Here is a 57,671-nt window from a genome sequence, read left to right as displayed (position 1 = left end):
CAAGCCGATAAGTATTGTGAGACACCCAGAAATAACAATACCTATAGATAGGCTCCCCCCAACGACATGTAGAGGAATTCCTTGAGCTGCTGCACTTGAAGCCAGTGTTAAAATAACTCCCCACCAAAGACCAGACTGTCCTTCTAGTAAGGGGCGCCGATGACCAATAATTGCCTGAATCACACAAGCAATTCCTGTCACAATAAACGATAAATGCAGCATGGATGCCACGCGTTCATCTGATAATTGAAATGCTGTTCCAACCGTAATTGGAATAACGACGATATTTGCGAAAATAAAAAAGAGCCATTGCAAGCCCGACATCCAAATATCATATTGTAAAAATCGATTCATCCTTATCACCTTTGCTTGATCTTCAAGACCATATTTATCTTTGTTCCACTATTTTAAATACACACTTTCATCCCGATTTATACTCCCCTCACCCAATTTATGGGCATTAAAAAGTTTATTATATCATAGAACAATATGATCCGTTCGATGGAATTAGCTAATGTTTAAGAGTAGGTAGATTCACACCGAAGTAAAAACGTAGCCATATAGCTCTTTACTAAAGACAGCGTAAGAAACCATTAATCCCATATCTTTGGACGGTCAATCCCCATTGTTCGCATATAGTCTAATAATTGGCCTGTATGAACGGATTCGTGATAAGAAACTCTTAACAACATTTCTCCAAGTTTTTTCTTATAACCACCTTCATCAAGAAGGTCTATTTCTATACTGTTTAATTCATTTACTGGAATTAATCGAATAAACTCTAAAAAAGCTTTGCGATATGGCATAGAAAAATCGATTTCATCATCTACTGAGATGAACGCTTTCCCCTCAAAAGGATTGACTATATTTGCAAGAGCCTTACCGCTTCTCCCTACCATTACCTGGTGAAAAAGAAACTCCCCTTGTAGTAAATGTCTAATTATTTCTGCACAAGTAAGCGCCGTTTCATCAGGCTTCCAATTTAACTTTTCAGTGGGGATTGCTTTCCAAACCTTAATACTTCGACTTCTAACCTCTTCAGAATTTAAAGCTAATATTTCAGTTGCATTCATCAAATCCCTCCTTGTAATGATAGATAAACTATAGCAAAGTTGTTCTTAAATTCCAAAATATAATTGCAATTCCGATAAATTTATCCGGTGAGAATTTTCATCACCCACTAATTGTTAGTGGAACATGAGGATAATTATCACCAGTTACTTGTGAAATAAAAAAACTGCACCTCCAATTGTTAGATGCGTTTAACAATTTGGGTGCAGTTGAGACAAAGCTGCTTTTTCATTAAAAAATATCGAATTTACATATTACTCTACTGATAAGCCCTGCTTTACACTTCGAAGCATATATCCTAAGCCTGGATACGTAATAATATATTCCTCTTCCTGCTTTAACCGTTCCTTAATTTTTCTACGAATGCGCGCTATTGCAACACGTAAATATTCAACATCATCGCGATACTGTGGTCCCCATACTTCAGAAAGCAATGTTTCATGTTGTACAACCTTGTCCAAATTTAAAGCTAACTTTTCAACAATCAAAAATTCAGTTTGGGTTAACTTTAGTTCTTCTCCATTCATCCAGCAACGCTTACTTCCAATATCGATATCTAACACACCTGTCTGAATGGTTGCTGTCGGTACGCCTGCTTGATCATTCAAGCTTGGTTGACTTCTGCGCAATACGGCATTAACTCTTGCAAAAAGCTCATCTAATGAAAAGGGCTTCGTCAAATAATCGTCCGCGCCAAGATTTAACCCATTTACTTTATCCTTTGGATTACTCCGGGCGGTAAGCATAATAACTGGTACGTTTGAGAACTTCCTTAGTTCTTCTAATACGTAAAAGCCGTCCTGTCCCGGCATCATAATATCTAGTAGAATCAGATCTGGTGAGATAAGATCATATTTTTCAAGAAACTCTTCACCTGAACCAGCTGTTGTAACCTCATAACCTACCGACTTAAGGTTTGCAGAAATAAATCGAAGAATCTTTGCCTCATCATCAACGACACATATCTTTTGTTTCATGTTATGCACCATCCTCCAATGGAAAATAAAGGGTAAATTTACTTCCTTGCCCTGGCTTACTATCCACTTCAATTTTACCTTCATGTGCTTCCATAATCCCTTTACAAATCGAAAGTCCAAGCCCTGTTCCACCAGATCTCCTTGTTGCTGTAACATCGACCTGATAAAACCGATTAAAGATTTTTTCTAAATGCTCTTCCTCGATACCGATACCATTATCCTCCACAATAATCGCAATGGAATCCGCTTCCTTTGTTAGCGTAATATCAATTTTTTTATGCGGTTCATCATTGTAGCGCAAGGCATTCGTAAATAAATTGACTAGAACCTGCTGTACCCGTTGCTTGTCCGCGTAGAAGAACAGTTGATCCGTTAGTTTATTTTGGAACGTAAAAGTAGCTTGCTCTTGAAGAACTTTCGGCACGAGATCCAGCGATTTTTCAATAACATGATCTGCCCTTATCTTGTTCCGTTCCACAAACATCGTACCTGACTCGATTTTCGAAATATCCATCCAATCATTTACTAAATGCTGAATTCGCTCAATATCCTCATGCACACCTTCTAATAGCTCCTGTTGAAACGCTGGCTCCCATTCAACATCCGAACGAAGTAACGTTTCAACGCTTCCTCTAATATTTGTGATCGGAGTCTTAAATTCATGAGAAGTAAGGGAAATCAAGTTGTTTTTTAATGTATCAATTTCCTCTTCCCTTGTAATATCTCGAATGAGTAGCCCTTCACCAATTCGTTCCGTATCTGAAACAACAGAAAACTTATGGAGCATGTAGAAATCAACCTTGCCAGCTTTATGTTTATATTCTAGCTTTAGTTCCCCGTCTTCTTCCTCAAAAAACGCTGCTAGCTCCGCTTGATCAACCTCAAACATATTAGCAAATCGGTGATATACATCATCTAAAACTTCAAGCCTTTCATGCTTAAAATCATTTTTCGTAATCACCTTTAAGAAAAATTCGTTAACATACTCGATTTGCTTATTCGTGTTTAGAAGCATAATACCTTCAAACATACTTTCTAACACTGCTTCTAATTCAGCATGCTTGTTACGGTATCTTTCATATAGCAGCTTATTCTGAAGCATAATTGCTAACGAGCGCGCAAACGTTTGTAAAAATTCCTTATCATTATTTTCAATCGTCTGTCCCTCAAGTAGATCTACTACTAAAAACCCTTTTGGAGCGGAATCGACATAGATTGGTTCTTTATGCTGCTTCGTTCCATACATACACTGGGTTAAATATTCCTCGAATTCTTGATTTGTTCGTATATCGGTACTCGTAACAGCAAGTTCCTTAAACAATACGTGAATCGAGTAGTCCTTATATTGCTCGATGTTCTGCAGGCAATGCTGGATAAAATGCGCAAGGTCACGCTGTGAAGAAACCGATGTGATTAGCTTATTAACTGCTCGCAGCTCCAGATTCTTATTTCTTAAATTAGCTGTTCGTTCTTGCACACGCTTTTCTAGCTCCGTATTAAGCTCCATCAATTCTTCCCGATTATACTCAATTTCTTTCATCATTTCATTAAAATGAAAGAGCACTTCTTTCATTTCCTTTGGTCCCCGAATTTCATTTTCCAGCTTAATCGGTTCTTTCTTTTTATAGCTGCGTGAATAGCGCTTAATATGTTCCAGCAATCTCCGAATCGTTTTCTCTAAACGGTTCGTCAACAGAAAACTTACACTAATCATGACAAGGCTTGTTACAAGAATAAACAATAAAATCGTTAAGATTGCACTTTTAAACGAGTTTGTTATCACTGCAGACGGGTTTGCAATCCACACCGTCCAGCCTAAATCGTCCAGCTTAGCATAAGTAATATATTCCTCTTCCTTCCCTTCTTCCTGAAGGGTTAGACTTTTATCGCCTGATTTTTGATGTGCCGCAATGTAGCGAACAATCTTGGAGTTAGACATATTTACCATTTCTGTTCGTGTGTCTACTTCCGGATGGGCAATGACATTGTTTTCTTGATCAAGGACAACTGCATAGCTTGCCTCTCCTGAAATTCGTTTGGAAACATATTTATCAAGCTCGTTTAAATCGAGTGCACCTAATATATATCCTTGCATGTTTCCATTTTTATCAAATATAGGTGAAGCAATCGTAACTAATAAAATATCTGTTCCGCCTCTTCCATGAAAAACAGAAGAAATCACTGTCTCCTCCGTTTTCACAAGCTCACGGTAATACGAGCGATCGCTAAAGTTCAGGTGCTCACGTTTAACACCATCTGTATAAACATCAGGATAAAAAACAATCGATTGACCATTAATATCCCCTACATATAAATTTACAAAGCCTGGATAATTCATTTTAATATCCTTTAATTTCCGCTCAATCTTTTCGAAATCTCCTTCGGTAAAGAGAGAAGAAATATTAAGGGACATCGTATTTATGATTCTTTCATGCTGATGGACATAGCTCTCAATATAGTCATCGAGGAACTCTGTTACGATAACTTGGTTATTTTTATTCTCGTTCACTAAAGATGATAATTGATAAATTTGAAAGATACCTAGAATAATTATGGAGGACAAGCCAATTGTTAAAAATGAGTATATAAGTTCTTTTTTAAAGGATCTTGATTTTCCCATTATGCCCTCCCTCTCCTCATTCATCTCTGTTTTGGATATGTTAAGAAATGAACATGTTGTCTTTTTTCATTATAAAATATAAAACCATTACTTTCACTATAATTTTCGACTTTTTCCGTCATGATTCGACTAATCGGTTTTTATTTTACTAACACAAAACGGTATTGAACTTCATATCACACATGAATTCAATACCATTTTGCAAATCTATTTATCCTTTAATTTGAGTACCTGCTTTTCCTTCCATCGCAAGGTCCGCTTCATCTAATGAGCATATAATCGCGCGGCCACCCATTTCTGCAAATTGAATCGCAGCTTCCATTTTAGGCCCCATACTGCCCGCGGAAAATTGTCCTTCTTGTTGATATCGTTTCGCTTCTTCCAATGAAATAGTCCCTAATGCTTTTTCATTTGGTTTTCCGTAATTGATATATACATTGCTCACATCTGTTAAAATCATCAATGCATCTGCCTGTGCCTCTTCGGCCAGCTTAAAACCACTACGATCCTTGTCGATTACGGCTTCAATCCCCTTGTACGTTCCATCTTGCTGTTTTACAACTGGGATTCCACCACCACCAGATGCAATAACAATCGTTCCTTGATCCGTTAAGGACTTTATGAGTGCTGAGCCAAGAATGGATTTAGGATAAGGAGAAGCAACCACTCTTCGCCATCCACGGCCTGCATCTTCTTTAACGACCCAGCCTTTGTCATTCGCGAGTTTCCTTGCTTCTTCTTCTGAATAAAAAACACCAATCGGCTTTGAAGGATCATCGAATGCAGCATCATCAGGATCTACCTCTGTTTGTGTCAGCATACTTACTACCTCATTGGATAAGCCTAGCTTATGCAATTCATTTTTCAACGTTTGATCCATCATATAGCCGATAAACCCTTGCGATTCAGCACTACAAACGTCTAGTGGAAATGGTGGAACGACATCCTTCGCTTCCTCGTTTTGCCGTAAAATATTACCGACCTGTGGGCCATTTCCGTGTGTCACGATTACTTGATGCCCATTTTTAACGATTCTAGCAATAATTGCTGTGCTTTTATTTACATTTTCTAATTGGTTTTCATAGGTTGCTGCTTGTTTTGGCTGTAAAATAGCATTTCCGCCTAATGCAATAACGACTTTTTCTCCCAATGTGTTTCCTCCTCGTATATTATGTTTAGAAGCTATTTTCCGCCTATTGCTTGAGCCCTCGGAAGAATTCAACTTCCTGTGGGGACTGTTTCCTGTTGAGTCGCTACCTTTTGTTCCAAGAAACAGCGTCAACTAACTTGAAAGGAGTCTCAACCATTTCAACTACTCAAGAGAATCATTTATGAAATAGATTCATAGACTCCCGTATTTTATTCAGTTTTCCCACAAGAAGTCTTTTGTCCCAGCCCCTGTTTACTTATTTATATTAATCCTAGCTTTTGGGCATATGCTTCCAATGCCTTCTCAAAGCATTCACGAGGCGCGCGAACCGTACCAGCGCCTACTTGTCCAATACCAGCTTGCTTATGTGCAATTCCTGTATTAATGACCGGCTCAATTCCTGTTTCTACTACTTTACGAGCATCAATTCCAAGACATGCTCCTTGAAAGTCCCATGTCGGGATTGTGAAATTACTATTTTGGTCGATACAAATCTCCATCATCTCATTACTTGTAGATAAGGCATCCTGAAATCCACCTGCACCGACAAAACGTGTTACACCTGGTGCGGCAATCATTGCCATTCCACCAACACCGAATGCCTCAGTAATCGCACTATCACCAATATCCGAGTTTGCATCCTCCTGCGAATATCCAGTAAAGAACAGCCCTTGTGGCGTATTAACTGGAGCAGTAAACCATTGATCTCCCATACCACTTATTCGAATACCAAAATCCTTCCCATTACGGGTCATTGCTGTAACAACAGTTCCTTCTTCTATTTTACGCGCACCATCTAAGACAGCTTTTCCAGTAGCCATCATAATGTTTAAGAAGAACTGATCAGTATCAGCTAAAAACTTAATAACATCCTTGCGATCCTTTTCATCCATCTCCACTTGAACAATATATGGACTAATTTCTTTTAGAAAAATTAATGATGCTGCGATGTTTCGTTGGTGGAATTCATCCCCCATTGTAATTGCTTTAGCAATCATGACATTTAAATTTAATCCGTCCTCCGATAGCTTTAATGCTTTCGCAATCGTTGGTCCCAACACATTTTTCATCCACGCAAGGCGCGTAATGACCTCTTCCGAATATGCTCCAAATCGAAGCACCTTTCCAATTCCTTCATTCATTGTACAATATGCTTCATTTCCTTCTGAACGATTTTCTACAACGACAACTGGCATATTTGCTGATGTAATACCACCCATTGGTCCAACAGCGTTCACATGGTGACACGGAATAAAAGTAACCTCTCCATTTGCTAGCATTTTTTCCGCATCAGCTTCGTTACTTGCCCAGCCTTCAAACAATGATGCACCGATACAAGACCCCTGCATTGGCCCCGTCATATCCTCCCATTTAATGGGAGGTCCAGCATGGAGCAATACTTTTCCTTCTGTTAATTCTTTAATTTTGGATTTTGCAGGAACCACATCAACAAGAAATGGTGCTGATCCAATAATTTTTTCAATTACCGCCTTATTTGCTTCATCAATGGAATTATATTTCATTTTACAGCCACCTCTTTTGTTTTTATTTGTAGTAATGCTTGTTGTACCATTCTTCTTTTATACTTATTTGAGTAAGCTCAAAATTTTACGCATTTTCTCATTACCGCCTGCGATTGGTCTCCAATCATATTGAACAACTGGCACATTGCTTGCTACAATCGCATCAGTAAAGCTCTTTAAACCTACATTAATTATCCGGGGCTTCTCTGTTACTAAATTCATCACTTCATCTGAAACAGTTAGATTAAACGTTGTCCTAGGTTGTGTCTTGGCTTTATACTGCTTTTGTACATCATTAACCCTTAACCCAACTATGCTTAATGCCGTACGTACTGCTTCGTTATTATTATCTTTTACAATAACGCCGCTTTCCTTTAAGCGCTTGATGTGTCCTTCATAATCCTGGGGATCATTACTTGTACCACATACAGATGCAACAACATACAGTTCACGACCATTTTCCTTTGCAAAAGAAACTGCGTATTCAATATGTGGAAGTAATGCACTTGCCATATCATCGTGTGACCCGTAACCAAGAACAAAATCGAGTAAAATAACAGCTGTACTTTCATCCTTTGCTGCCTCTAGAATAAACTTCGCTCGCGTTTCGGGATCAATCATTGGATGGGGCTTTCCTTGTGTATATTTGTCATCCCCTAAATCTACTACTTCATGTCCTTTATGCTTTAATACATAGCCATCTTCATTTGTTATTTCTGTTCCTAGACCAAGTCCATCAGAGAGTAATACAGCTGCTTCCGATGCTAGTGTACCTCCAGAATATAAACCTTTAATTGCGGTTTGTCCTTGTTTAAGCTGAACATCTTTAACCTCGTAATCCCCTGCATTGTAATCGGCTTGTACATCCTTACCCTGTGCAATATCTACGGCGATTTTTGCTGTTTCTGCTAACGTATATGCCTGATACACGTTCCCTTCATACGTTTCTGGCTTCTCACCTAAGAAAATCGTTACAACTGGTTTTGTCACATGATGAAGTAAATCAACAACTTGATTGCGAACTTCTTTTGCTGGTGGCTTCGAAATAACTGCTATAATATCTGTTTGACTATGATTTTCCAATGCACGAATACCGTCCATCATTGTTATTGCTCCAATTGGATCCTTTAAATCACGACCGCCCGTACCAATCGCGTGACTAACTCCCTCACCAAGGCGATCTATGATGGCAGATACTTCCTGAATCCCAGTACCAGAAGCACCAACAATTCCGATTCGTCCTTTTTTCACAACATTCGCGAATGCCATCGGAATACCATCTAGAATTCCTGTCCCACAATCTGGTCCCATAACAAGCAGGCCTTTTTCATGGGCTTTTTGTTTCAGCTGAGCCTCGTCCTCCATTGGAACATTATCACTAAACAAAAATACATGTAGGCCCATATCTAACGCCTTATTTGCTTCTTCAGCAGCATACTGACCAGGAACAGAAATTAAGGCTAGATTGGCATTTGGCAATGTGCTTTGGGCTCGATCCCATGTACGAACAGTTTCAAACGCCTGACTTCCTCCTGAAATCGATTGATCCTTTAAGTACTGTTCTACTTTTTCAAGTACCTCTTCTACTTTCTTTTCATCCTTTGTATCAATTACAATTGCCATATCATTCGATTCGGCGGCTTTTAGTTCATCCGTATACAAACCAGCATCCTTAAAAATATCTTTATTCGCAGGGGTAGCCATCATGATTTGTACTTTTTCTAACCCTTCCATGGCGGAAACTGCATTTGTCAACAGCATTAGGTTAATCGAATCCTGATAAGAATTTTTTTTAATGATTGTGTAAAGCACGTTTTCCACTCCTTCTCCGTATATTATTTCCCTCTCCCAACGCATAAAAATTGCAACTGGAATCTATTATCCAATTGCATTGTATGATATAGCGCATTGCATTCGAATAAAATTGTAAATGTTTACATTACAAAAACATAAAATGTCTGCTTATCACTGTATCTGCCTCCTTTTCTGGAGTATGATAAAATAGACAATAATTATAAAAGAAAGTGAAGATGCGACATGTCAAACACCTATGTTTATAAAACAACGCAGGATTGTGAACTAAAAGGAAATCTATTTCCTGCCAACGAAAAAACAGCCCCACTAATCGTGTTTATTCATGGTGGAGGGCTTATCTTCGGAACAAGAGATGATATGAATAAGGAGCAAATAAAGCGATACAATGATGCAGGCTTTCATGTTTTCTCCATTGATTATCGCCTTGCACCTGAAACAAAGCTTCCAGAAATTAAAAAAGACATTGAGGATGCACTTCAATGGCTACAGGATCCAAATCATCTTGCTTTAGACTATGACCCTCAGAAAATAGCAGTCATCGGAAGCTCAGCGGGGGGATATCTTGCATTATTATCAGGAACCCTTCAAGTAAAGCCAAAAGCAATCGTTTCCTTCTATGGTTACGGGAATATCTTAGCGGATTGGTATAAACGTCCAAGTGCGCATTTTAATACAATGACTACTGTGCCTGAAGCTCTTGCAAAGCAATTAATTCAAAGTAAAGAAATAGCAGAAGGCCCCATCGCCAGCCGTTTTGCTATTTATCTCTATTGTCGCCAACAAGGAAAATGGCTTGATTATGTGACCGGTACACCATCGCCTTATTCAGCTTCAGAATGGGAAGCATACTGCCCAGCCCTTCAAGCAGATCATAGCTTCCCAACCACCTTGCTTTTCCATGGTGATGCGGATGATGATGTGCCTTACGAGGAGTCTGTTGCAATGCAGCAAGCCTTGGAAAAAGCAGGCGTTCAAAGCAAGCTAATTACTGTACCAAAGGCGAAGCATTCTTACGATGAAAATATGGATGATCCTCAAGCACGTGAATCCATTGAACAAACGATTGCATTTTTAAAAGAAACCCTTTAAAACTAATCACCTAACAAAAAAGCGGACGGCCTTGTTAAAGCCATCCGCTTTTTTATTATCAATTAATCAAACTAGTTAAACTTGAATCGATTATAAATGAACCGTTACTCCCGGACCAAATGGAATTCCAAAGAAAACGAATAGGAGTAGCATTACAATCCAAGTACCAAGGAAAAACAAGCTATACGGAAGCATTAACGCAATTAACGTTCCAATCCCTGCTTTTTTATCGTATTCTTTCATAAAGGATAGCACAATGATGATATAAGGGTTCATCGGAGTGATAACATTTGTTGATGAGTCAGCAATACGATATGCCGCCTGAATAAAGGCAGGATGATAATCCAAGAAGTAAAACATCTTAACAAAAATCGGCGCTTCTAATGCCCATTGTGCAGATCCACTAAAGATGAATAGGTTCAATACTGCGGTTAATAAAACAAAGCCTAGGACGACCCCAATTCCGGTAAATCCAACTGATTCCAGCATGTTTGCACCACTTACTGCAATCCATGAGCCGATATTTGTCCAATCAAAATAAGAAATAAATTGTGCTGCTGCAAAAATAAGCACGATAAATGCAGACATATCCTTCATTGCTTCTCCCATTAAGAAACCAATTGATCTCGTATTCTCTATTTTTTTAACCGTGACTCCATAAACAACTCCTACAACGATAAAGAACAAAAGGATTATTGGTACAATTCCAGATAAAAATGGAGATGGAACAATTCCCCCCTCCTCATTTGTTAAAGGAGAGTTTGGTATCAGAATAACGCCTACAATGACTGCAACATAAATTAACCCTGCAATAGTTGCTCGTATAAGGCCCGTCTTTTCAATTGGTTTTATTTCTTCAAAGGTTTTGTTCGCCTTCCCAGTGTATTTTCCGAGACGTGGTTCAACAATTTTTTCTGTTACAAGCGCCCCGACGATAGAGAGCACAACAACGGATGCAAGCATGAAATACCAGTTGTCAACAGGGGTTACGACGATATTCGAATCGAGCGTTTTCATTACTTCTGTCGATATTCCTGAAAGCAACGCATCTGTTCCAGTAATCATAAAATTCGCTGTAAATCCAGAACCAACGCCTGCAAAGCCTGCTGCTAAACCGGCCAATGGATGGCGACCGATATTGTAAAATACCATAGCTGCTAACGGCGGAATAATAACAAACGCAGCATCAGAAGCAATATTTCCGAGAATACCAGTAAAGATAACTGCATACGTAACTAATGCTTTTGGTGCTTTCACAATGGTGCTTTTTATTGCCGTTTCTAATAATCCAACCTTATCAGCAAGTCCAATACCAAGCATCATTGCGAGAACTAACCCTAACGGCTTAAACCCTACAAAATTATCAAGCATGGAAGTTAATATATATTGCAGCCCTTCTGCTGATACGAGACTCTTAATAAAAACCTTTTCCTCCACACCTGGTTGCACAAATGATACGTTAAATAACGAAATAACCCATGACAAAATTATTACCGCAACCGCCAAGTACACAAATAGCATGAAGGGATCAGGCAATTTATTGCCGACACGCTCAATACCATTTAAAATTCCAGTCATCTTCGGTTTCTTTTGTTGACTTTCCTGTGTAGTCATACATTTCATCCTTTCTTCCACATTATTTTTAAAATACGTAAAGCGTTAAAGTGATCTCCGATTTTATTTAAATCGATAAATTTTTCGTGGACGACCACGCTCTCCAGATTGAGATTCGCCACACTGTTCGACTAAACCACCCCTTTCAAGCCCTGCTAAAATTCGTCTACCATTTCGTTCAGTACTTTGTAGCCAGCGCGCTATATCCTGGGATGAAAATGCTTCTCGATTGTATTGTGTTGCATATGCTTCAATTTTTGATACTACCCCAGGACTAATGCCACTATCTTTTATAGCAGATTGCCACTTTTGGTCCAGCTCAACAGTACGGTAAGCCATTGATTGGCTTTGTTCCTCATGAATAAGCGTCATATTCTGGTCTTCATCAACAATTAAAATCGGAGCATTTTGATGCTGCTTGCGATTTCTGAAGCCATAACGTACATGCTGCTCTGCTTGTGAAACAGATTCACCATAGCCTATCGCTACATCAATACCAATGTTTAATTGCAGCTTCATTCCCTTTATTAAAGAGACTATCTCTGCTTCTGTTTCCTGGTGAACTTCTCCTCTTGTTGTAAAAATGAAAAACAATCCATCCCCAAGCTGCATGAGTGATCCATTCATCTTTTCCGATAAATGAAGTAAGGTACGCTTTAAATCAAGCTCATTATGCTTCATGCGAAAAGAATAGTAGAGCGCATCATCCTCTTTACCTAAATTAAAATCAACCTTAAAGCCTACTACCGCCATTTGCGCATTTCGATATCGCTTCACCTGTGCACGTTCAATTAATAACTCAATGCTTAACCGAATTGCTAGATAAGATGGTGTTACACGAAAAACAGGTATGCCAGCTTTCTTTAATGCAAGATAAGTAGATTTAATCGAAGTAATAACCACCTCAATATTTCCCTTTTCAAAATGCTCTTTATGAAAATCTACTAATTCATTGACATATTGATAGCCTTTAAATGGCGAATTAATATAATTCATGGACTTAAGATTGTAAAAAGAAAGTACTTTTTCAATCTCTTCATCTGCAATCGTATCAATCCCTATTTTTTGATAAACGGTGTTAGCAGCTAATTGTGATTCAAGTAATGTGCCAAAAAAACTAGAGCCATGTAATGGAGGGTATGTCGCGATTTCATCCGTTACCAAGTTTTTATCTATAGCATAGGAATAATTTAATACACCAGAGAAAAGCCATTGGTCGACAGTTGCTTTATAGGTTAAAAAAATCGCATCCATATCCTCTAATTTTTCATAAATAAACGGCTGAAAGTGAACATCTTTAAATTCCTTTACCACATACATAATGCGGCGTACCGAATCCTCTGGTCCAACGATACCAATATTAATTTTCATCTTTGTCACCAGCCCGTTCTATAAAACGTGCTAACACCTGTGTGCCATTAGCAAGCGCAGAAATGGAAGCATACTCCTGTGGATGATGACTAATTCCATCCTTACACGGAATAAAAATTAATCCAGATGGCCATTTTGCTGCCATGTTCATCACATCATGACCTGCACCACTATTCATCGTACAATGGCGTAGACCGAGCTCCGTACATATATCCGATAATTCTTGTTGCATATGGTAATCAAGCAAGACAGAATCGGTATCAACGAATGGATGCACTTCTATTGATATATTTCGCTCACTAGCAAGCTCTTTGCAAAAGGATGCAATCATCGAAGCAAGCTTTCTTTTCTTTTCATCATCAACGCTCCGAATATCAATCCCCATCTCAACCTTTCCAGGAATAACATTCATGGCATTCGGTGTGACCTTGACTGTACTAACCGTTGCAACGATTGGATGCTTACTTGTTCTATTTAGCTGCATAGCTTGCTGTTCGACATAAGCTATTAAAGGAGCTAAAGCAACGAGTGCATCCTGACGATTTTCCATCGGGGTTGTTCCGGTATGATTTGCCATTCCTTTTGCTTTAATTTGCAGCCTTACTGGACAGGCAATACCATGAACAATACCAATATCAAGCTCCTTCGTCTCTAATTCCATCCCTTGCTCTATATGGAGCTCTACAAAGCTTTCCAGTCTGTTCCTCGGTATCTCAGCTTGTGGTACACGCTCCCAATCCAAGCCAAACTGCTTGATAGCTTCTGGCAATGTGATTCCATGGACATCCTTTATTTCCGCATATTCATCAATGGAAAACCTTCCTGTTATCGCTTTACTTCCAATTGTGGATATGCCAAATCGGGCAGATTCCTCTGAAGCAAAACAAATAATCGCAATATTTCTTTTCGGAAGGATGTTTTTATCCATTACTTGTTTAACAGCTGCGAGCGCACATAACACACCAGCTGTCCCATCATATCCTCCACCTTGATTAACGGTATCCAAATGAGAACCAAAGGCTATAGACGGTAATGATGCAGCTACCTCCCAAATCGCCCACTGATTTCCCGCTTCATCCTGTGATGTTTTTAATCCAAGCTCTGTTGCAATAGATATAAATGCTTGATGGGCTGCTTTTTCTTCCTTTGTATAGCTTAACCGGGTATAACCCTTTACTTGCTTTTGCGGTGACGCACCATTTAAAGCGTTTAACTTTTCTTCTAACCAGTGCTTGAGATTATCCATTGCTAGATCCTCCCATAATAATATTCACATACGCCTCTAAAGCAACCGGCAACACAGCTTCCTCAAAATCAAATGCAGGATGGTGGTGAGGATAGTTTAATGTAGAACCAAATAACATATAGGTTGCTTTTCCACCATGCGCTTGTACCCGTTTCATCATGATACTAGCATCCTCTGACCCAGATACAGTTACTTTCGGTAAAATTTCTTTTATATATGTTCCGTTTTGACACCACGAAACGATATTTTGAATCGTTTCCTTACTACAGCTGATTTCCTCTGATTCACCTACATCGTCTATTGACCAAGAAACATCATGGACCAATGCCGTTCCTTCTATCATCCGTAATGCCTCTTGATAAACATATTGACTAATTGCTTCTGTTTCACCGCGCACTTCCACTTCCATATATCCACTATCCGCAATAATGTTCCTCCCACTTCCAGCATGCATTTTGCCAACATTAATCCGTGTAACACCAGCTGCATGCCGAGCAATGCCATATAATTGCATCGCAGTAGTGGCTGTAGCTAGTAGTGCATTTTTTCCGAGTTCTGGATGCATCCCTGCATGGGAAGCAGTTCCTTGAAAATGAACGTTCAGCTTTTTGGAAGCTAAAAAGCCCTTCGTCGATGCGGCAATCGTTCCAATTGGTAATGATTCAATTCCGATATGTCCACTGTAAAAACAATCTACATCATCTAGCCAGCCTTTAGCTGTCACTGCTTTTGCGCCTCTACCGCCCTCTTCTGCTGGCTGGAACAGCAACGTAAAACGCCCTTTAAGCTGTTCTCTATGTTTAGAAATAAATGCGGCAACTCCTAAGCCAACCGCCATATGACCATCATGACCACAGGCATGCATCACATTTTCATATCTAGATGTAAAGCTCTCCTGGACCGGATAATGAGAGGCTAGCGTAGATTCAAGAATTGGAAGTGCATCGATATCAAAGCGAAATGCAACATGGTCTCCTTTTCTTCCCGTGTCTAACGTCGCTACAACTCCAGTCATCCCAAGTTGCATACTGGCTAATAAATCTTCATCTACTCCCCATTGCTTTGCCTTATTTTCTTGAGCGACCATTGCTTCCTTTGTTGGCAATCCTTTTCGAGCTGTCGCATCCATCACATCATTTCCGACGTAGACAGAGAAGCCTTGCTTTTTTAATTCTGCATAAAGCTTATAGGTTGTAATATATTCTAAGAATCCTAATTCTGGCTCTTGATGAAATGAACGGCGCCAACCGATTAAATTCGGTATTTGCTTATTAATAAAATTCGTTATCATTTTACTCATCTCGCTTTAATTCATTTAACGTATCTATTGCAAGCTGTACCATAAATGTGCTACCATCCGCTAATGCCCGCTCGTTCAATTCAAATCCTGGATCATGGAGTGGCTTTTGATTTTCGTAATCTTCAATTTGTGTACCCAGCCAAATAAATGCACCAGGAATTTGTTCTAAAAACCGACTAAAATCTTCGCCTGCTAAGGATGGGTTTACATCAGGGGCAGCATGCGCTCCAAAATAATTTCTTGCTGTATTTCTTGCTAATGCAGCCAATTTCTCTGTATTAATTGTTGCTGGATAGCCATCAAGATAATCAACCTCCACGCTACCTCCATGTGCGTGTGCAATTTGTTCTGTAATTTGATGAAATCGCCTTTTTACCTCCTGCTTTACTTCTGCTCGATAAGTACGCACAGTTCCTTCTAATACAACCTCATCAGCAATGACATTGGGCGCATACCCACCATGAATCATTCCGATTGTTACGACAGCAGCCTCTAGTGGATCAACATTTCTACTAACAATTGACTGGATGCTTGTCACAATATGTCCAGCAATAACGATGGCATCATTCGCATAATGTGGCATGCTGGCATGACTACCATTTCCTTTGACAACAAGTTTAAATCGATCTGATGCCCCCATCATTTCGCGGTCACGGATACCAACATATCCAACAGGCAGATCAGGCCATACATGCTGCCCATATATAACATCTGGTTTATAATGCTTGAATAAGCCATCCTCAAGCATTGGTAACGCCCCACCGATTGGCGCTGCTTCCTCAGCTGGCTGGAAGATAAGTAACACGGTTCCAATAATATGTGCCTGCAGCTGCTGGAGCATATATGCTGTCCCTAGAAGCATTGCGGTGTGGGCATCATGACCACATGCATGCATAATTCCCTTCTCCTTAGATACAAAGGCATGCTCATTCGTTTCTTGGATTGGAAGCGCATCCATATCTGCCCTTAAAGCAACTGTTTTCCCTGGCTGTGCTCCTTTTATAATCCCAAGCACACCATTTCCTGCAAAACCTTCTTCAAATGAAACGCCGTAAGCAGTTAATTTTTCCTTTATAAACTGTGATGTATTTACTTCTTTATTGCTTAATTCAGGATATTGGTGTAAATGCCGCCGCATCGCAATAACATCCGGACGAATATGCTCTTTAAGTTCTTTTATCGAAATCACCATAGGTTACCTCCACAACATTTTACGAGTATCTTCTCTATTCAAAAAATCATAATTAATATATCTAGTTACAATTAACGGAAAATGTCCTTTAATGTACCGTTAATAAAAATTATACAAAAGCTGCCGCTTCATGTACAGATATTTCGGAAAATTTATTATAAATATTTTATTGGAAAAATATTTATTTATACAAATAACCTAGAATGTATGATATATAATCGGCACTAATATAACTCTAGCTACTATATTTTCTTCTTTCCAATAAATAAGAAGTCAAATAGTATATCACTATTTGACTTCTTATTTTCAAATCCAATGCGTTCACATTGTTTTATGTGCGCTTAAGCTATTTTCTCAAACGTAGATACGTCCTCTTCTAACGGAATATTTCCTTGACGTGCTTTTTTGGCAGCGTAAAAAAACAACGTAATGATGGCTACTGAAATAACTGCAGCCCCAATATATGAAAGATTTAATGCTAAGCCAAAGCCAATGCTTGCATTTAAAATATAAGTCATCGTTGCCATCAGCATGAATACGCCAGGAATCAAGGCGATCCAATAGTTTTTTCGAGCGATATAAAGATACATTGCTCCGACAAACAATGCGATAACCGCTGTTGATTGATTTGCCCAAGAAAAATATCGCCAAAGCAGTGTAAAATCAATTTGAGTTAATGCGATCGAAAGAACAAACAGTGGTAACGCAATCCACAATCTATTTAATACTTTCTTCTGAGAAAAATTAAAATAATCAGCGATGATCATTCGTGCACTGCGAAATGCGGTATCACCTGAAGTAATTGGAAGAACAATAACACCTAATACAGCGAGTGTTCCACCAACCGCTCCAAGCATTAACGTCGAAGCCTCCGTCACAACTGCTGCTGGACCGCCTGCAGCTAAAATGTCATTTAAACCATTATAGCCATCAAAAAGACTCATTCCAGCTGCTGCCCAAATCATAGCAATAATTCCCTCTGCAATCATCATGCCATAAAAGATTTTTCGCCCTTCCTTCTCTCCTCTAGTTGTTCTTGAAATAATTGGTGTCTGTGTGGCATGGAAGCCGGAAAGCGCACCACATGATATCGTTAAAAATAATAACGGAAAGATTGGTGCTTGATCAGGGTGAAAATTTTGCAAGGATAACTCAGGAATTGGCGCACCTGTAACTAGCATTCCAACTCCAACTCCTACAGCACTTATAATCAATAACGCGCCAAAAATAGGATAGAAGCGCCCAATAATCTTATCAATTGGCAGCAAGGTTGCGAAAATATAATAAATAAATATTGCCGCGATTATAACCCCTAGACTCGTCCAACCATTCATTAAATTATGAAGTAATTCAGCAGGAGCTGTCACAAAGACTGTTCCAACTAGTAACAATAGTAATATAGCAAACGCATTGACAACATGCTTCATAAACTTCCCTAAAAATTTCCCAGCAAGCTCTGGTAAATGTGCACCACGATTTCGAATCGAAATCATGCCGGTTAAATAATCATGAACCGCACCTGCGAATATAGCACCGAACACAATCCACAAGAAAGCTACCGGACCATATAATGCCCCCATTATCGGGCCGAATATAGGACCTACACCAGCAATATTTAATAATTGGATTAATGAATTTTTCGGAGTATTCATTGGCAAATAATCTACCCCATCCTGATGCGTATATGCGGGTGTTTTCCTGTCTGATTTTACTCCAAACGTCTTTTCTACAAATTTTCCATAGGTGAAATAACCGATTATTAACAAAGCAATTCCAAATAAGAATGTATACACGAAAACGCCTCCTTCAAAAATGTATGCGCATACATTCAGTTTATCGAAACTTTTCAAAAGAAGCGGAATTCGAATCTAACATGCAAAAATTAGAATATAACATGCCCAATTAAACTACTAACATGCATTATCTAACTCCATTAAAGCTCTAACCGATTTCGAAGCTCCTTCACATAGTTTCTACTAACTGGGAGCTTTGTTTTCAACCCATCAAGTTCAAGTTCATACGCGCCATTAAACCAGGGGCTTAGCTTGGAAATATACGTTAAGTTCACGAGATAGCTTTTATGAATCCGAAAAAAAGAAAAGGCCGTTAATCGACTTTCCAATTCCTTTAATGTAGCTTTAATAGAATACTTTCCTTTTTTCGTAATGATTCTCGTGACCTTATCATCACGATAAATATACAAAATATCTACTAAGCTTAAGTAGGCTATTTCACCCTCCGCTTCTACGGCTAGCTTTCCTACCGTACTTACTGTCTCTTTTCCTCCATCAGTTATGAGTTTATTTTCCAAACGCTGTACAGATTGCTCTAGCTGTGCAGGATCATAAGGTTTTAATAAGTAATCAAGTGCATTTATGCGAAATGCTTCTGCTGCAAATTGCGGATATGCTGTAGCAAAAACGATAAAAGGCACCCTCTTTAGATTCAATAATGATCGGGCAACTTCAAGCCCATCCATTTTAGGCATTTCTACATCAAGAAATACAACATCCGGTTGCAGCTGCATTATTTTCATGATCGCTTCTTCTCCAGTATCTGCCTCACCGATAATTTGAATGGATGGATGTGCCGCTAATAAGAAAATAAGCTCCTCTCGTGCATAACGTTCATCATCAACAACAAAAGCTTTTATGCGTTTATTCATGGATATGCACCTTCTTAGGAAGTCGAAAAGTAATCGCTGTTCCTTGTGCCTGTTGACTCTTAATCATTAATGCAGCTTCTTCCCCATACGTCATAATAAGTCTTCGGTTCACATTGTATAATCCCATTCCTGTTCCAGATGTAGAACTAGAATCCATGCGTTCCTTTCCTATGCGTGAGATTTTCTCTTGTTCAATCCCTTTTCCGTTGTCCGTTACTTTAATCGTAATATGTTGATCCTCCATCTGCATAGAAATTGTCACCTCACTATTCATTTCCATATCCTTTATTCCATGTCTAACCGCATTTTCTACAATTGGCTGTAATGTAAGTGGCGGAATATTCCACCCTAGAACCGCTTCATCAATATCATAAATAATCTTCAATTTATCAACAAAACGGGCTTCTTCTATTTTTAGATATGCCTTTACATGTGCTAGCTCCTGACTTATCGAAACCAATCTTGCAGTCGTTCCCGCTAGATTTTGTCGAATAAAATAAGAAAGGGAAACTAATAAGGCTCTCGCTTTATCTGGGTTCGTACGAATAAGGGATACAATAATATTTAACGAATTAAATAAAAAGTGTGGACTAATCTGTGCCTGCAGTGCCTCAATCTCTGCTTCCTTTGCTAATTGATATGCCCGATCTGCTGCAGCAATTTCAAGCTGATTACCAAGCAAAGCACTTAATCCCGTGACAAGTTCAATGCTAACATCTGTAATCTCTTTGTCGGTACGATAATAAAGCTTTATCGTTCCAACCGTTTGGTCCCGCTGCTTTAATGGAGCAACAATTGCAGCACCCAATGGACAATTCTCTGTTTTACAATGTATTGTCGTCTCCTTGGCAATGATAAGTTTTCCCGTTCGAATAACTTCCTCGGTAATATCCGTTAGAATCGGATGGTTCGCTTGATGGTGATCACTCGCAATGCCGACATGTGCTAAAATATGTGTCCGATTTGTCATGGCAACCGCACTTGCTTCGATTTCCTCATATAAAATAGAACAAACTGCGTGAGCAGAAGTTGTGTTCATCCCTTTACGTAAATAGGCTAACGTTTGATCTGCAATGCGAAGCGTTTTTTCTGCCTGTTGTGCATCTGCTTTTTCTTTTTCATTAACGACACTTTGGACAATTAATAGGAATATAGCTGTACCGACACCATTAGCTATAATCATTGGCATTCCAATCACTTCTACTAATGTTAGCGCCTTTTCAAATGGCTTAGATCCAAGTAAAATAATCCCCATTTGAAGCATTTCTGCTAATGCTCCAATTGCAAAAGCAGCTGGCAGCTTGATTTGCTTTCCCTTTTTCCGAAACAAAGCGGCAAGTATGCCCGACAAGATGGTAGCCGTTCCACAGGAGATAGCAGTAAAGCCTCCGAGCGTAAAACGGTGCAACCCTGCAATTAATCCCGCTCCTAAACCAACACGGTAGCCACCAAGTAATCCAGCTATGACCACTCCAATTACGCGAGAATTGGCAATTGCCTCATTAGATGTTAGCGCTACTTGCACACTATTAAAATGAAGCGCATTCGTGTCAAATGCAACACCTAAATAGGTGCCTGCAATTCCAAAAATACCAAAAAACAAAATCGCAGTAATTTCCTTTTCTCTACTTAGCCTATCTCCATGCACCATCTCTTGAAAAAAACGGAGACGTGTCACGATGAAGGCAACAGCAATAATAATTCCTACTCGTTCCAGCATAATAATAAAAAGCTCCACCATCGCCATTACCTCCACAAAGTTTGATTCTCTATTATGACCGCATATGTTACAAGCCTGCTAACATCGGTTCAATTGTGTGAACATCAACATTCCCCCCAGAAATCACACAAACAATTCGTTTATTTAGTACTTGTAGTTTTTCAGATAAACATGCAGCTACGGTTGTTGCGCTCGAAGGTTCAATTAATTGCTTCATCCTTTCCATTACAAATAAAAGTGCTTGCTTTATCTCCTCTTCACTAACTAAAACTAAGTCATCTAAATAGTTTTGTAAGATTGGAAAGGTGAGATCTCCAGGCTGGCTTGTCCGCAATCCATCTGCAATTGTCGAAGTCGGTGAAATCTGTGTAATATGACCATTTTTAAGAGAGAGATATGTATCATTTGCCGCCTCAGGCTCTACACCAATCACCTGTATAGACGGATTTGTCTCTTTTATCGCGGTTAATATACCAGCTATTAAACCTCCACCCCCAACAGGTACTACTACAATATCTGCATCCTTTACTTGCTCGATAATTTCCAAGCCAACCGTTCCTTGACCAAAAATAATTAACGGATCATCATACGGCGGAATATACACCCCTTGCTTTTCAATCGCTAATTCCTTTGCTTTTGGAATTCGTTCAGCGGATGTCAACCCACAAGCTACAATGTTCCCATGATAGGATTGAATTGCTTTTACCTTGCTCACATTTGCGTCCTCCGGTACGACTATCGTTGACGGAATACCTAGCGTTTGCGCCACATACGCGACCGCCTGTCCATGGTTACCAGAAGAAGCTGCAGTCACATAAGTAGTTCCTTTCGCTACTTCTTGCATCACTTTATTTGCTGCACCACGAATTTTAAAAGAGCCAGTCTTTTGCAAATGCTCTGCTTTTAAAAAAATATTATTTTGACACCGTTTTGAAAGCTGGCTTGAATGCAATATTGGTGTCTGATGAATGAAAGGTTGAATTCGTTCTCGTGCCTTATGGATATCTCCAAGATTCCCCATTGCTCCACCCCTAACGAATAAATTATTTTTCTATTATACTAAAAATTAAAGCGCTACCATTCAATATTCCATTATAAATTGAATGAAAGCGCTAATCTAGTTTTTATTTATTCTATTATTGTGACACGTAGTTAATTTTTTACGCTATACGCGTTCCTTCTTACGATTTCGGAGCAAGCGCACAAGTGGAAACATAAAAGAAAGAAAGCCTACAATTAATAAGCTTAAAGCAATAGGTTCCTGAATGAAAATCGCTAGACTTCCATTTGAAATCGTCAAGGATTGTCTAAACGCTTGTTCCATCATACCACCGAGAATAAAGGCTAAAATAAACGGTGGTGCAGGAAAACGAAAAATCCGCATTAAAAATCCAATAACCCCAAACAGCAGAAGTAAATATAAATCAAAAGTATTAAAATTGATCGCATACACACCAATAACACTAAACATAATCACGAGTGAAATTAACAATGGTCTTGGAATTTTTAAAATTTTTGAAATGTATGGGATTAAAGGCAAATTTAAAACGAGTAAAAATACATTTCCAATATACATACTAGCAATAATTCCCCAGAAAATCTCCGGATGATCCGTCATGAGTAATGGACCTGGTTGAACTCCTAAAACAAGAAACGCTCCTAGCATTACTGCCGTTGTTCCAGACCCTGGGATACCAAGACTTAATAATGGAACAAAGGCACCACTTGTAGCCGCATTATTAGCAGTTTCAGGAGCTGCCAATCCTTTTACAGAGCCTTTACCAAATTCCTCTGGTTTTTTCGAAATCTTCTTTTCTGTAATATAGCCAATAAAAGAGGCGATTGTCGCACCTGCTCCAGGTAAAACACCAAGCAGAAACCCAAGGAAGGATTGCCTTGTCATTGGCCCTCTCATTTCCTTTAATTCATTTTTCGTAATACGTAAACTTCCGAGCTTATGGGCATTGTCTATGGATAAATCTTTTCGATTAATAATTAATGTACAAACTTCCGCTAATGCGAACAAGCCAAGGGCAATAACTAGAAAATCAATTCCCTCTAATAGGTTGGCATTTCCAAAGGTAAAACGCTGTGTGCCTGTTTGTGCATCAATCCCAATTGTCGCTACCATAAATCCAATTACTGCTGAAATAAGCGCCTTTACAGTTGATCCTTCAGAAAGACTCGTTATCGCGGTAAGTCCCATAAACATAAGCGCAAAATATGCGGGTGGTCCAAAAGCAATCGCCACACTAGATAGCGCAGGAGCTAGCAGCATTAGTAAAATAACACTCACCGTACCACCAACAAAAGAAGATATTGCGGCAATGGCTAATGCCTTCCCTGCCTTTCCCTGCTGGGCCATAGGGTATCCATCAAATGCAGTAGCTACAGTTCCAGAAACACCTGGTGCATTTAATAAAATGGAAGAGGTGGAGCCTCCGAATATAGCACCATAATAAACACCCGCCATCATAACTAATGCCAAGGTTGGATCCATTCCAAATGTAATTGGAATCATAACCGCAATCGCACTAATTGGGCCTAAACCTGGTAGCATTCCAATAAACGTTCCAACAAACACACCAATTAATACAAATAAAATTCCTTCCATACTAAATGCAACCTGAAAGCCTGTTAAAACACCTTCAATTGATCCCATCCTATTCCCCCCTTAAAACGGCAATATCCCTTGTGGCAATGAAATTTTTAGTAGCTCCGTAAACGTGACATACATAAAGAGTGGGAAAAGAATTGCCACAAGTGCATTTGTCATATGTTTTTTATAGCCTAAATACAAGGAACAAAAGAATATAAAGATTGCCGTAGATAACACAAACCCAAGCCATTCCAAGCAAAAAATATAAAGAAAGACAAAGACAAAAACAACCAGTAGTGCAGCAATATCTTTTTTCGGAATTCTCCGTTGCTCTTTTTCCGCTTCTGTTTCTGTATCCTTGGAAAAATACAACCCGATCGCTAACAGGATTAGCAATACGCCCAAGCCTTTCGGTAATACATCTGCATCAACAGGTGAATATGGAAAGGAAGGAAGCTGGAAAGCGAGTAGCAAATACCCCACTGCCACAACAATCAATACGATGCTTATTTTCTGATTGATTGATTTCAGCATCTTTTCACCTCATTTCATTGAAATAATTCAAATTGAAAAAGAAGCATGGCTGCCCAACCAATATAATCAGTTAGGACAGCCTTGCCACATCGAAAAATCAATTTAATTCATAAGCAAGTATGCTTATTTTCCGAGCCCTAGTTCATCTAACAACGATTTGATATCTTCTTTTTGTTCATCTAAAAATTGTTTATAGTCACTGCTGTTCATATACATTTCATTCCAACCATATTTCTTTCGCACATCTGCAAATTCCTTGGAATCACTAAGCTCTTTGAATTTCTCTTCATAATATTTTACTGCTGCAGAATCCATGTCTGCAGGTCCAAAGAATCCACGCCAGTTTACGAAAGTAGTGTCAATTCCTTGCTCCTTCGCTGTTGGAAAATCAGAAAGCGTTTCTCCTTCTAACCGTTCTTCCGCAGTAATACCAAGCACTTTAATCTTTCCAGCCTTCACTTGCTCTACTGTTTCAGAAACACCAGTCGAGAATACTTCCACACTTCCATTTAACAACTGTGTTAATCCAACCCCATCTGGATCTGTTACATACTTAATTTTTTTCACATCTACCCCTGCTGCTTTGGCAATCTTTACAAATTGAATATGGTCCATTGAACCAGGAGAAGATGTACCAACAACAGTTATGCTTTCAGGGTCTTTTTTCATATCTTCAAATAAATCATTTAAATTGTCCCATTTAGCATCTTCCCGTACAGCAAATGCTCCATAATCAGCGATCATATTTGCTAGAGGTGTAAAGTCCTCATGCCCATACTCAGACTGTCCATTTAACGGAACTAAAATAATTGGTGGAGATGATACAAATAAATTGTATGCACTTTCTTTTTGACCAGCAATATATGCCCAGCCTACAGCTCCACCGCCTCCTGCCTTATTAACAACACCAATATCTTCTTCAATTATTCCTGCTTCATTAAATACTTTAGCTGCCATACGAGCGGTTGTATCCCAACCTCCACCTGCTCCCGCTGGTGCTACAATTTCAATTGGCTTTTCCGGCTTCCATTCCTTATTTGAATCCTTATCACTAGAGCTCGTATCATCCGAGCAAGCACTTGCCAAAACAATGAAAATAACAAATAAAAATATGCCAGCAATCTTTTTCATCTTAATTCCCCCTTTATTATCATGGCAATGTTGTTATTGCATTCTTTATAAAAATATAAGGGATTATCTCGTTTATGTAACCGTTTTCAAAATAAATAGCAAAAAGATTTTAACGGGCGTTTTGTTCATTTTGTTCATGAGTAATTACAAATTTCAAAAAAACCACCGACAAAGGTCGATGACTCTCTTAGGCATCCTTTTTGTATGGACGATATTTTCGTTCAGGTCTCCCAACAATTCCATACTCCAGTTCTGCAATAACTTCACCAGTTGAAATTAAATATTCTAAATAACGGCGAGCGGTTGTTCGTGATACACCGATACGAGTTCCCATCTCCTCTGCAGTCATCCCTATTTCTGTTTCGTACATATTTTCTTTAATTTTTTGTAATGTTAATGGGTCAATTCCTTTTGGTGTATCCACAATACCCGGTTTTTTCACCCCAAAGTAATCATCCAGAAAAGATTGATCAATATCCTTACTTGCTTCTAGATTTTCTTTTACCTTTTTATATTTTTCAATCGTTTCAATAAATCGCTCCATCTTCACAGGCTTAATAATATAATCGAAAACACCTGTACGAATGACATCACTTACAATTTCTGTTTCTGTTGCTGCAGAAATCATGATAATATCAACATTTAGATCGATTTCTCGAATTTCTTGAATAAGCTTAGAACCGAGAATATCTGGCATATAAATATCAAGAATAACGAGCTGAACAGGTTCTTCTTTTATTAATTGTAAAGCTTGTTGGCCATTAAGTGCTTTGCCAACTACCTTTACCCCAGCAATTTTGTTTAAAAATTCTTCATGAATATTGGCGATCCGATAATCGTCCTCCACAATGATGACATGAATCATACGCTATTCTCCTCCTTTCCTCAAGTAACTTGTTGAAGCGTTCGTTGCAATACTTTCGGAATAAATACAGAAAACACTGCCCCTCCACTTGGTTGATTATGAACTTCAATTTGACCGCCAAGCTCATGAATAATTTTTTTGACATTCGCTAAACCAAAGCCGCGATTATCCACTGCTTTTGTTGAAAATCCAAAATCAAAAATATGCTCCATCATTTCATTTGGAATGCCGTCCCCATTATCTGCAATTTCAAAAACAATATCTCCACCCATATCTGTTGCAAAAAACGTAACATGCTTATCGCTCTTGTTTTCTACCGCTTCCATCGCATTATCAAGCAAGTTACCTAATATTGTAATTACCTTTCCCATATCAAATTGATTTGGCAGTTCTTCAAGTGAGCTGTTCGCATCAATATGTAAATTGATTTTCTTTTCCGATGCCTTTCCAATTTTACCTAACAAAACTGCTTGCACTGTTCTGTCCTTTAATTGTCCAAGTAGTACTTTGTTCTGATGCAAATGCAGCTGTGATTCCGTTTGAATCAAATCAATTGCTTCATTATAATGTCCGAGTTGCAAAAGTCCAGATAATACATAGAGCTTATTTGTATACTCATGTGTTTGTGCACGAAGATCCTCGGAGTATGCTCGCACCTCTGATAATGTATTTAGCATTTCATTAATTTCCGTTTTATCACGGAAGCTAGAAACAACACCTGCAACCTCTCCACGCTTCCCAAAAATAGGAGTTCGATTCACAATTACTTCACGATTATTAAGAACCATTTCATCATCATGAACGGTCCCACCAGAACTTAAAACAGCATACATTTTCGTGTTTGGAAATACATCTTCTATTTTTTTATTGACATGATCATTCGATAACCCGAGCATGTTTTTAGCCGAATCATTCATCATCGTAATTTGTCCTTCCTTATTAATCGCAATAATGCCTTCTTTAATTGAAGCTAAAATGGCATTCCGATCTCGGTACAAGGAGGCAATCTGATGTGGTTCTAACCCAAATGTGTCTTTTCGAATATTATTAGCCAATAGAACACTACCAATAATTCCGAATACTAGAACGATAAAGGAGAAGCCACTCGCCTTTAAAAGCTTTTGCATAATAATCGATTGAATATCATCTACTAAAAACCCTACAGAAATAATGCCGATAATTTCGCCATCTTTATCTAATACAGGTGCTTTTCCACGTAAGGAAGGGCCTAAGCTACCAACTGCCTTGGATGTGTAATATTCACCCTTCAATAATGCACGATCATTATCACCACCAATCATGCGCTTGCCAAGTTTATTCACATCAGGATGTGCATATCGTATACTATCTGTATTGCCAACAACAACAAACTCGGCACCAACTATTTCGCGAAAATTTTCCGCAATAGGCTGAATAATCTTCTCTGGTTGCTCCGATGAAAATGCATTTCTCACAGTCGGCATGAAGGACATTGTTGTGGCAGCTTGTAACGCACGTTGACCAATTTGCTCCTCCGTTTCCTTCCATTCAAAATATCCATTTATTGCTGTTAGTAATACAGTAATACTTACAATTAGTCCTGTAATTAAAACGAGGATTTTTGTTTTTAATTTTACCCTCTTCAAATCAACCTCCCCCATCTATGTAAGCGTTTCAATTAACTTTATCATAAAAGCGAATTTATCAAAATACAAAGTGACCCTTCAATCAGAAAAGCATTATTTCCTTACAAGATAATAGTTAATTCCATTTAAAAAGAGGACGCTCCTAAATAGAGCATCCTCTAATTGGCTATTGTCTCCGATTAGCCATTGTTTCTTCGGCGATTTGGATCATTCGCTTTACCATCTCGCCACCCACCTTACCGTTATCACGTGCAGTTGTATCAGCGCCGAGTTCCACATCGAATTCATTTGCAATCTCATTCTTCATGCTATCTACGGCGTCTTCCGCTCCTGGAACTAACAATTTGTTGTTATTCCGGTCTGCCATCGATGATCACTCCTTGTGGGTTAATGAACAGATTTCTCTGTTCCTTCTTACAATGTGAGATAATAGCCTATTCGATACGTGGAAAATCGCGGTATCCAAGAGAAAAGCTGCTACTTTGGCAAATGTGTAAGTAAATTCCGATAAGCAAACCCCTTTACCTCATCTTCTGTAAAATGCTTTAATAATTCGTTTATCAAGTTCGGATATTGTGCAGCATTTTCTAGGTCTGTTACTTTTCGGGTAATGCCATCAAAGTCAGATCCAAAACCAATTTGATGGATACCTCCAAGCGTACATAAATAGTCTATATGACGAATAAGGTCCGTAATACTTGCATGATCACTTTCTTCCTTGATAAACGGAGGATTAAAGACAACATGAATCAGACCTTTTTTTGCAAACATCGCCTTTATTTGCGAATTGTATAAATTCCTCGGGTGATCACATAATGCTCGTACGTTAGAATGGCTGGCAATTGGATAATCTGCCAGTTCTATAATATCCCAAAAGCCCTTTTCGCTTGCATGTGATACATCTGTAAACACTTGGTGTTCATTGTTTAGCTTTACGACCTCCTTACCTAGTAAGGTTAAGCCTCCACCACGCGGCTCTCCTGCTCCATCTGCACAGAGGTTCGCATTATTCCATGTCAAGCCAAGCGAAAGAACTCCTTCTCGATATAATTGTCTTAGCTTAACAAGGTCATTTCCGAAAGCATCTGCACCCTCTAATGTAAGAACAGCTCCAATTTCATCTTCACCGAGTTGATTAAAATCGCTCCAATTCCGAATATGCTTCATTTCAGGGTTTTTTTCCAAAACTTCGCTGTGAAATAAATCAATTTGCTCTAACGCATGCTGCCATTTTTCATCCGAAGGAATTTCTGGCTCAATAAAAACAGCAAAAAACTGTGCTTGGTAACTTCCTTTTTTTAAGCGATGCAAATTCAGATCAAGCTCTGGATCGTCTCGAAAATTTAGCGGTGGTAATTTATATACCTTTCCCCTTTTAGCTTGCTGCAACTTCCACAATGCATCACAATGTAAGTCAATCACCTTCATAAGCCTTCACTTCCTTATCGATAAATTTCATTTTTCCACTTAATATCTTTAGATGAAGTAAAATCTAGACTAGCGTGAAAGCGGCTCTTTGCTTCCGAGGAAATAAGGACCTTGCCCACGGAAACTGAATTATATCCAGTTGAAACGCAAATCTCATACCATCATACGCTAGCGACAAGCATGAATAAACCCTTCGAAAATCCGCTTAGAAGCACCCTCACCAACAACAGCCATATTTTCCGGATGCCACTGCAGCCCAAGTACAAACGAATTCCCCGTGCTTTCAATCGCTTCAATAATCCCATCATGCGCAGTTCCACTAATGATAAATGGAGCCTTCACCATTCGATTAGCCTGGTGATGCCGACTATTCACACGAATCCGTTGCATATTGGTAAGCTTATGAAGCAAGCTTCCTGCTGCAACCTGAACAAAATGAGAACCATGGTAAAGCGGGGCATGCTGCTGATGTTGTAGGAGAGTCTGGTCATGCTGTGCATAAATATCCTGATACATATCCCCTTCTGCTGCAATATTTAATATTTGGCAGCCTCTACAAACACCTAAAATCGGTTTGTTTTCTTCGAGCATTTTTCGCACGAGCTGTAATTCAAACAGATCTCTCGACGGAATGATCGTTCCCAACTTCGGATGTGGCTCCTCACCAAATAATGTCGGATCAATATCATAGCCCCCAGGTAAATAAAGCCCATCTAGCTTCCTAGCAATTCGCTCTATATCTCCCTGCCTTACAATGTGTGGCAGGATAACAGGAATCCCCCCCGCCTGTTCTATCGCTCGAATATTATCATTAGATACCATATAATAGGACTCATCTACTTCCATTGATGCTGTAACTCCAATTAACGGTTTCACCAGCACTACCTCCTCATCATTTCTTCCCCATCCTATCTTCAGGCTTACTCCTTGGACGTAAAGTGAGCTTTTTTCCACCTTGTTTTTTTAATAAGGTTTGATGATACGTTCCATTTACCCAATCCTCAATTTGATCATCATACCACGCACTTCGAAAGTGTCCATCTTGCCCTGGCCCGACGATATGATAGCCTTCATCCATATTCGCTGTATCGATGATAAAGCGCCACGATGCACCATGGTCTACTTGGCCCGTTTCTAAATCAAAGGCAGCAGCCATCGGTGTCACTGCACTACCATCAACAGCCATTGGCTGCTTGCGATTAAAGAAAAATTTCAAAACGGGATTCACATCAGAAAGTGGATGATTAAATTGCACTTGATGATACGCTCCCCATTCCCATTCTGTAACATTATCACCATAGCGTTCAGTCAAACTTTCGATTGTTGATACAAACGCTTCATGCAATACATTTTGTAATCCACCTTTTTCTGAAATCCAAATGGAGGAGCTATTTTCTGCAGCTTGACGAAGTAGATTATCTGTTACTTGCCCCTGATTCGAAAAAAGCGCCAGCATCGATTCTGGAATGTCGTCATATACAAGTTCATCAATTGCAGCCATCCAATGATGAAAAACTAGCGGCTGCATTAGATTGGCATCATCATGAAAATCCCACTTTTCTGTGAGCAAGGTGAGAATTTCCCGTTCCTGTTCGCTCAGCTGTGTCCTTTTTAACTGCTGTGCAAACATCGGAATAAATTCGCGTGCGCGTAAATTCATCGTATCCATTTGGAGGGCCTGCATAGCGTCAATATTAAAAGAACTGCCGCTCTCTAATACTTCTGCTATTCGCTCATATCGATATGGCTGTGCCCATACATTACTAATATGATACGGATAATTATCAGGTGTTACTTTATTGTTAGCTGTTGCAATATATCCCTTTTTAGGGTTAACAACTCGGGGCAACTCATCAAATGGAATATACCCTTGCCAATCCTTGCTTGCATCCCAGCCTGGCAATGGAAGCAGGGCATCTGTTCCGTTCTTATAAATAGGAATGTTACCATTCGCTTTAAAAGCAATAGTTCCATCCTTTGCAGCAAAAACGAAATTTTGTGCAGGGGCTAAAAATTTTTCTAATCCCTTTTCAAATTGCTCCCAATCATTTGCTCGATTAATATGTAAAATCGCTTCAAGCTCCGTTGTTGCCTCTAAGGCAGTCCATTTCAAGGATAATACAGTATCCTCTCCAGAAGCTTCCGCAAATTCGGAGACAATTGGTCCATGCTTTGTTTCAACGACCTGATATGGAATTGTTTCACCATCCTTTACCTTAATAGGCTCATCAATAACCGTTGCCGTATACCATTCATCCTCATACAGAAATTCCTTCGCATTATTAGGATTTCTTTTTTCAACATATAATTGCTGCACATCTGGCCCTGTATTCGTAACACCCCAGGCAATTTTGTCATTATGTCCTAGAATGATTCCAGGAACCCCAGCAAAAATAACCCCACTTACATTTAGATCTTCTGCTTGTAAGCCCATTTGGAGCCAAATAGATGGTGTCGCTAACCCGAGATGCGGATCATCTGCTAGCATTGGCATACCAGATGCTGTTTTTTCACCACTTACTACCCAATTATTGCTTCCATTAAACGGTGGTGGAATGACCGCATGCTCGAAACTAGCTGCTATATCTATTTCCGATTCTTGAATAATAGTGGGTCGATCCTTTGGATAAGCTGGAAATATTTCAAATGCTTTTTCCTCAGGAAAACGATCAAGCAAGTAATAGTTAAACGCTTGCTGTTCCCAATGTCCACCAAGATCAAACGCCATATACTTTCCAATCGTTAAGGAATCAATTGGTGTCCACTTTTCTGGCGTCATTGCCATTAACGTAAATTCAATTGGAAGTCGGTTCTCCCTCGTTGCTTCTTCAATATATGCATTCACCCCTGCCGCAAACCATTTTAAAACCTCTACTCCTTCTTTAGAATAAATCTCATAGGATTTTTCTGCTGCTCGTCGTAAACCGAGTGATCGAAAGTATTTATCATGATCTACTGCCGCTTCTCCTACAACCTCACTAAGCGTTCCAGAGGCCTGCCGTCTCGACATTTCCATCTGAAACATTCGGTTTTGTGCTTGGATATAGCCTTGTGCAATATAAAGATCCTTTTCATTTGCTGCTTTTATATGTGGAACACCGTGTTCATCCGTTATCACAACAACTTCTTCCGCTAACAGTGGAACTTCAATGGTTCCCTCCAGCTGGGGAAGCGAACGATTAATAAATCCATTCATAAACATAAATGCGATTGCACATAAAACAACGATGCTTCCAATTATAATCCAACCAAGCTTCCATTTTCGCTTCTTTTTAACTGATGCTTTCCATTGCACTGTTTCTTCCATGTCAATCCCCCTTTACCTAATCTATCACTTACTGATTATTCTGTCACTTGTTTTAAAAGGAGACGAGCTCTTTCTCTCTTTCCTAATCTCACTTCATGTACAAGATAAAACGTCTGTATTTAAACTGTTTTACTGTATTAAAAATTAAAATATATAACAGAATTTAAGAACCCATTTATATCAAGGATAAAACTACACAAATTTGTTACAATTTGATCCCTTACTTAAAAGAAAAGTATGTTATTCTAAAGGTGGAATATTGCTCATTATTTCACAATATAATCTTAGTAGGATTATAAAAGGAGGGAATCGCAATGTCTGAGATGACGTTGTCGACAAAACAAGCATGGGTTGGATTTAAGAATGGCAAATGGCAGCAAGAAATTGATGTAAGAGATTTTATCCAAGCAAACTTTACCCCATATGTTGGAGATGAACAATTTTTAAGTGGGGCAACAAAGGATACGTTGGAATTATGGGATCAAGTGTTAGAGCTATCCAAGAAAGAACGTGAAAATGGTGGCGTTCTTGATATGGATACAGCAATTGTATCAACCATTACATCTCATGGACCAGGCTACTTAGACAGTAACAAAGAAAAAATTGTGGGATTCCAGACAGATAAGCCTTTTAAACGTTCTTTACAGCCTTTTGGTGGCATTCGCATGGCTGCGAACTCCTGTGAGGCCTATGGGTATAAAGTGAATGAAGAAATTGAGCACATTTTTACAGCATATCGAAAAACGCATAACCAAGGTGTATTCGATGCCTACACTCCAGAAATGAAGCTTGCTCGAAAAGCAGGTATCATTACTGGTCTTCCAGATGCTTATGGTAGAGGTCGTATTATTGGAGACTACAGGCGTGTGGCATTATATGGTGTAGACAGACTTATTGAAGCTAAAAAAGAAGAATTAACCTATATTGGCGGTAACGGAATGATGTCTGAGGATATTATTCGAGATCGCGAAGAAACAATGGAGCAAATCCGTGCACTACAAGAGTTAAAAGAGATGGCAAAAGTATATGGATTTGATATTTCACAGCCAGCAAAAAATGCACATGAAGCATTTCAATGGCTCTATTTCGCTTACTTAGGAGCGATAAAAGAACAAAATGGAGCTGCGATGAGCTTAGGACGAGTTTCTACGTTCCTTGATATTTATATAGATCGTGATCTAGAAAGTGGTACTCTTACCGAAGAAGAAGCACAGGAGCTTGTCGATCACTTTGTGATGAAGCTACGCTTAGTTAAATTTGCACGCACACCAGATTACAATGATTTATTTAGTGGGGATCCAACATGGGTAACCGAATCCATTGGAGGTGTTGCAACAGATGGGACACCACTTGTAACAAAGAACTCCTATCGTTTCTTGCATACATTAACAAATCTAGGACCTGCACCAGAACCAAACTTAACAGTGTTATGGTCAAAAGCACTTCCAGATAACTTTAAGCGCTATTGTACAAAAATGTCGATTGAAACAAGCTCTATTCAGTACGAAAATGATGATTTAATGCGCGAAACATATGGCGATGATTACGGAATTGCATGCTGTGTATCCGCGATGGCAATTGGAAAGCAAATGCAATTTTTCGGGGCACGAGCTAACCTTGCCAAAGCATTACTATATGCAATTAATGGTGGTGTGGATGAAAAGCTCCGCATACAAGTTGCTCCTCCATTTGCAGCATATACGGAAGAATATCTCGATTATGAAGATATAATGGAAAAGTATGATCGTATGCTCGATTGGTTAGCAGGGCTCTATGTAAACACATTGAATATCATCCACTATATGCATGATAAATACAGCTACGAGCGCCTAGAAATGGCATTACACGACCGCGAAGTATTACGTACTATGGCTTGTGGTGTTGCCGGTTTATCTGTTGTAGCTGACTCACTTAGCGCCATTAAGTATGCACGCGTAAAAACGGTTCGCGATGACGACGGCTTTGTAGTTGATTTTGATATCGAAGGCGACTTTCCGAAATACGGAAACAATGATGACCGTGTTGACGCTATTGCAGTGGATCTTGTAACACGCTTTATGAACAAAATCAAACAGCATGGAACGTATCGGAATGCTGTTCCAACCCAATCCGTTCTAACGATTACTTCAAATGTGGTATATGGAAAGAAAACGGGAAGCACACCAGATGGAAGAAAAGCTGGAGAACCATTTGCTCCAGGCGCTAATCCAATGCATGGACGCGATACAAAAGGAGCACTTGCTTCTCTTAGTTCCGTGGCTAAATTGCCATATTCACAAGCACTTGATGGCATTAGTAACACCTTCTCTATCGTTCCAAAAGCACTTGGAAGAGATGAAGAAGTAAGAAAAATCAACCTAGCAGGAATGCTGGATGGCTACATGATCAAGGGTGGACATCACTTGAATATTAATGTATTTGATCGTGAAACCTTACTTGATGCCATGGAGCATCCAGAAGAATACCCACAGCTGACCATTCGGGTTTCTGGATATGCAGTGAATTTTATTAAACTAACAAGAGAACAACAAATCGATGTCATTAATCGTACCTTCCATGAAAGTAGATAAAAAAATATAGGTGCTGTCCTCCATATTCAAAGTGGAGGGCAGTACGATTAACATGAAAGATAGACCTTCTTACATGCTCTTTTAGAAAGGATGGGATGACAATGAAAGGCCGAATACATTCTGTTGAAACGTGTGGAACATTAGATGGTCCCGGGATTCGTTACGTACTCTTTATGCAAGGTTGTTTACTCCGGTGTCAATTCTGTCACAATCCAGACACATGGAAAATTGGGGACGGAAAAGAAGTTACCGTGGAAGAAATCGTAAGCGACATCAAAACATACCTTCCATTTTTTCAGGCATCTAATGGTGGCGTAACTGTAAGTGGTGGAGAGCCACTACTTCATACGAAGTTTCTCGTTGCCTTGTTTAAAGAATTAAAAAAACTCGGGATTCATACGGCAATTGATACATCAGGAGGTTGCTTTTCTAAATCACCATCCTTTATGAAGAGCTTAGATGAGCTATTAGCGCTTACTGATCTTGTCTTACTAGATTTAAAGCAAATTGATCCCTCAAAGCATAAAACGCTCACTGGTCTTTCTAATGAACATATTCTTGATTTTGCCCAATACCTTGCTTCTAAAAACATACCTGTTTGGATTAGACATGTGCTTGTTCCTGGCATTACCGACAATGATGCAGATTTACAAAAGCTAGCAACGTTTATTAAAGCGTTAGCAAATGTAGAAAAAGTGGAAGTACTTCCTTATCATAAGCTTGGTGTTTACAAGTGGGAAGCGTTAGGCTATGACTATCCGTTAAAAGACGTTGAACCACCGTCAGAAGAACGTGTTCTAAATGCGACAAATTTGTTAACAAATAGACAAATTCTTTAAAACCATCTATTTTAATTGTATAATTAAAGGTGAAGCAACTGAAAATCATACAACAGGAGTGGTAAAAATGAAAGCAGCACGTTGGTATGGTCAAAAGGATATTCGTGTAGAAGAAGTAACAGATCCAGCAGTTGAACAAGGTAAGGTAAAAATTAAGGTTGCATGGGCGGGAATATGCGGAAGTGATTTGCATGAATACGCAGCAGGACCAATATTTATCCCTGTCAAAGAAAAACATCCACTTACGAACGACATTGCTCCAATTATTATGGGACATGAATTTTCAGGTGAAGTAGTTGAAGTTGGAGAAGGTGTCGATCGTGTGAAACCGGGTGATCGTGTTACAGTAGAACCAATCTATAGCTGTGGAAAATGTAAGGCTTGCCGTTCTGGATTATACAATCTATGTAACCAGCTTGGCTTTCACGGCTTAGCAGGCGGCGGCGGTGGATTCGCTGAATATACAACAGTCCCTGAAGTAATGGTTCATAAAATTCCTGATTCAATGAGCTTTGAACAAGCGGCTTTAACAGAACCAGCAGCTGTTGCCCTTCACGCGATTAGACAAAGTAAACTTCGTGCCGGGGACACAGCAGCCGTATTTGGCGCTGGGCCAATCGGTTTGTTAACGATTCAAGCATTATTCTTATCTGGTGCAAGCAAAGTATATGCAGTGGAGCTTTCCCCTGAACGCAAAAAGCTTGCGAGCGATTTAGGTGCTATTGTGATTGATCCATCTGAAGTGGATCCTGTAGAAGAAATTCAAAAGCTAACAAATGGTGGTGTCGATATTGCCTATGAAGTCACCGGCGTACCTGTTGTACTTCAGCAATCCATCGATTCTACAAAGCTAGAAGGGGAAACTGTTATTATTAGTATTTGGGAAAGCAACCCACCAATTAATGCAAATAATGTCCTGTTAAAAGAGCGCAATGTTACAGGAACAATTGCATACCGTGATATTTTCCCTGCAGTGATTGAACTAATTGCCAATGGAAAATTCGCGGCAGAAAAGCTTATTACGAAAAAAATTAAATTAGATGAAATTGTAGATGAAGGATTCGAATCTTTAATGAAAGAAAAATCACAAGTGAAAATTCTTGTAAAGCCATAAAAAGCTTACACATATATGATCGTTAAACAAGGAGCTTCCTAGCCATTGGTTAGAGAAGCTCCTTCTCTATTTTCTTCTATAAACATTCGCAATCCAATGTAAAGGTTTTTGCATTAAGTTGTTTCTACATAGAGTATTTATTGTCATGAATATGCCAAAAAATCGTCATTGGTCTGTAACACTTTGTGAACAATTTAACTAAATTTCGCGCTATAATAGGTTTATCGTATGTTTTCACTATAAATATGTTAGTATCCAAATGAATTTGAATACGTCATTTATTGTGAATTAATTCACAACAAAAGGAGAGATAAAGCAATGGATATCCTAGAGCTAGCAAGATTACAGTTTGCATCAACAACCATTTTTCATTACTTTTTCGTGCCAGTTTCCATTGGACTTGTATTTATTATCGCAATCATGCAAACAATGTATGTAGTAAAAAAGCAAGATATTTATATGAAAATGACTAAATTTTGGGGAACACTTTTCTTAATTAACTTTGCTGTCGGCATTGTTACAGGGATTCTCCAGGAATTTCAATTCGGGATGAATTGGTCTACTTATTCCCGTTTTGTAGGCGATGTATTTGGACCATCCCTTGCGATTGAAGGTTTACTTGCATTCTTTATGGAATCAACCTTTATTGGAATTTGGATTTTCGGAGCAGATCGTTTATCAAAACGATTGCATTTAACATCCATATGGCTTGTATCTATCGGAACGATCCTTTCTGCTTTTTGGATTCTATCAGCTAATGCTTTTATGCAGAATCCTGTAGGATATGAATTTGCAGACGGAAGAGCACAAATGAATGATTTTGTTGCAATTTTAACCAACCCGCATCTTTGGGTACAGTTCCCACACGTGCTTTTCTCAGCATTTGCCACTGGCGCTTTTCTCATAGCTGGAATTAGTGCATGGAAGCTGATTAAAAAACAAGATGTCGCTATGTTCAAAAAATCATTTCGTGTTGCTGTAGTTGTTGGTACAATCGCAGCTTTCCTTGTTATGATTTTTGGTCACTCGCAAGCACAGCTTTTAATAAAGGAACAGCCAATGAAGCTTGCTGCTGCAGAAGCACTTTGGAATACGAGTGGGGATCCTGCACCATTTACATTAGTAGCAAATATTGATTCAGAAGAAAAAACGAATCACTTTGAAATTCAAATTCCTTATATGCTTAGCCTACTTTCTTACAATAAGTTTAGCGGACAAGTAGAAGGAATGAATCAACTACAAGAACAATATGAAGCTAAATACGGACCTGGAGATTATATCCCACCAGTAAAAACAGTATTCTGGAGCTTCCGTATCATGGTATTTACTGGAACAATTATGTTCTTGCTTGCACTTTATGGCTGGTATGCATCAAGAAAAGGTATACTAGAGCAAAAAACACGTTATTTAAAGCTAATGCTTTTCGGAATTTCACTTCCATTTATCGGAAATACTGCTGGGTGGATTATGACAGAAATGGGTCGTCAGCCATGGGTCGTGTTTGGTATGATGAAAACAGAGGATGCTGTATCACCAAGTGTCACAGCTAATGAGGTTCTCTTCTCACTCATTTCGTTTACGACAATTTATACGATATTAGCTGGAGTAACCATTTATTTATTTGTTAAGCACATTAAAAAAACCGATCAAAAAACGGAATCAAACGATAAAGTAGTCGATCCGTTTGATAAGGAGGCTAACAACATTGTCACTCAATGAGCTATGGTTTTTATTAATCGCGATCTTATTTATCGGATTCTTCGTTCTAGAAGGCTTTGATTTTGGAGTAGGAACTGTTTCACGATTTCTAGGAAAAGACGATGTCGAACGACGTGTATATATTAATACAATTGGTCCCTTCTGGGATGCAAATGAAGTTTGGCTCATCACTGCTGGTGGGGCAATGTTCGCTGCTTTTCCACATTGGTATGCTACGATGTTCAGCGGCTTTTATATCCCGCTTGTCTTTATGCTCTTAGCCTTAATTATTAGGGGGGTTGCATTTGAATTTCGCAGTAAGGTCGAAAACCCTAAATGGCGTACAACATGGGACTGGGCAATCTTTATCGGTAGCTTCCTCCCTCCTATACTTTGGGGTGTTGTCTTAACGAATTTTATGACAGGTATGCCAATTGATGGAAACAAAGAAATGGTCGGTGGTTTTCTTCAATTCCTCCACCCATTCGCATTATTAGGTGGGGTAATGTTCTTATTACTAACTGTCGTGCATGGATTGCAATTTATTACTTTGCGTACAGAAGGAGAGCTACAGGAACGTGCTAGAAAGCTTGCAAAGAAGCTTGCACCAATTACGTTGATCGCCTTCTTAGCATTTTTAGGCATTGGCTGGTATACAACTGATATTTTCACACAACATGGCAATGCATGGATTTTACTTCCAGTGTTTGCTTGGCTTTCTCTTTTAGGTGCTAGTGTATTCAATGTAAAACGTTTCGATAAACGTGCATTTACACTAACAAGCTTTTCCATTATTTTTCTTACAGCAAGTATTTTCATTGGGATGTTCCCAAGAGTCATGATCAGTACACTTGGAGCAGCAAATGATCTAACCATCTTTTCAGCAGCTTCTGGTGCATACACATTAAAGCTTATGTCTTATTTTTCATTAACATTGCTACCTTTTGTTCTCGGTTATCAAATATGGAGCTACTATGTATTTCGCAAGCGACTTAAAAAAAGTGAGCATTTGGAGTACTAATGTTTCGTAAACGTGGACTTCCAACAGGCAAAGGTAGCCTACCATTCTATGCAAGCTTGTCGATCATGACATTTTTGGAATCTGTTTTAATCATTGCTCAGGCCAGTTTTCTGGCCAGAGCAATTACATTTCTCTTTGAAGGTGCACAAATAAAAGAAATTGGGGCAGATGCTGCCCTATTTTTGCTTTTCTTTATGCTTCGCACGATTCTTGGTAGATGGAAGCAATATACAGCTGAACGCTTTGCAGATCGATACGGAGCACGTCTCCGCACAAAATTAGTTTCCTCTTATTTCCACACAGGACATCTTGTAGCAAGAGGCTTTGGAACAGGCCGTCTCGTTACACTTGCTATTGAAGGAATCAATAAAATGAAAGGCTATATTGAAATAGCTATCCCACGGATGGTTAGCATGGCCTTCATTCCTGCTTTGATTGTTCTGTACGTATTTTTCATTGACAAAATTTCAGCTGCCATTCTTGTTTTCACCGTACCAATTGTTATTATCTTTATGATTCTGCTTGGATTAGCCGCGCAGAAATTAGCTGACAAGCAATATGAAACATATCGAGTCCTTTCAAACCATTTTATGGACTCCTTAAAAGGCTTAGAAACACTCACCTATTTAGGTCAAAGTAAATCACATGAGAAAAAAATAAACCATGTTAGTGAACAATACCGGAAAGCAACGAATAAAACATTGCGGGTAGCTTTTTTATCTTCGTTTGCATTAGATTTCTTTACAAGTCTTTCTATTGCATTTGTTGCAGTTGGATTAGGGTTTCGGTTAATAGATGGAAATCTCACGTTACTTCCTGCTTTAACGATTTTAATTCTTGCTCCAGAATACTTTTTACCAATTCGTCAAGTAGGTAAGGATTACCACGCAACGCTTGACGGGCAAGTAGCAATGAAGGAAATAGAAAGCATGATTGATTTACATGAGGAAGCACAACCGATACAAAATCCGCTATCAAATCCAACCGATATTCAGTTAGATAAAGCTACCGTTCATGCTCAAAACACCCCTATTTTAAAAGATATTTCATTTTCTTGGAGTGGTAACGGCATGATTGGAGTCGTTGGACCAAGCGGAGCGGGCAAAACAACATTCATTCATATGCTTGCAGGCTTTCTCGATCCTACATTTGGACGTATCTTTGTCAACAACTCAGAAACGAATACATTAAATCGTGCAGACTGGCTGGATAAAATCGCCTACATTCCACAGCAGCCATATATTTTTCCAGCAACATTAGCTGATAATATCCGCTTCTATGAACCAGAAGCAACCGATGATGCGGTATGGAATGTAATAAAACAAATTGGACTTTATGATTTTGTGCAGCAGCTACCTAATGGAATTCATGAAGAGATAGGGGAAGCTGGAAGAAGCTTAAGTGGTGGACAAGAACAACGAATTGCCATTGCACGTGCTCTTCTTAGTAACCGTCCTGTTATCTTACTTGATGAACCAACAGCACATCTAGACATTGAAACCGAATTTGAAATCAAGCAACTAATAACACGTATATTTAAAAATAAGCTTGTATTTTTTGCAACACACCGCTATCACTGGATGAAGCAAATGGATTATTTACTTGTACTAAAAGGTGGTCAGCTCGTTGAAAAAGGAACACATGAACAGCTGTTAGAACAGGAAGGTACTTATCACCAATTATTTATGCAAGGGCGTGTTTCGAAATGAAAGAATGGATAATGCCATACATTCGCCAACATAAAAGTAGAATTGCATTAACCTTACTCATCGGCTTACTTGGTGTTGGTTCTGGTGCAATGCTGTTATTTGTATCTGGCTACTTAATTTCAAAATCCGCACTTCGACCAGAAAATGTGATGATGGTTTACGTTCCAATTGTTGCAGTACGTGCATTTAGTATTGGGAAAGCAGTATTTCCTTATCTAGAAAGACTTGTAAGTCATGACATCGTATTACGAATATTAGCAAGCATGCGAATCCGTCTCTATCGCTTAGTAGAGCCGCAAGCATTATTTTTTCGGTCTCGATATCAAACAGGAGATTTATTAGGTGTTCTATCCGATGATATTGAACATCTACAAGATCTTTATATCCGTACGATACTACCAGCAGGTCTTGGTGTCGTGCTTTATGCCGTTGTAATTAGTATCTTTGGTATATTTGATATTTCCTTTGCAGTAATGATGCTACTTCTCCTTGGGGTGATCATTTTTCTCATTCCAATCGTATCCTATCATGTGAATCGAACACATCATATTACGATTAAGAAAAGACGAAACCAATTATACCAGCAGCTAACAGATGCCATTTATGGCATTACGGACTGGAGAGCAAGTGGGAGAACAGACACGTTCTTACAAAGCTATCATGCACAAGATGAACAGCTTGTACAAACTGAACGTAAAATAAAAAGCTGGAAGCATCTTCAAGATATTATCAGTCAACTCGTCGTCGGAACATCGATTATTTTAGTGATGATTTGGGCTACCGTCCAAACAGGGCAAGGTGTATTTGAACCAACACTCATTGCAGCTTTTACATTAATGCTATTTTCTGTAACAGATGCATTTGTACCCCTAGCGGACGCAGTATCTCATATACCATCTTATCGGGATTCCATATCGAGAATCAAAAAAATGGAAGAGAACGCTGAACTGCAGGTTAATTCAAATGACGAGCCTCTTGCTTTCATAGAAGAACCAAGTTTAAAACTAAATAATGTTACCTACCATTATCCTGGTACCTCTACTCCAATCCTTTGTGATCTATCATTAACCATCCCTGTTGGAAAAAAGATCGCGGTATTAGGAAAAAGTGGTGCTGGAAAATCAACATTAGTAAAGCTTCTTGCTGGTGCCATTAAACCCGATAGTGGAAGCATTACAATTGGCGAGCAAACTGTTCATAGTGGACTTCTTTCCCACCAAATCGGGGTTTTAAATCAGAAGCCACATCTGTTCGATACAACTATTGGTAACAACATTCGGATAGGTAGACCAGAAGCAAGTGAAGCAGATGTATGGAAGGCGATTGAACAAGCACAGCTTTCTCAGCTTATCCATTCTCTTCCGAAAGGCCTAGACACACCAATGCTGGAAATGGGCAGTCGCTTTTCAGGTGGAGAAAGGCAACGAATTGCATTTGCACGTGTGCTATTACAAAACACGCCTATTCTTCTTGTTGATGAAGCAACGATTGGCTTAGACCCTATTACAGAAACTGAATTAATTCAAACAATTCTACATGCTGCTTCCGATAAAACGATTGTTTGGGTAACACATCATCTTGCAGGAGCAAAGAATATGGATGAGATCATTTTTATAAAGGATGGAGCCATTTCCATTCACGGAAGTCATGATAAGTTAATTAAAGAAAACGCCTACTACAAAGAATTATACTTTATGGATCAACTTAATTAACGAATCACCTAATATAAAATGCGCCCAAAAAGCGATGGAGAAATAAACCCTCCTTCTATTATTGGGCGCTTTTCTATTTAGACGATTCCTAACTCCCTTCAAAAACACATTCAAATTCTCCTTATTACGCAAGAAAGATTGCACCATATACTAATGCCCCTGCAACAACATACACCGGGCTTATCCGCCATCTCTCTAGGCATAAAAACGCTCCAACACCAAGAATAATCGTATGGCCAAGCCCGGCATTTTCATACGAATGAAAGAAAAAGTCATATGTCATCACACCAAGTAACACGGCAATCGTTGGTCGGACAATCTTTGTCAATCGCTTTACCCTTGGTGACTGCTTATATTTCATTAAAACCCCAAGTAAGGCAATCATTAATAAAAGCGAAGGTGCCACTGATGCAAAAACACCAATAAATGCGCCAAGTATCCCACCTTGATCATAGCCAATATATGCTGCCAGCTTTGTTGCAATTGGACCTGGTAGTCCATTCCCAAGCGCGACCATTTCACTAAACTCCTGTGTTGAAAACCAGCCATACCGATCAACCACCTCATACTCTAGCAATGGAATAGTTGCCGGACCACCGCCGTAGCCGAGTAAATTTGCTACAAAATTCGCTAAAAATATATCCCAATAGATCATTTATCCTTCACCTGCCGCTCTTTCCGGAAGTCTGCGTTAGAAAATAAAGCAATCCCAATTAATCCAGCAATTAAAAGCGCAGGATGAATTCCTAACAGCTCCATAACAAAAAGACTAATTATCGTATAAATAATTGTTGGTAGCCATCCCATGCCAGCTCGTGATTTTTGAAAGAAATCCCATGCCAACACGCCAATCATCACACCTGCTACAGGAAGAACTCCGTTTGCCATTCCTTGGACCAATGGAGAGTCCTTGTATGCATTTAAAACCGTTAACAATAAAATCATGAGAATTGCTGTTGGAAGAACCGTTGCAATTACGGCGTTAACAAGTCCCAAAAACCCACAAAGTCTAAAGCCGATGTAACCAGACATTTTCGTATTTATTGGACCTGGCAATGTATTTGACAATGCCAAAATATCGGAAAACTCTTCATCATCCATCCACTTATATGTATCCACGACTTCCTTTTTCATTAGCGGGATGGCAGAAAGCCCTCCACCATAACCGAGCATGCTTGCTCGAAAAAACGCCAAAAACAAATTCTTTTGATCCAGATTATACTGTTGCTTATTATTTCGTTTCACGATACCACTGTCCTTTATATTTAACCGCGAAGATCCATCTACACAAATAGACGAATAACGTAAGATTCCTTTTGAATACTACGTTATCCGTCTATTTTTTTCAAGTCTCCGTGCGTTTTCTCATTGCTTAACTTGATCACTTGCCATTCGTTTACGTTGCTGTTGGTGGCGGATTGTACCGGCAAGAGCATACAAAACCGCATTTGTGACAAAATGAGAGGAATGATCATTTGCATCCTGCTGTGGATATACTTCTACATAGTCCATCCCGCAAATACCAAATTCAGCAAATGCATATACTAATTCAAGCAGTTCGAATGACGTTAACCCATTTCCATCAACTGGACCACCAGGATTAAAAGCAAAGTCAAGCACATCACTACATATCGTTAAGTAAACTGCCTTCGTTCCTTTACTTGCAATTTGATAGGCTTCTTCTGCGATTTCCTTCAAGCTGGAAGCAAAACGTATTTCCCTTGAGGTAATTGTTGTTGCTCCAACCTCTTTTGCATACTTACCTGTTTGTGGCTCATTCCTCGGACCGTGAATACCCATATGAACGATGCTTTCATTTCGAATCCCTTCACACGTATAAATGTTATGAAAAGGTGTACTTCGCGCATATTGGTCTCCTTCAAAATGAGGGTGGTTATCATAATGTGCATCAAGGTGGATCACACCAATTTCTCCATCTACTTGTTCGGCCATCGCCTTGACAATTGGGAAGGTTATACCATGATCACCGCCAAACGCTACTGGAAATGCCCCTGTATTCCAGACGTTTGTCGCAAAGCCTTCTATCCGTCGCACCGTCTCTAATGTATCTGCTGGAACAACGTCCACATCACCTAAATCACCAATCGTATAATGCTCGAGTACATCAATATGGTCAAGCTCTGGAAGATATCCTGAGTATCTTGCAGAATTTAGCCGAATGACCTTTGGGCCTAATTCACAACCTGTATAATCTCCCCAGGTCACCGCCCCCTCCCACGGGACACCATATACGAGAACGTCAAAGTTCTGCCGTGCTGCTTCATCTAATGTTGTTTTTTTTCCTCCTAAAAAACAAGGTGTATTTCCATATAGTTTTTCACCCATAATCCTCTCTCCTTATATGCTATGATTAGACACTTTTTTATCTTCTCTTGCTTCTAGAGTTGAATTATTTGGCAGCTACCTTATCATACTCTGCAAGCATTTCCTTTGTTGGTCCTGCTCCTAGTAAACTAAATATTACTATTGCGACACTAGATAATAGAAATCCTGGAACCATTTCATACAGCGCTGATCCAGTTAGTGGCCATGTGAAGATTGTAATTCCTCCAACAATAATTCCTGCTAAAACCCCATTTCTGGTTGTCTTTCTCCAAAACAAGGAAAATAAGATTGCTGGTCCAAAGGTAGCACCAAAACCTGCCCATGCATAAGAGACTAATTTTAAAACTGAGCTTGATTCATTCCACGCAAGGGTTAAAGCAATTAAGGCAATGATAAGCACAGAAAATCTTCCTATCCATACAAGCTCTTTTTCGCTCGCATGCTTTCTTAAATATCGACGATAAAAATCTTCAGAAAGCGCACTGGATGACACGAGTAGCTGTGAATCAACGGTACTCATAATCGCAGCTAATACTGCGGCAAGGAGAATCCCAGCAATCCACGGATCATAAACGACTTGTACGAGCTGAATAAAGACTTGCTCCGAATCTGCTAGCGGTTCGTCAAAGGTAACAATCCCGAGCATGCCAACGATGAGCGCACCATAAAGTGGAACAACTAACCCCATACTGACACTTATTAACCTTGCCTTGCGAATGTCCTGATGCGAACGAATTGCCATAAAGCGAGCTAAAATGTGCGGTTGACCAAAATATCCTAATCCCCAAGCAAGTGCGGAAATAATGCCAACAGCTCCGATTGGGCCTGCTGCTTCCCATAAAACTCCATTAGTAGCATTGTATGATGTTCCAGAAAATGCGTCGATTAAACTCGTGTTAATGGAGCCAAGCTGGTGAAACAATTCACCGAAACCACCGATTTTTATGATGCCGTATATTGCTGTAAACGCTAATGCAATCGACATCAATACTCCTTGAATAAGGTCAGTATAGCTTACGGCAAGAAAGCCGCCTAAAAACGTGTATGCGACAATAATAGCAGTACCTACAAGGAGGGAAGTATGATAATCAATTTCGAATGTCCCCTGAAACAGCTTCGCTCCTGCTACTAATCCTGATGCCGTATAAAATAGAAAAAATACCAAAATAAATAGTGCGGAAATAACACGAAGCAAATGAGATTCATCGCGAAAACGATTTTCAAAAAACTCAGGTAGGGTAATTGAATCCTTTGTATATGCAGTATAAATGCGCAGCCGTTTCGCCACATATTGCCAATTAATCATCGCTCCAACAGCAAGCCCTAATGCTATCCATAAACTCCAGGTTCCTAGCCCAGCAGCATACGCAGCTCCTGGCAGTCCAATAAGTAACCAGCCACTAAAGTCACTTGCTGATGCTGAAAATGCAGTTGTCCAGCTGTTTAGTCTCCTACCCCCAAGCACATAATCTGACAATGTAGCTGTCATTCGATAGGTGAAAAAGCCAATAAAAATCATAACAACAAGATAAACAACAAACGTAATGAGCGTTGCATTCACGTATCATTCCCCCGTTCTGTAAAAAATGTCACCAGTGCCCAGATAACGAGCAAAGGCATTGGAACGACAAACAAAAAAAATGTCCAAGCATCGAGTGTATGTGTCACCAAAGCTACCTCCTCTTCTTTTTGTTCCCATTTAGGATCCACCAATTTTACTAATTACTAGTCGCTTTCCCTATAACGCATTTGCCAAACGTGATTTTTGGGATCCCATATTAAAGTTGTATTCAAACAAGCGTAGAATATGAAAATAAAGAAAACCTAGAAAAGCGCAGCTTCAACACATGCCCTTTACTAGGTTATAATTTGAGAAATCATTTTATATTCGCTAACATATACAAACTTCCTAATACTTTAATCCCTATCCTGCCATATTTATCGCTTTCCATATTTGTACGAGTCCATCTGTAATGCGACCAACTACGACATCATCCTTTTCATATTGACCATGTGATAGCGGATTCCAGCTCGTAATGCAGCCACCTGCATTTACAGCAACATCATCTGTCACTGCTGATTGATACGCTTCGTTCACACCTTTCAGTGGGTAGGCTAGGATATCATCCTTATCATAAAAATTCACCCACTCTCCTTCCACATTCGGATAATGGTCAGAAATTAACGGGGATGGAACATGGATAGGTGAACCAAAATCAAGGTAGCGCAATGACCACAAGGCAAGTGGACTTCCCATTGTATAGAATAACGTCAATGTTTCACATTGCTCCATTGGCGTTTCCCCCATACATTGCCTTGTTTTATCCCCAATTTGCTCGCGTCTAAATTGGAGATCAAAAAAGTAATTACTTGCGACAACGGTTCCGAGACTATGGCTAATAATACAAAGCGGAGCAAGACTTCCTGCCCTTTTACGCAAATGCTGTAGAGATGAAGCAACAAGGGAATGAACATGATGATAATTTTGATCCCCAAGTAAGGTAGGCTGATAAGCTACTGCATCTGCTAAAAACTCAAGAACAAAGCGTCGAAGATATGGAAAATCAAGCTGCGCACTTTCTTGAAGCTGCTCCCACATTTTTTTTTGCTCCGATTCAAAAATGGCGGACCAAAAAATGGGTTGAAATTCAAGCTCATCTTCAGCATTCGGGATTGATAGTTTAACAGCAAATTCCTTTTTTACCCGTTCAATCAAAGCTTCTGCAAAGTTTTCGTCAGGAGTTCCAGCACCATGAATAATAGCAACTGCTATTTTTTGCGTCACACGAATCTCCTCCCCACCGCTTTTTACAAGCGTATTTGATACAAGTGTAAGCGAATAAGACAAGCAGGAAAAGAGAATGTAGTCCTATTTTCAAGAATTATCAGTATTTTTATTCAAGGTTATCGGTGTCCGATAAAACAATCTTATAGTAATTACTCCACATAAATCGAATCAATAATCGTTCGATTAAATGGCTTTCCTTGCTTTGTTTTTCCCTCTACATCAATCGTAATATTATATACGGACCCTTTATCTTTAACTGGTAGCTCCTTCGATAAATCTGTTGTTCCCTTTTTCGTAAAGGTTTGCATCGTATCCGGTTGCCCCGACTTCGTAATTCGGTAAGTAGCCTGTAACGATTTTTCTTCTAGCACAACATTGTTTGCATGTAGCCAATAGTTCCATGTATTACTATTTGTTATCTTATTTTTTGTGCTTTCACTTTCAACTAGTTTTTGTGCGGAATGAAAGTTCGCAACGAGCAAATAGCCATTTTTGTCCTCTGAAGAAAGCGTTAGCTCCCATTCTCCGCTTTTTGGTTCGTCGATCGAAATCGTATATTGATAAGCACCCTGATACACACCTTCCTCTAAAATAGAATGCTTAAGAGCTGGCTCCACGACCTTACCATTAGGCGAAAGCAATGTAACTGATGAAATCGGTGTAGCACTTAACACCCGCATCGTTACATTGTTTACATTATCCTCCACCGCCATCGTAATGCGTTCATCTATACCTTCTGTAAGTTTTCCCCCTCGTATCCATTGATTGCTTAAAGGTCGTGCATTACTATCGTCCTTTGCTTCCCGCTTTTTATAAACAGCATTTGGCTGGGGATCGATTAGAGCTCCTTCAAATACAGGGAACGTTAGTCCTGTTCGAATCGTCGAATGTGTCCATTCTCCAATTGCTAATTGCTCTCCACCAGGTAATCTGCTACTCGCCGTTGTCACAACCCCATCATTTGAGCCATATTGCGATAAATAAACACCACCATACCAGGTTGATGAAAACACCGAACCCCAGCTTGTTCCTCCTAACGTATAATAGTCGTTATAATATGCTTTCGGTTCTTGATCGATAACCGATCGAAAATTGGCCATGTTCCCCGTTTGCATCGCATACGTACCATCTCCCTTTGCACCAATTAAATCTGCTAGCCAGCTCGACCACGAACTATAGGCCAAATCAGCTAGTTGTGAGCCATGATGAGGACTAGATAATGTAATAACATTCTGGACATATTGCCATGCACCATAGTATGTCAACGCCGTTTGTGTATCCACGCCTCCCTTACTGTATGCAACGATTGTGATTGGCTTCCCACCAAAATGATTGGAAATTTCTACGATCTTTTCTGCAAGTAAGGCTCCATTATCCCACATATCTGCTGATGCACCACCAGCATCGTATAATTGGATAAATGCCGTCTGATATCCTGCATCAAATGCCGTTTGGAACATATCATTATTTTCCCAAAATATTTGTGCCACATTATTTAGCCCAGGAACAAATAATAAGACAGGAGCATTTGGAATAAGATTTGGTGGAACATCGCCCTTATACCATTCTCCAGGCGTTTCTGCATTGCCATTTCCCACCTTTCCAGTAATCGTTTCTTCTTCATTACTATCAACAAGAAAAGGTAAAGCTGGAGCATGCTTAGCAACATCAGTCACTGCGTCTGCTTTCACTGAATAATTAGTAATACCGAACAAAAGAACCATCAGCAAGCTTGTAAAAAATATAAATTGGACACGTTTCATTGTAATCCTTCTCCCCTTTCTTCTATTCCATTTCCATTATATTTACATCAATGCCTAAACATAACGCGATATCGATTTTCCCAACACATGGAACTCTCATTTCCATTTTCCTATCTTTCTAGCACTTGGAACTTATGACAAATTAATGACTTCTCTTTAGTTTGTGATAATTGTTACATTTTTCGATTTCCCCCTCCTTTACACTTTAAGTAGAACGAATATAAAAGAGGTGAAGTGGATGCTGAAACAACTTTTAGAAAAAGATTGGAACAACATGGTTGACGCTGCGCTACCAAATCCAGATGAAGAACTTAATCAATCACCGTACAATTCTAATCTCGGATTAAGTATGGCAGAGGATGCCAAGAAAGTAGTAAATGGAAAACTAGATATTGAAGTTTTTCATAAAAAATATCACGCATCATTAACAAGTGAATTTGGAGATTTATTTACACAAGCACCAGTAGAGAGTAAAAAAGAGAATGGTGTTAAATGGGGAATGGTAATCGATCTTCGAAAGTGTGTTGGCTGTGATTCTTGTACCGTTGCCTGTAAAGCGGAAAACCGCACCCCTCCAGGCATTTCTTATAATGTAGTACTTGAAGAAGAAATTGGGGAATTTCCAAACGTTGCCAAAGTTAATTTACCAATGCCATGTATGCACTGCGACAACCCACCATGTGTACAGGTGTGTCCAGTTCGAGCTACCTTTAAGCTAGATAATGGTATTGTTACGATTGATAACGACCGTTGTATCGGCTGCCGCTATTGTATCGTAGCCTGTCCATATGGCGCTAGATCGTATGATTTTGGCGAGAGCTATGAAGATGAAATGCTTGGCTTTAATGATGTTTCAAGCCCAGAATACGGGATCGAACGTGGCGAAAGAAAGCCTAAGAAAACTCCAATTGGAACCGTTCGCAAATGTAATTTCTGTATGCACCGTCTAGAGCGTGGTGAAGAGCCTGCATGTGTAGAAACGTGTATTGGGGATGCTAGATTTTTCGGAGATCTTAATGATCCGAATAGTACCGTTTCAAAGCTAGCAAACAGCCCACGAGCATTCCGCCTAAAGAGCGAGCTCGGAGCAGGACCTAATGTAATCTACTTAAAATAAAAGAGGTGAAAACATGATGCAAGGCATAGCTAAACAAGAACCACTAAAGGAAAATTCGAAGGCCTCAAACCCACTATTTAAATGGTGGATTGGTATTTTACTCGTCCTCTTTGCTATTGGTGGTTATTTCATAATTGAGCGACTTATTCTTGGATTAACAACGACGAATCTATCATCCATCACACCATGGGGTGCATGGATTGCATTTTATATCTTTTTCGTTGGGCTAAGCGCAGGATCCTTCCTACTTTCAACATTGATTTTCGTATTCGGTATGGATCAATACGAACGAGTAGGTAAAATGGCTCTTTTCACTGCGGTTGTATGTATGATTATTGCACTTACTTTCGTTTTAATGGACCTTGGTCGTCCTGAACGCTTTATGAATGCACTTATCCACTGGAATGTAACGAGTATTCTTGCATGGGAAATACACTTTTATGTGGTTTACATTTCTTTACTTGTAGCAGAGCTTTACATTGCCATGCGTGAAGATCTCGTTCGACTAACAAAGGTCGATAGTATCAGAGGGAAAATTGCTCGCATGTTAACATTCAAGAACAGTACAATCAATGAACATACGAAAAAAAGAGACCATCGCTGGATGAAAATCCTTGGCACGATTGGAATTCCACTAGCCATTCTTGGTGTTCACGGGGGAACAGGTGCAATCTTCGCCGTCGTTAGTGCGCGTGCTTCTTGGAATACAGGGATATTCCCTATTATCTTTGTTGTATCAGCAATGGTATCGGGGACTGCATTACTCTTAGCAATCTATATTATTAAAACAAAGGTTACTGGCAAAGAAATTGATCAAGGAATGGTTGTCTCCCTTGCTAAAATGATGATTGCGTTCCTATTTATTGACCTACTACTACAATTTTACGAATACCTTGTCGGTTTATATGGCTTAGAACATTCACACTTACAAAGCCTAGGTACGATGATGGGGAGTAGTTACAGCTGGTCATTTTGGGGAGTGCAAATGTTCCTCGGAGCTGTCGTCCCAATATTCCTTGTCTTTTATAAGAAAACCGCAACAAATATCAATGCTTTATTAATCGCGGGTATTCTCGTTGTTATTGGTATTATCGGTGTTCGATTCAATATTGTCGTTCCATCTCAAATTGTACCGGTTTTTGAGGGCAGACCAGCAGGGAACTACTTCCCAACCTTTAATGAATGGATGGTAAGCATCGGTATAGTTGCCATGGGCTTACTTATCTTCACAATCGGAGATAGACTTCTGCCACTTGAAGATACGCAACATGCGGAGAAATTGGAGGGATGAGCGTGGAAAATAAATCAATGAACCGAAGAAAATTTTTAAAAGCCCTTGGAGCATTCGGTGCTGTAGCTGCTATCGGACCCGCATTCATCGGACCCGTAAAGCAAGTCGTAAACGGAGTATGGATAGATGACGGACACGGCTATGGAACTGACTTCCAAGACTATGGAGCAGAAAATGTTATTTTCACAACTTGTGAACAATGTAACACTTACTGTACGATTAAAGCTTATATAACAGATGGAAACAAGCAAGGTCCTTACACTTCTATCATTCGTAAAATTGCAGGAAACCAATATAGTCCACTTAACATGGTCCCATACGGTGCCATTGCCTATGGAACTGCTGTCGACGATGCTGTAAAAGGGACAGGAGATGTAAAACGATTTGGCCGTGGAAACCGCGGAGGGCGTATTTGTTTGAAAGGGCAAGCTGGTATTCAAACGGCTTACGATGCATATCGCGTAAAAAACCCATTAAAGCGTGTTGGACCAAGAGGAAGCGGAAAATGGAAGACGGTCTCTTGGGAGCAAGCGTATGACGAAATCGTAAATGGAAGCAAAGACTTAAATACACCAGGATTAAAAGACTTAATGGCATACGTCCCTGAAGAAGAAGTAATGAGCGACTGGGAAAAAGTAACAAACAAAGAAATGGAATTTGAGGCGTTTGATAATAAATATAAAGATAAGTTAATCAATACGAACCATCCGGATTTTGGACCAAAGGTTAACCAAGTCGCTTTCATGGTCGGAGATCGTCGAGACTTTATGGAACGTTTCATTCTACAAAGTGTAGGAAGTAAAAACTATTATCACCATGGTGGCATTTGTGGAATAAGCTCTGTTACTGGGAATGTTCGCTCGTACTCTGCCAGTGAGAAAAAGAAGAAACGACAATATGCGGATATTGAGAATACACTATTCCTTATCGTATGGGGTACAAACCCGATGGTTGCAAATAAAGGACCTACCTGGCTTGCTCCCAAACTAACAAATGCGATTGAAAATGGCATGCAAATGGCGGTAATCGATCCACGCCTCAGTAAAACTGCCGAAAAAGCGCATATGTGGCTTCCAGTAAAGCCAGGAACAGATGGAGCACTTGCTTTAGCTATCGGAAGAACCATCATTGAGAAAGAATGGTATGATGAAACATATCTTACAAATCCAAACAAAAAAGCAGCTGAAGTAGATGGCGAGCCTACATGGAGTGATGCAACCCATCTCGTAAATCTAAGCGATCCGAAAAAACCTAAACTACGTGCAAGTGACATTGGTATCGGAACCGAGGAGCAATTCGTCGTCATTCAGAACGGAAAGCCTGTACCACATGATCAAGCAGACACTGGTTCCCTTTTGTATGATGGCAAATTAAAAGGACTTAAAGTAAAAACTGCCTTTCAGCTTTATAAGGAAAGAACAATGGAGCAGACAATTGATGAGTATGCAGCAATCACCACATTACCAAAGGAACAAATTGTCCAGTTAGCAAAGCGTTTTACCTCTTACGGGAAACGAGCAGCAATAATGGCTTATAGAGGACCAGCAATGCATGAAAATGGCTATTATACGCAACGACTAATTGCGATGCTGAACCACCTTATCGGGAGCTATGATTGGAAAGGCGGAAACATAACAACTGGTGCATTTTATAAAGAATTCACCGGAAAATATGATCTACTTACAGTTCCAAATGGTAAAAAAGCCTGGGGGATTCCGATTGGGCGATACCAATCAAAATATGAGGCTTCTACATTATTTGCAAAGGATGGCTATCCAGCAAAAAGACCGTGGTTCCCATATAGCGGGCAAACAATTGGCGATGTACTGCCAAGTGCCCTAGAAAAATATCCATATGCCATAAAAGCGTTAGTTACCCATCGGATGTCACCGGTGTTATCTGCACCAAATGGACAAATTCAAGAACAAGCTCTTCGTGATCAAGATATTATTCAACTTTATGTTGCATCTGATGTGCAAATCGGAGATACTTCAAAGTATGCGGACTTTATCTTACCTGATACAACATATCTTGAAAGATGGGGAAGAGAAGCAATCTATCCGAACATTACAACGAAGCTTGCAAGTGTGTATCAACCAGTTACACGTGTATTTCCAAATATTCGTTCCTTTGAAAATAGCGTCATTGAAATCGCTAAAATGCTTCAGCTTCCAGGATATGGAGACAACGCATTCCCAGACGGTAGTGCCCTTCATATTGAAGAAGACTTTTATATTAAACGTGTGGCAAACATCGCATTTGATGAAAAGCCAGTACCAAATGCATCCTCACGTGAAATGGCGATATTTGAAAAAGCTAGAAAAAACGCACTCGGAAAATACTTTGACTTAGAACGCTGGAAAAAAGCAGTAAAACCAGATGAATGGGCAAAGGTAGTCTATGTACTCAACCGTGGTGGTCGATTTGAAGAAGCTGGCAATGAGTATGTAGGAAATCATGTAAAATATAGCTACGGTGGTCAGGCAGACTTTTATGATGAAGGTGTGGCAGGAGGAAAAAACTCCTTTAATGGAAAACCATTTGAAGGAATCCCTATTTTCGAGGAAATCAAAACATTTAATCGCAAACCAATTAATTCCAAGCAGCCTTTCCAATATATAAACTGGAAGGCACGCAACATCGGAACATACCGAAATATTAGTAGTGCTTGGCTGCGTGAAGTTCGTTCCGATAACTATATTTGGATGAATCCAAGTGATGCAAGAAAACGTAACATTAAAACTGGCGATACCGTTTCTATTTTCAATGGAAATATTGAATTAAAAGGAACTGTTTATGTAACAAATGGAATTGCGCCAGGCGTTATCGGTTCTGCCTACAATATGGGACAGCAAGGATATGGTGTAACACAGCAAACGGTTGATGGGAAAAAGGATAAAGCACTTCCAACCTATAACCATACACCATTTACCTTTAAAACGCCGATGCATGAAGAAGCAGGCTATCCAGGAGGACGTGGCGAAGGATTTGTCGTCAATAAACTAACTGAATTAGACCCTGTTGTGAAGAACGGTGCCATTTATGATGAAATTGGTGGATCACCTGGACAATTAGACATGTTTGTTGATATCAAAAAAGCGTAACACGCACAAAACAAACATGGAAACTCTGTGAAACAACATCGAATTAATTCGGATTTAAAAGGGGGTTTTGCCGATGCTTCCTACATTGGAAGAAGCATACGGAAAACAACTCCTAAGCCATATATTTACGCATATATGGCTTGGGGATTGGGATAAATATGAAGAAACAATGCAGCAGCTACCAGATCAGCTTGCACTCGAATTTCCTTTTCACAAGCACTACGATCGGGAATCTACTGCACTATGGCGCGATAACTATTTCTCAATACCTGGAGATTATTTTATTCCACCATATCTCTCGACCTATCAAGACAAGTCAGAGGAAGATGATCAAGAAGCAAAGCAATCACTGCTATGTCTTATCGGAGCTTTTGACCGTATTGGGTTTTACTATCCATTGGAAAAGGAAGAATTTCCTGATCACATTGGAAGCATTACTGCATTTATTGCAGCCGCAACCAATGAAGAGGTAAAGGCAATTCAAGCAAACGATGAAGAATTATTGCAGCAACTACAAAATGTGCAACACGAAATGTATCAAGATCATTTAGCGCCTGCACTTCAAGCCCTTTGGAAAACGAATCACCAAAAGCTATCTGATCCATTTTTCCAAGCGTTTCTTCCCTACTATATGGATCAAATGGAAGCGTTAGTGCAAGTTCCAACAACTTAAAATTTAAAGAGGAGTGGTGACATGCTAGCAAATATCGGAATTCCAGGGTTAATTCTCGTTCTTATTATTGCACTTATTATCTTTGGACCATCCAAGCTACCTGAGATTGGAAAAGCCGCTGGTTCAACGTTAAAAGAATTTAAAAATGCAACAAATGACTTGATGAGTGACGACAAGAAAAAAGAGGAAAAAGAATAAGTACGCATGAAAAAGAGTGCCTTTTGCAGGCACTCTTTCTGTTTAATGAATACAACACAAAACAACAGGACAATCCTCACAATTGATTTCCGTTTTTAAGTACTCTAGATTATGTATTGTAATATATTTTCGGTTTACAGAAATAATTTGTTGCTGTTTTAGATCACTTAACATACGATTTACACTTTCCCGTGAAGTACCGCAAAAATTAGCCAGTTCTTGATTTGTTATGACATGATCGATAAGTATTCCGTTCTGCTGTGTTTTTCCATAACTATTCGCAAGCCGAATGAGCGTTGAAAAAAGCGCACCTTTTTTTCCATATAAAACAAGGTCACGAAATCTTGTCTGATCCCTTCTTGAATATTCATTCATTAGTTTAAGGAAATCAACTGCTAGCTTACTATTTTGCAGCAGCTTTTCCTCTAAGGTCGCATTTTGGATGACAGCAACTTCTCCATCCTCAAGCACCTTTGCATTTAGAATGTATTTCACATTCTCCTGCTGCATCGGAAGCTCTCCAACAATATCTCCTGGTTTACAAAGGCGAAGCGCCAATTCTTTTCCAGTTGGAGAAAGTTTACTAATTTGTACTTTTCCAGATCTTAGTATATACAATTCGTTTACCGGATCTCCTTCAGCAAACAAATAGGAATTCTTCTTGATCTCTGCAATTCGATCAATTGAATTCAAAAGCTCTTTCAATGCTAAGGTCTGATTGGAACCATGGCAAGAATCTGTCATTATAGCCCCCCTTTAACAAGCAACAAAGTACTTTTTCCTACTGGTATGTTTGTTTATCATCCATAAAGTCCATATTACGTGAATATATGTCAGGAAACAATACAATTATTAAAAGAATATCGTTTTCTAACTTAAATAGCTA

45 protein-coding genes (1 of these 45 cut by a window edge) are annotated in these 57,671 nt (G+C 39.3%); 13 read left to right on the top strand and 32 right to left on the bottom strand.

Annotated elements, in window-relative coordinates:
- The 7 genes from QBK89_RS01280 to fdrA form a co-directional block, all read right to left on the bottom strand.
- On the bottom strand, positions 1-354 hold the start of the coding sequence (locus tag QBK89_RS01280; RefSeq protein ID WP_284139193.1) for a uracil/xanthine transporter. It extends 975 nt beyond the left edge of the window; only the first 354 of its 1,329 coding nucleotides appear in the window; it begins with the start codon at positions 352-354; its stop codon lies beyond the left edge, outside the window.
- A 239-nt stretch (positions 355-593) separates the two neighbouring features.
- Positions 594-1,073: a DinB family protein gene (locus QBK89_RS01275; RefSeq protein WP_284139192.1), complete on the bottom strand. Its 480-nt coding sequence runs from the start codon at positions 1,071-1,073 to the stop codon at positions 594-596.
- 252 nt (positions 1,074-1,325) lie between these two features.
- Positions 1,326-2,048, bottom strand: coding sequence for a response regulator transcription factor (locus tag QBK89_RS01270; RefSeq protein WP_284139191.1), 723 nt, complete (start codon positions 2,046-2,048; stop codon positions 1,326-1,328).
- Position 2,049: 1 nt separating this feature from the next.
- On the bottom strand, positions 2,050-4,668 hold the full coding sequence (locus tag QBK89_RS01265; protein ID WP_284139190.1) for a sensor histidine kinase: 2,619 nt from the start codon (positions 4,666-4,668) through the stop codon (positions 2,050-2,052).
- A gap of 211 nt (positions 4,669-4,879) precedes the next feature.
- Positions 4,880-5,818 (bottom strand): carbamate kinase, encoded by a 939-nt coding sequence (arcC, locus tag QBK89_RS01260; RefSeq protein WP_284139189.1) that lies wholly within the window; start codon positions 5,816-5,818, stop codon positions 4,880-4,882.
- Positions 5,819-6,078: 260 nt separating this feature from the next.
- The gene (locus tag QBK89_RS01255; RefSeq protein WP_284139188.1) at positions 6,079-7,341 is read right to left on the bottom strand and encodes a YlbE family protein; all 1,263 of its coding nucleotides are present in this window, start codon (positions 7,339-7,341) and stop codon (positions 6,079-6,081) included.
- Between the two features lie 63 nt (positions 7,342-7,404).
- Positions 7,405-9,153, bottom strand: a complete 1,749-nt coding sequence (gene fdrA, locus QBK89_RS01250) for an acyl-CoA synthetase FdrA (RefSeq protein WP_284139187.1) — start codon at positions 9,151-9,153, stop codon at positions 7,405-7,407.
- 225 nt (positions 9,154-9,378) lie between these two features.
- Between fdrA and QBK89_RS01245 the strand changes: the two genes are divergently transcribed.
- Positions 9,379-10,245, top strand: a complete 867-nt coding sequence (locus tag QBK89_RS01245) for an alpha/beta hydrolase (protein WP_284139186.1) — start codon at positions 9,379-9,381, stop codon at positions 10,243-10,245.
- A gap of 90 nt (positions 10,246-10,335) precedes the next feature.
- Here QBK89_RS01245 and QBK89_RS01240 read toward each other — a convergent pair whose 3' ends face one another.
- The 18 genes from QBK89_RS01240 to QBK89_RS01155 form a co-directional block, all read right to left on the bottom strand.
- Complete coding sequence (locus QBK89_RS01240; RefSeq protein ID WP_284139185.1) at positions 10,336-11,859, bottom strand: AbgT family transporter; 1,524 nt, start codon at positions 11,857-11,859, stop codon at positions 10,336-10,338.
- 63 nt (positions 11,860-11,922) lie between these two features.
- Positions 11,923-13,230 carry a hypothetical protein gene (locus QBK89_RS01235; protein WP_284139184.1) on the bottom strand — a complete coding sequence of 436 codons (1,308 nt, stop codon included), beginning with the start codon at positions 13,228-13,230 and terminating at the stop codon, positions 11,923-11,925.
- The gene (locus QBK89_RS01230) at positions 13,220-14,476 is read right to left on the bottom strand and encodes a M20 family metallo-hydrolase (protein WP_284139183.1); all 1,257 of its coding nucleotides are present in this window, start codon (positions 14,474-14,476) and stop codon (positions 13,220-13,222) included. Before QBK89_RS01230 ends, QBK89_RS01235 begins: the two co-directional genes overlap by 11 nt.
- Complete coding sequence (locus QBK89_RS01225) at positions 14,469-15,767, bottom strand: amidohydrolase (RefSeq protein WP_284139182.1); 1,299 nt, start codon at positions 15,765-15,767, stop codon at positions 14,469-14,471. Before QBK89_RS01225 ends, QBK89_RS01230 begins: the two co-directional genes overlap by 8 nt.
- A 1-nt stretch (position 15,768) precedes the next feature.
- Entirely contained in the window at positions 15,769-16,968 is a 1,200-nt protein-coding gene (locus QBK89_RS01220; protein ID WP_284139181.1) for a M20 metallopeptidase family protein, read from the bottom strand.
- Positions 16,969-17,309: 341 nt separating this feature from the next.
- Entirely contained in the window at positions 17,310-18,761 is a 1,452-nt protein-coding gene (locus QBK89_RS01215; protein WP_284139180.1) for a carbon starvation CstA family protein, read from the bottom strand.
- Positions 18,762-18,901: 140 nt separating this feature from the next.
- Positions 18,902-19,633 carry a LytR/AlgR family response regulator transcription factor gene (locus QBK89_RS01210; protein ID WP_284139179.1) on the bottom strand — a complete coding sequence of 244 codons (732 nt, stop codon included), beginning with the start codon at positions 19,631-19,633 and terminating at the stop codon, positions 18,902-18,904.
- Positions 19,626-21,374, bottom strand: coding sequence for a sensor histidine kinase (locus tag QBK89_RS01205; RefSeq protein ID WP_284139178.1), 1,749 nt, complete (start codon positions 21,372-21,374; stop codon positions 19,626-19,628). The genes QBK89_RS01210 and QBK89_RS01205 overlap by 8 nt, the downstream gene beginning before the upstream one ends.
- Before the next feature lie 46 nt (positions 21,375-21,420).
- Positions 21,421-22,374, bottom strand: a complete 954-nt coding sequence (locus QBK89_RS01200) for a threonine ammonia-lyase (RefSeq protein ID WP_284139177.1) — start codon at positions 22,372-22,374, stop codon at positions 21,421-21,423.
- Between the two features lie 144 nt (positions 22,375-22,518).
- On the bottom strand, positions 22,519-24,015 hold the full coding sequence (locus QBK89_RS01195) for a tripartite tricarboxylate transporter permease (protein WP_284139176.1): 1,497 nt from the start codon (positions 24,013-24,015) through the stop codon (positions 22,519-22,521).
- 12 nt (positions 24,016-24,027) lie between these two features.
- Positions 24,028-24,486 (bottom strand): tripartite tricarboxylate transporter TctB family protein, encoded by a 459-nt coding sequence (locus QBK89_RS01190; protein WP_284139175.1) that lies wholly within the window; start codon positions 24,484-24,486, stop codon positions 24,028-24,030.
- Between the two features lie 123 nt (positions 24,487-24,609).
- Positions 24,610-25,617, bottom strand: a complete 1,008-nt coding sequence (locus QBK89_RS01185; protein WP_284139174.1) for a tripartite tricarboxylate transporter substrate binding protein — start codon at positions 25,615-25,617, stop codon at positions 24,610-24,612.
- A gap of 187 nt (positions 25,618-25,804) precedes the next feature.
- Positions 25,805-26,482 carry a response regulator gene (locus tag QBK89_RS01180; protein WP_284139173.1) on the bottom strand — a complete coding sequence of 226 codons (678 nt, stop codon included), beginning with the start codon at positions 26,480-26,482 and terminating at the stop codon, positions 25,805-25,807.
- A gap of 20 nt (positions 26,483-26,502) precedes the next feature.
- Positions 26,503-28,122: an ATP-binding protein gene (locus QBK89_RS01175; RefSeq protein ID WP_481937819.1), complete on the bottom strand. Its 1,620-nt coding sequence runs from the start codon at positions 28,120-28,122 to the stop codon at positions 26,503-26,505.
- A 151-nt stretch (positions 28,123-28,273) separates the two neighbouring features.
- Positions 28,274-28,474, bottom strand: a complete 201-nt coding sequence (locus tag QBK89_RS01170) for an alpha/beta-type small acid-soluble spore protein (RefSeq protein WP_284139171.1) — start codon at positions 28,472-28,474, stop codon at positions 28,274-28,276.
- Positions 28,475-28,584: 110 nt separating this feature from the next.
- Positions 28,585-29,535 carry a dipeptidase gene (locus tag QBK89_RS01165; protein ID WP_284139170.1) on the bottom strand — a complete coding sequence of 317 codons (951 nt, stop codon included), beginning with the start codon at positions 29,533-29,535 and terminating at the stop codon, positions 28,585-28,587.
- Positions 29,536-29,703: 168 nt separating this feature from the next.
- Positions 29,704-30,411, bottom strand: a complete 708-nt coding sequence (locus QBK89_RS01160; RefSeq protein ID WP_284139169.1) for a gamma-glutamyl-gamma-aminobutyrate hydrolase family protein — start codon at positions 30,409-30,411, stop codon at positions 29,704-29,706.
- Between the two features lie 16 nt (positions 30,412-30,427).
- On the bottom strand, positions 30,428-32,842 hold the full coding sequence (locus tag QBK89_RS01155) for a penicillin acylase family protein (protein ID WP_284139168.1): 2,415 nt from the start codon (positions 32,840-32,842) through the stop codon (positions 30,428-30,430).
- Positions 32,843-33,156: 314 nt separating this feature from the next.
- On the opposite strand from QBK89_RS01155, the gene pflB reads away from it, so the two are divergent.
- The 7 genes from pflB to cydC all read left to right on the top strand — a co-directional run bounded on the left by pflB (position 33,157) and on the right by cydC (position 43,505).
- Positions 33,157-35,412, top strand: coding sequence for a formate C-acetyltransferase (pflB, locus tag QBK89_RS01150; protein ID WP_284139167.1), 2,256 nt, complete (start codon positions 33,157-33,159; stop codon positions 35,410-35,412).
- Positions 35,413-35,507: 95 nt separating this feature from the next.
- Positions 35,508-36,251 (top strand): pyruvate formate-lyase-activating protein, encoded by a 744-nt coding sequence (gene pflA / locus QBK89_RS01145; RefSeq protein ID WP_284139166.1) that lies wholly within the window; start codon positions 35,508-35,510, stop codon positions 36,249-36,251.
- Between the two features lie 67 nt (positions 36,252-36,318).
- Positions 36,319-37,365 (top strand): 2,3-butanediol dehydrogenase, encoded by a 1,047-nt coding sequence (locus QBK89_RS01140; protein ID WP_284139165.1) that lies wholly within the window; start codon positions 36,319-36,321, stop codon positions 37,363-37,365.
- A gap of 318 nt (positions 37,366-37,683) precedes the next feature.
- Entirely contained in the window at positions 37,684-39,084 is a 1,401-nt protein-coding gene (locus tag QBK89_RS01135) for a cytochrome ubiquinol oxidase subunit I (protein WP_284139164.1), read from the top strand.
- Positions 39,071-40,084, top strand: coding sequence for a cytochrome d ubiquinol oxidase subunit II (gene cydB / locus QBK89_RS01130; RefSeq protein ID WP_284139163.1), 1,014 nt, complete (start codon positions 39,071-39,073; stop codon positions 40,082-40,084). Before QBK89_RS01135 ends, cydB begins: the two co-directional genes overlap by 14 nt.
- Complete coding sequence (gene cydD / locus QBK89_RS01125; protein ID WP_284139162.1) at positions 40,084-41,793, top strand: thiol reductant ABC exporter subunit CydD; 1,710 nt, start codon at positions 40,084-40,086, stop codon at positions 41,791-41,793. The genes cydB and cydD overlap by 1 nt, the downstream gene beginning before the upstream one ends.
- The gene (gene cydC, locus QBK89_RS01120) at positions 41,790-43,505 is read left to right on the top strand and encodes a thiol reductant ABC exporter subunit CydC (protein WP_284139161.1); all 1,716 of its coding nucleotides are present in this window, start codon (positions 41,790-41,792) and stop codon (positions 43,503-43,505) included. The genes cydD and cydC overlap by 4 nt, the downstream gene beginning before the upstream one ends.
- A gap of 124 nt (positions 43,506-43,629) precedes the next feature.
- Here the strand turns inward: cydC and QBK89_RS01115 are convergent, their stop codons facing one another.
- The 6 genes from QBK89_RS01115 to QBK89_RS01090 all read right to left on the bottom strand — a co-directional run bounded on the left by QBK89_RS01115 (position 43,630) and on the right by QBK89_RS01090 (position 50,402).
- Entirely contained in the window at positions 43,630-44,160 is a 531-nt protein-coding gene (locus QBK89_RS01115) for a chromate transporter (RefSeq protein ID WP_284139160.1), read from the bottom strand.
- Positions 44,157-44,750, bottom strand: coding sequence for a chromate transporter (locus tag QBK89_RS01110; RefSeq protein ID WP_443089773.1), 594 nt, complete (start codon positions 44,748-44,750; stop codon positions 44,157-44,159). Before QBK89_RS01110 ends, QBK89_RS01115 begins: the two co-directional genes overlap by 4 nt.
- Positions 44,751-44,870: 120 nt before the next feature.
- Positions 44,871-45,851, bottom strand: coding sequence for an agmatinase family protein (locus tag QBK89_RS01105; RefSeq protein WP_284139159.1), 981 nt, complete (start codon positions 45,849-45,851; stop codon positions 44,871-44,873).
- A gap of 64 nt (positions 45,852-45,915) precedes the next feature.
- Entirely contained in the window at positions 45,916-47,412 is a 1,497-nt protein-coding gene (gene putP, locus QBK89_RS01100; protein ID WP_284139158.1) for a sodium/proline symporter PutP, read from the bottom strand.
- 363 nt (positions 47,413-47,775) lie between these two features.
- Positions 47,776-48,636: a chemotaxis protein gene (locus tag QBK89_RS01095; RefSeq protein ID WP_284139157.1), complete on the bottom strand. Its 861-nt coding sequence runs from the start codon at positions 48,634-48,636 to the stop codon at positions 47,776-47,778.
- A gap of 152 nt (positions 48,637-48,788) precedes the next feature.
- Positions 48,789-50,402: an esterase/lipase family protein gene (locus QBK89_RS01090; protein ID WP_284139156.1), complete on the bottom strand. Its 1,614-nt coding sequence runs from the start codon at positions 50,400-50,402 to the stop codon at positions 48,789-48,791.
- Between the two features lie 238 nt (positions 50,403-50,640).
- On the opposite strand from QBK89_RS01090, the gene QBK89_RS01085 reads away from it, so the two are divergent.
- The 5 genes from QBK89_RS01085 (at position 50,641) to tatA (ending at position 56,785) form a co-directional block, all read left to right on the top strand.
- On the top strand, positions 50,641-51,519 hold the full coding sequence (locus tag QBK89_RS01085; protein WP_284139155.1) for a 4Fe-4S dicluster domain-containing protein: 879 nt from the start codon (positions 50,641-50,643) through the stop codon (positions 51,517-51,519).
- A 13-nt stretch (positions 51,520-51,532) separates the two neighbouring features.
- Positions 51,533-52,810, top strand: a complete 1,278-nt coding sequence (nrfD, locus tag QBK89_RS01080) for an NrfD/PsrC family molybdoenzyme membrane anchor subunit (protein WP_284139154.1) — start codon at positions 51,533-51,535, stop codon at positions 52,808-52,810.
- Positions 52,807-55,914, top strand: coding sequence for a molybdopterin-dependent oxidoreductase (locus tag QBK89_RS01075; RefSeq protein WP_284139153.1), 3,108 nt, complete (start codon positions 52,807-52,809; stop codon positions 55,912-55,914). The genes nrfD and QBK89_RS01075 overlap by 4 nt, the downstream gene beginning before the upstream one ends.
- A 73-nt stretch (positions 55,915-55,987) precedes the next feature.
- A complete protein-coding gene (locus QBK89_RS01070) occupies positions 55,988-56,587 on the top strand; it encodes a molecular chaperone TorD family protein (protein WP_284139152.1) in 600 nt (199 codons plus the stop codon).
- Between the two features lie 21 nt (positions 56,588-56,608).
- Positions 56,609-56,785, top strand: a complete 177-nt coding sequence (gene tatA / locus QBK89_RS01065) for a twin-arginine translocase TatA/TatE family subunit (RefSeq protein WP_284139151.1) — start codon at positions 56,609-56,611, stop codon at positions 56,783-56,785.
- Between the two features lie 42 nt (positions 56,786-56,827).
- Here the strand turns inward: tatA and QBK89_RS01060 are convergent, their stop codons facing one another.
- On the bottom strand, positions 56,828-57,529 hold the full coding sequence (locus QBK89_RS01060; protein WP_284139150.1) for a Crp/Fnr family transcriptional regulator: 702 nt from the start codon (positions 57,527-57,529) through the stop codon (positions 56,828-56,830).
- Positions 57,530-57,671 lie beyond the last annotated feature (142 nt).

This window comes from Virgibacillus sp. LDC-1, from assembly GCF_030137545.1.
Classification (GTDB): domain Bacteria; phylum Bacillota; class Bacilli; order Bacillales; family Amphibacillaceae; genus LDC-1.
The sequence above is the reverse complement of the archived record's forward strand: the minus strand, read 5'-3'. Positions and strand labels throughout refer to the sequence as shown.

Bases quoted from the DNA above. Each gene is read 5' to 3' on its own strand.
- QBK89_RS01275 (WP_284139192.1), bottom strand. From the start codon at position 1,073: ATGAATGCAACTGAAATATTAGCTTTAAATTCTGAAGAGGTTAGAAGT.
- QBK89_RS01270 (WP_284139191.1), bottom strand. From the start codon at position 2,048: ATGAAACAAAAGATATGTGTCGTTGATGATGAGGCAAAGATTCTTCGA.
- QBK89_RS01265 (WP_284139190.1), bottom strand. From the start codon at position 4,668: ATGGGAAAATCAAGATCCTTTAAAAAAGAACTTATATACTCATTTTTA.
- QBK89_RS01255 (WP_284139188.1), bottom strand. From the start codon at position 7,341: ATGAAATATAATTCCATTGATGAAGCAAATAAGGCGGTAATTGAAAAA.
- QBK89_RS01245 (WP_284139186.1), top strand. From the start codon at position 9,379: ATGTCAAACACCTATGTTTATAAAACAACGCAGGATTGTGAACTAAAA.
- QBK89_RS01240 (WP_284139185.1), bottom strand. From the start codon at position 11,859: ATGACTACACAGGAAAGTCAACAAAAGAAACCGAAGATGACTGGAATT.
- QBK89_RS01235 (WP_284139184.1), bottom strand. From the start codon at position 13,230: ATGAAAATTAATATTGGTATCGTTGGACCAGAGGATTCGGTACGCCGC.
- QBK89_RS01230 (WP_284139183.1), bottom strand. From the start codon at position 14,476: ATGGATAATCTCAAGCACTGGTTAGAAGAAAAGTTAAACGCTTTAAAT.
- QBK89_RS01225 (WP_284139182.1), bottom strand. From the start codon at position 15,767: ATGATAACGAATTTTATTAATAAGCAAATACCGAATTTAATCGGTTGG.
- QBK89_RS01220 (WP_284139181.1), bottom strand. From the start codon at position 16,968: ATGGTGATTTCGATAAAAGAACTTAAAGAGCATATTCGTCCGGATGTT.
- QBK89_RS01210 (WP_284139179.1), bottom strand. From the start codon at position 19,633: ATGAATAAACGCATAAAAGCTTTTGTTGTTGATGATGAACGTTATGCA.
- QBK89_RS01205 (WP_284139178.1), bottom strand. From the start codon at position 21,374: ATGGTGGAGCTTTTTATTATTATGCTGGAACGAGTAGGAATTATTATT.
- QBK89_RS01200 (WP_284139177.1), bottom strand. From the start codon at position 22,374: ATGGGGAATCTTGGAGATATCCATAAGGCACGAGAACGAATTCAACCT.
- QBK89_RS01195 (WP_284139176.1), bottom strand. From the start codon at position 24,015: ATGGGATCAATTGAAGGTGTTTTAACAGGCTTTCAGGTTGCATTTAGT.
- QBK89_RS01190 (WP_284139175.1), bottom strand. From the start codon at position 24,486: ATGCTGAAATCAATCAATCAGAAAATAAGCATCGTATTGATTGTTGTG.
- QBK89_RS01185 (WP_284139174.1), bottom strand. From the start codon at position 25,617: ATGAAAAAGATTGCTGGCATATTTTTATTTGTTATTTTCATTGTTTTG.
- QBK89_RS01180 (WP_284139173.1), bottom strand. From the start codon at position 26,482: ATGATTCATGTCATCATTGTGGAGGACGATTATCGGATCGCCAATATT.
- QBK89_RS01175 (WP_481937819.1), bottom strand. From the start codon at position 28,122: ATGGGGGAGGTTGATTTGAAGAGGGTAAAATTAAAAACAAAAATCCTC.
- QBK89_RS01170 (WP_284139171.1), bottom strand. From the start codon at position 28,474: ATGGCAGACCGGAATAACAACAAATTGTTAGTTCCAGGAGCGGAAGAC.
- QBK89_RS01165 (WP_284139170.1), bottom strand. From the start codon at position 29,535: ATGAAGGTGATTGACTTACATTGTGATGCATTGTGGAAGTTGCAGCAA.
- QBK89_RS01155 (WP_284139168.1), bottom strand. From the start codon at position 32,842: ATGGAAGAAACAGTGCAATGGAAAGCATCAGTTAAAAAGAAGCGAAAA.
- pflB (WP_284139167.1), top strand. From the start codon at position 33,157: ATGTCTGAGATGACGTTGTCGACAAAACAAGCATGGGTTGGATTTAAG.
- pflA (WP_284139166.1), top strand. From the start codon at position 35,508: ATGACAATGAAAGGCCGAATACATTCTGTTGAAACGTGTGGAACATTA.
- QBK89_RS01140 (WP_284139165.1), top strand. From the start codon at position 36,319: ATGAAAGCAGCACGTTGGTATGGTCAAAAGGATATTCGTGTAGAAGAA.
- QBK89_RS01135 (WP_284139164.1), top strand. From the start codon at position 37,684: ATGGATATCCTAGAGCTAGCAAGATTACAGTTTGCATCAACAACCATT.
- cydD (WP_284139162.1), top strand. From the start codon at position 40,084: ATGTTTCGTAAACGTGGACTTCCAACAGGCAAAGGTAGCCTACCATTC.
- cydC (WP_284139161.1), top strand. From the start codon at position 41,790: ATGAAAGAATGGATAATGCCATACATTCGCCAACATAAAAGTAGAATT.
- QBK89_RS01115 (WP_284139160.1), bottom strand. From the start codon at position 44,160: ATGATCTATTGGGATATATTTTTAGCGAATTTTGTAGCAAATTTACTC.
- QBK89_RS01105 (WP_284139159.1), bottom strand. From the start codon at position 45,851: ATGGGTGAAAAACTATATGGAAATACACCTTGTTTTTTAGGAGGAAAA.
- QBK89_RS01090 (WP_284139156.1), bottom strand. From the start codon at position 50,402: ATGAAACGTGTCCAATTTATATTTTTTACAAGCTTGCTGATGGTTCTT.
- QBK89_RS01085 (WP_284139155.1), top strand. From the start codon at position 50,641: ATGCTGAAACAACTTTTAGAAAAAGATTGGAACAACATGGTTGACGCT.
- nrfD (WP_284139154.1), top strand. From the start codon at position 51,533: ATGATGCAAGGCATAGCTAAACAAGAACCACTAAAGGAAAATTCGAAG.
- QBK89_RS01075 (WP_284139153.1), top strand. From the start codon at position 52,807: ATGAGCGTGGAAAATAAATCAATGAACCGAAGAAAATTTTTAAAAGCC.
- QBK89_RS01070 (WP_284139152.1), top strand. From the start codon at position 55,988: ATGCTTCCTACATTGGAAGAAGCATACGGAAAACAACTCCTAAGCCAT.
- tatA (WP_284139151.1), top strand. From the start codon at position 56,609: ATGCTAGCAAATATCGGAATTCCAGGGTTAATTCTCGTTCTTATTATT.
- QBK89_RS01060 (WP_284139150.1), bottom strand. From the start codon at position 57,529: ATGACAGATTCTTGCCATGGTTCCAATCAGACCTTAGCATTGAAAGAG.